63 protein-coding genes (2 of these 63 cut by a window edge) are annotated in these 57,195 nt (G+C 38.1%); 29 read left to right on the top strand and 34 right to left on the bottom strand.

All coding sequences use genetic code 11. From position 1 onward, the window contains the following. A protein-coding gene (gene mobA, locus B8977_RS02395; RefSeq protein ID WP_059333813.1) for a conjugal transfer protein MobA crosses the window boundary here: on the bottom strand, positions 1-126 show its beginning. 306 nt of this gene lie to the left of the window's left edge; only the first 126 of its 432 coding nucleotides appear in the window; the start codon lies at positions 124-126; the stop codon falls past the left edge of the window. A gap of 699 nt (positions 127-825) precedes the next feature. On the opposite strand from mobA, the gene B8977_RS02390 reads away from it, so the two are divergent. From B8977_RS02390 to B8977_RS02375, 4 genes are read left to right on the top strand one after another with little or no spacing between them, the layout of a single operon-like run. Beyond that, complete coding sequence (locus tag B8977_RS02390; protein WP_070562189.1) at positions 826-1,593, top strand: ParA family protein; 768 nt, start codon at positions 826-828, stop codon at positions 1,591-1,593. A gap of 11 nt (positions 1,594-1,604) precedes the next feature. Continuing rightward, positions 1,605-2,009 (top strand): DUF3408 domain-containing protein, encoded by a 405-nt coding sequence (locus tag B8977_RS02385; RefSeq protein WP_070562192.1) that lies wholly within the window; start codon positions 1,605-1,607, stop codon positions 2,007-2,009. Further along, the gene (locus B8977_RS02380; protein ID WP_038699380.1) at positions 2,009-2,314 is read left to right on the top strand and encodes a DUF3408 domain-containing protein; all 306 of its coding nucleotides are present in this window, start codon (positions 2,009-2,011) and stop codon (positions 2,312-2,314) included. The genes B8977_RS02385 and B8977_RS02380 overlap by 1 nt, the downstream gene beginning before the upstream one ends. A gap of 12 nt (positions 2,315-2,326) precedes the next feature. Continuing rightward, positions 2,327-2,962 (top strand): hypothetical protein, encoded by a 636-nt coding sequence (locus tag B8977_RS02375; RefSeq protein ID WP_038699378.1) that lies wholly within the window; start codon positions 2,327-2,329, stop codon positions 2,960-2,962. A gap of 60 nt (positions 2,963-3,022) precedes the next feature. Here the strand turns inward: B8977_RS02375 and B8977_RS02370 are convergent, their stop codons facing one another. The 3 genes from B8977_RS02370 to B8977_RS02360 form a co-directional block, all read right to left on the bottom strand. Next, entirely contained in the window at positions 3,023-3,817 is a 795-nt protein-coding gene (locus B8977_RS02370; RefSeq protein ID WP_026706462.1) for a cation efflux transmembrane domain-containing protein, read from the bottom strand. Positions 3,818-3,820: 3 nt separating this feature from the next. After that, entirely contained in the window at positions 3,821-5,992 is a 2,172-nt protein-coding gene (locus B8977_RS02365) for a TonB-dependent receptor (protein WP_038699376.1), read from the bottom strand. Positions 5,993-6,077: 85 nt separating this feature from the next. Continuing rightward, the gene (locus tag B8977_RS02360) at positions 6,078-6,389 is read right to left on the bottom strand and encodes a hypothetical protein (protein WP_026706464.1); all 312 of its coding nucleotides are present in this window, start codon (positions 6,387-6,389) and stop codon (positions 6,078-6,080) included. A gap of 189 nt (positions 6,390-6,578) precedes the next feature. Between B8977_RS02360 and B8977_RS02355 the strand changes: the two genes are divergently transcribed. From B8977_RS02355 to B8977_RS02285, 15 genes are all read left to right on the top strand, one after another. Beyond that, positions 6,579-6,884 (top strand): DUF4134 domain-containing protein, encoded by a 306-nt coding sequence (locus B8977_RS02355; protein WP_026706465.1) that lies wholly within the window; start codon positions 6,579-6,581, stop codon positions 6,882-6,884. A gap of 11 nt (positions 6,885-6,895) precedes the next feature. Beyond that, positions 6,896-7,228 carry a DUF4133 domain-containing protein gene (locus tag B8977_RS02350; protein WP_034727204.1) on the top strand — a complete coding sequence of 111 codons (333 nt, stop codon included), beginning with the start codon at positions 6,896-6,898 and terminating at the stop codon, positions 7,226-7,228. Continuing rightward, positions 7,225-9,729, top strand: coding sequence for a TraG family conjugative transposon ATPase (locus B8977_RS02345; protein WP_034727207.1), 2,505 nt, complete (start codon positions 7,225-7,227; stop codon positions 9,727-9,729). The genes B8977_RS02350 and B8977_RS02345 overlap by 4 nt, the downstream gene beginning before the upstream one ends. A gap of 26 nt (positions 9,730-9,755) precedes the next feature. Next, complete coding sequence (locus tag B8977_RS02340; RefSeq protein WP_019974899.1) at positions 9,756-10,388, top strand: DUF4141 domain-containing protein; 633 nt, start codon at positions 9,756-9,758, stop codon at positions 10,386-10,388. 2 nt (positions 10,389-10,390) lie between these two features. Then, a complete protein-coding gene (traJ, locus tag B8977_RS02335) occupies positions 10,391-11,386 on the top strand; it encodes a conjugative transposon protein TraJ (RefSeq protein WP_034727213.1) in 996 nt (331 codons plus the stop codon). Positions 11,387-11,407: 21 nt separating this feature from the next. Beyond that, positions 11,408-12,031 carry a conjugative transposon protein TraK gene (gene traK / locus B8977_RS02330; protein ID WP_038699372.1) on the top strand — a complete coding sequence of 208 codons (624 nt, stop codon included), beginning with the start codon at positions 11,408-11,410 and terminating at the stop codon, positions 12,029-12,031. Between the two features lie 12 nt (positions 12,032-12,043). Continuing rightward, positions 12,044-12,472 carry a hypothetical protein gene (locus B8977_RS02325; RefSeq protein ID WP_019974902.1) on the top strand — a complete coding sequence of 143 codons (429 nt, stop codon included), beginning with the start codon at positions 12,044-12,046 and terminating at the stop codon, positions 12,470-12,472. 19 nt (positions 12,473-12,491) lie between these two features. Continuing rightward, positions 12,492-12,779, top strand: a complete 288-nt coding sequence (locus tag B8977_RS02320; RefSeq protein ID WP_019974903.1) for a hypothetical protein — start codon at positions 12,492-12,494, stop codon at positions 12,777-12,779. Next, on the top strand, positions 12,766-14,100 hold the full coding sequence (traM, locus tag B8977_RS02315; RefSeq protein WP_034727217.1) for a conjugative transposon protein TraM: 1,335 nt from the start codon (positions 12,766-12,768) through the stop codon (positions 14,098-14,100). The genes B8977_RS02320 and traM overlap by 14 nt, the downstream gene beginning before the upstream one ends. A 24-nt stretch (positions 14,101-14,124) precedes the next feature. Continuing rightward, a complete protein-coding gene (traN, locus tag B8977_RS02310) occupies positions 14,125-15,018 on the top strand; it encodes a conjugative transposon protein TraN (RefSeq protein WP_034727220.1) in 894 nt (297 codons plus the stop codon). A 21-nt stretch (positions 15,019-15,039) separates the two neighbouring features. After that, positions 15,040-15,600: a conjugal transfer protein TraO gene (locus B8977_RS02305; protein WP_034727223.1), complete on the top strand. Its 561-nt coding sequence runs from the start codon at positions 15,040-15,042 to the stop codon at positions 15,598-15,600. Between the two features lie 12 nt (positions 15,601-15,612). Continuing rightward, the gene (locus B8977_RS02300) at positions 15,613-16,062 is read left to right on the top strand and encodes a DUF3872 domain-containing protein (protein ID WP_034727225.1); all 450 of its coding nucleotides are present in this window, start codon (positions 15,613-15,615) and stop codon (positions 16,060-16,062) included. Between the two features lie 111 nt (positions 16,063-16,173). Then, positions 16,174-16,461 carry a hypothetical protein gene (locus B8977_RS02295; RefSeq protein ID WP_034727228.1) on the top strand — a complete coding sequence of 96 codons (288 nt, stop codon included), beginning with the start codon at positions 16,174-16,176 and terminating at the stop codon, positions 16,459-16,461. 174 nt (positions 16,462-16,635) lie between these two features. After that, positions 16,636-16,947 carry a helix-turn-helix domain-containing protein gene (locus B8977_RS02290; protein WP_038699366.1) on the top strand — a complete coding sequence of 104 codons (312 nt, stop codon included), beginning with the start codon at positions 16,636-16,638 and terminating at the stop codon, positions 16,945-16,947. Next, entirely contained in the window at positions 16,928-17,233 is a 306-nt protein-coding gene (locus B8977_RS02285) for a helix-turn-helix domain-containing protein (protein WP_038699364.1), read from the top strand. The genes B8977_RS02290 and B8977_RS02285 overlap by 20 nt, the downstream gene beginning before the upstream one ends. Here B8977_RS02285 and B8977_RS02280 read toward each other — a convergent pair. Then, positions 17,217-17,954, bottom strand: a complete 738-nt coding sequence (locus tag B8977_RS02280) for a YoaK family protein (protein WP_038699362.1) — start codon at positions 17,952-17,954, stop codon at positions 17,217-17,219. The genes B8977_RS02285 and B8977_RS02280 overlap by 17 nt on opposite strands. Positions 17,955-18,261: 307 nt before the next feature. On the opposite strand from B8977_RS02280, the gene B8977_RS02275 reads away from it, so the two are divergent. Together B8977_RS02275 and nhaA are read left to right on the top strand one after the other, a co-directional pair. After that, positions 18,262-18,723, top strand: a complete 462-nt coding sequence (locus B8977_RS02275; RefSeq protein WP_038699360.1) for a response regulator — start codon at positions 18,262-18,264, stop codon at positions 18,721-18,723. 158 nt (positions 18,724-18,881) lie between these two features. Continuing rightward, entirely contained in the window at positions 18,882-20,069 is a 1,188-nt protein-coding gene (nhaA, locus tag B8977_RS02270) for a Na+/H+ antiporter NhaA (RefSeq protein ID WP_038699358.1), read from the top strand. A 2-nt stretch (positions 20,070-20,071) separates the two neighbouring features. On the opposite strand, the gene arsB is transcribed toward nhaA, so the two are convergent. The 19 genes from arsB to B8977_RS02170 form a co-directional block, all read right to left on the bottom strand. Next, on the bottom strand, positions 20,072-21,112 hold the full coding sequence (gene arsB, locus B8977_RS02265; protein ID WP_038699356.1) for an ACR3 family arsenite efflux transporter: 1,041 nt from the start codon (positions 21,110-21,112) through the stop codon (positions 20,072-20,074). 2 nt (positions 21,113-21,114) lie between these two features. After that, positions 21,115-21,492 (bottom strand): glycine cleavage system protein GcvH, encoded by a 378-nt coding sequence (gcvH, locus tag B8977_RS02260; RefSeq protein ID WP_038699354.1) that lies wholly within the window; start codon positions 21,490-21,492, stop codon positions 21,115-21,117. 16 nt (positions 21,493-21,508) lie between these two features. Next, positions 21,509-22,282: a metallophosphoesterase family protein gene (locus B8977_RS02255; protein WP_034727251.1), complete on the bottom strand. Its 774-nt coding sequence runs from the start codon at positions 22,280-22,282 to the stop codon at positions 21,509-21,511. A gap of 43 nt (positions 22,283-22,325) precedes the next feature. Beyond that, a complete protein-coding gene (gene chrA / locus B8977_RS02250) occupies positions 22,326-23,453 on the bottom strand; it encodes a chromate efflux transporter (protein WP_038699351.1) in 1,128 nt (375 codons plus the stop codon). After that, on the bottom strand, positions 23,443-23,874 hold the full coding sequence (locus B8977_RS02245; RefSeq protein ID WP_038699349.1) for a DoxX family protein: 432 nt from the start codon (positions 23,872-23,874) through the stop codon (positions 23,443-23,445). The genes chrA and B8977_RS02245 overlap by 11 nt, the downstream gene beginning before the upstream one ends. Before the next feature lie 12 nt (positions 23,875-23,886). Further along, positions 23,887-24,360 carry a DUF6428 family protein gene (locus B8977_RS02240; protein ID WP_038699347.1) on the bottom strand — a complete coding sequence of 158 codons (474 nt, stop codon included), beginning with the start codon at positions 24,358-24,360 and terminating at the stop codon, positions 23,887-23,889. A 68-nt stretch (positions 24,361-24,428) separates the two neighbouring features. After that, positions 24,429-24,758 (bottom strand): ArsR/SmtB family transcription factor, encoded by a 330-nt coding sequence (locus B8977_RS02235; protein ID WP_038699345.1) that lies wholly within the window; start codon positions 24,756-24,758, stop codon positions 24,429-24,431. Between the two features lie 109 nt (positions 24,759-24,867). Next, positions 24,868-26,403 carry a SulP family inorganic anion transporter gene (locus B8977_RS02230; RefSeq protein WP_038699343.1) on the bottom strand — a complete coding sequence of 512 codons (1,536 nt, stop codon included), beginning with the start codon at positions 26,401-26,403 and terminating at the stop codon, positions 24,868-24,870. Between the two features lie 476 nt (positions 26,404-26,879). Continuing rightward, the gene (locus B8977_RS02220; RefSeq protein WP_038699339.1) at positions 26,880-27,686 is read right to left on the bottom strand and encodes a PRTRC system ThiF family protein; all 807 of its coding nucleotides are present in this window, start codon (positions 27,684-27,686) and stop codon (positions 26,880-26,882) included. Then, positions 27,686-28,408 carry a PRTRC system protein B gene (locus tag B8977_RS02215; RefSeq protein ID WP_084015811.1) on the bottom strand — a complete coding sequence of 241 codons (723 nt, stop codon included), beginning with the start codon at positions 28,406-28,408 and terminating at the stop codon, positions 27,686-27,688. Before B8977_RS02215 ends, B8977_RS02220 begins: the two co-directional genes overlap by 1 nt. Beyond that, complete coding sequence (locus tag B8977_RS02210) at positions 28,405-29,571, bottom strand: hypothetical protein (RefSeq protein ID WP_034727270.1); 1,167 nt, start codon at positions 29,569-29,571, stop codon at positions 28,405-28,407. The genes B8977_RS02215 and B8977_RS02210 overlap by 4 nt, the downstream gene beginning before the upstream one ends. A 17-nt stretch (positions 29,572-29,588) precedes the next feature. Beyond that, a complete protein-coding gene (locus B8977_RS02205; protein WP_002978317.1) occupies positions 29,589-29,807 on the bottom strand; it encodes a PRTRC system protein C in 219 nt (72 codons plus the stop codon). Between the two features lie 27 nt (positions 29,808-29,834). Further along, positions 29,835-30,437 carry a PRTRC system protein E gene (locus tag B8977_RS02200; RefSeq protein WP_034727273.1) on the bottom strand — a complete coding sequence of 201 codons (603 nt, stop codon included), beginning with the start codon at positions 30,435-30,437 and terminating at the stop codon, positions 29,835-29,837. A 5-nt stretch (positions 30,438-30,442) separates the two neighbouring features. Then, positions 30,443-30,643 (bottom strand): hypothetical protein, encoded by a 201-nt coding sequence (locus tag B8977_RS02195; RefSeq protein ID WP_034727275.1) that lies wholly within the window; start codon positions 30,641-30,643, stop codon positions 30,443-30,445. Then, positions 30,640-31,116, bottom strand: coding sequence for a DUF1281 family ferredoxin-like fold protein (locus B8977_RS02190; RefSeq protein WP_034727277.1), 477 nt, complete (start codon positions 31,114-31,116; stop codon positions 30,640-30,642). The genes B8977_RS02195 and B8977_RS02190 overlap by 4 nt, the downstream gene beginning before the upstream one ends. Positions 31,117-31,168: 52 nt before the next feature. Then, entirely contained in the window at positions 31,169-32,242 is a 1,074-nt protein-coding gene (locus tag B8977_RS02185; RefSeq protein ID WP_034727280.1) for a DUF932 domain-containing protein, read from the bottom strand. Between the two features lie 44 nt (positions 32,243-32,286). Further along, complete coding sequence (locus B8977_RS02180) at positions 32,287-32,664, bottom strand: single-stranded DNA-binding protein (RefSeq protein WP_034727283.1); 378 nt, start codon at positions 32,662-32,664, stop codon at positions 32,287-32,289. Positions 32,665-33,339: 675 nt separating this feature from the next. After that, a complete protein-coding gene (locus B8977_RS02175; protein WP_131401731.1) occupies positions 33,340-34,353 on the bottom strand; it encodes a hypothetical protein in 1,014 nt (337 codons plus the stop codon). Positions 34,354-34,475: 122 nt separating this feature from the next. Beyond that, on the bottom strand, positions 34,476-35,741 hold the full coding sequence (locus tag B8977_RS02170) for a site-specific integrase (protein ID WP_034727288.1): 1,266 nt from the start codon (positions 35,739-35,741) through the stop codon (positions 34,476-34,478). 408 nt (positions 35,742-36,149) lie between these two features. Here B8977_RS02170 and B8977_RS02165 point away from each other — a divergent pair, with 408 nt between their 5' ends. Next, complete coding sequence (locus B8977_RS02165) at positions 36,150-36,998, top strand: DUF2911 domain-containing protein (RefSeq protein WP_084015807.1); 849 nt, start codon at positions 36,150-36,152, stop codon at positions 36,996-36,998. A gap of 53 nt (positions 36,999-37,051) precedes the next feature. Here the strand turns inward: B8977_RS02165 and trpA are convergent, their stop codons facing one another. The 9 genes from trpA to B8977_RS02120 all read right to left on the bottom strand — a co-directional run bounded on the left by trpA (position 37,052) and on the right by B8977_RS02120 (position 47,963). Beyond that, a complete protein-coding gene (gene trpA / locus B8977_RS02160; protein ID WP_084015805.1) occupies positions 37,052-37,813 on the bottom strand; it encodes a tryptophan synthase subunit alpha in 762 nt (253 codons plus the stop codon). A gap of 7 nt (positions 37,814-37,820) precedes the next feature. Next, entirely contained in the window at positions 37,821-39,002 is a 1,182-nt protein-coding gene (trpB, locus tag B8977_RS02155) for a tryptophan synthase subunit beta (RefSeq protein ID WP_084015803.1), read from the bottom strand. Beyond that, a complete protein-coding gene (locus B8977_RS02150; RefSeq protein ID WP_084015801.1) occupies positions 38,999-39,616 on the bottom strand; it encodes a phosphoribosylanthranilate isomerase in 618 nt (205 codons plus the stop codon). The genes trpB and B8977_RS02150 overlap by 4 nt, the downstream gene beginning before the upstream one ends. Continuing rightward, positions 39,606-40,397, bottom strand: a complete 792-nt coding sequence (trpC, locus tag B8977_RS02145) for an indole-3-glycerol phosphate synthase TrpC (RefSeq protein WP_084015799.1) — start codon at positions 40,395-40,397, stop codon at positions 39,606-39,608. The genes B8977_RS02150 and trpC overlap by 11 nt, the downstream gene beginning before the upstream one ends. After that, the gene (gene trpD / locus B8977_RS02140) at positions 40,394-41,386 is read right to left on the bottom strand and encodes an anthranilate phosphoribosyltransferase (RefSeq protein ID WP_084015797.1); all 993 of its coding nucleotides are present in this window, start codon (positions 41,384-41,386) and stop codon (positions 40,394-40,396) included. Before trpD ends, trpC begins: the two co-directional genes overlap by 4 nt. A gap of 73 nt (positions 41,387-41,459) precedes the next feature. After that, positions 41,460-42,041: an anthranilate synthase component II gene (locus B8977_RS02135; protein ID WP_084015973.1), complete on the bottom strand. Its 582-nt coding sequence runs from the start codon at positions 42,039-42,041 to the stop codon at positions 41,460-41,462. Between the two features lie 69 nt (positions 42,042-42,110). Next, positions 42,111-43,511 (bottom strand): anthranilate synthase component I family protein, encoded by a 1,401-nt coding sequence (locus B8977_RS02130; RefSeq protein ID WP_084015795.1) that lies wholly within the window; start codon positions 43,509-43,511, stop codon positions 42,111-42,113. Positions 43,512-43,691: 180 nt separating this feature from the next. Beyond that, positions 43,692-45,374: a sodium:solute symporter family protein gene (locus B8977_RS02125; RefSeq protein ID WP_084015793.1), complete on the bottom strand. Its 1,683-nt coding sequence runs from the start codon at positions 45,372-45,374 to the stop codon at positions 43,692-43,694. Between the two features lie 114 nt (positions 45,375-45,488). Then, positions 45,489-47,963, bottom strand: coding sequence for a PIG-L family deacetylase (locus tag B8977_RS02120; RefSeq protein WP_084015791.1), 2,475 nt, complete (start codon positions 47,961-47,963; stop codon positions 45,489-45,491). A 287-nt stretch (positions 47,964-48,250) separates the two neighbouring features. On the opposite strand from B8977_RS02120, the gene B8977_RS02115 reads away from it, so the two are divergent. After that, entirely contained in the window at positions 48,251-48,529 is a 279-nt protein-coding gene (locus B8977_RS02115) for a hypothetical protein (protein WP_084015789.1), read from the top strand. 26 nt (positions 48,530-48,555) lie between these two features. Here B8977_RS02115 and B8977_RS02110 read toward each other — a convergent pair whose 3' ends face one another. After that, a complete protein-coding gene (locus tag B8977_RS02110) occupies positions 48,556-49,260 on the bottom strand; it encodes a Crp/Fnr family transcriptional regulator (RefSeq protein WP_084015787.1) in 705 nt (234 codons plus the stop codon). Between the two features lie 69 nt (positions 49,261-49,329). Between B8977_RS02110 and B8977_RS02105 the strand changes: the two genes are divergently transcribed. From B8977_RS02105 to B8977_RS02075, 6 genes are all read left to right on the top strand, one after another. Beyond that, the gene (locus tag B8977_RS02105; RefSeq protein WP_084015785.1) at positions 49,330-51,723 is read left to right on the top strand and encodes a heavy metal translocating P-type ATPase; all 2,394 of its coding nucleotides are present in this window, start codon (positions 49,330-49,332) and stop codon (positions 51,721-51,723) included. Between the two features lie 80 nt (positions 51,724-51,803). Then, the gene (gene ccoS, locus B8977_RS02100; protein WP_084015783.1) at positions 51,804-51,968 is read left to right on the top strand and encodes a cbb3-type cytochrome oxidase assembly protein CcoS; all 165 of its coding nucleotides are present in this window, start codon (positions 51,804-51,806) and stop codon (positions 51,966-51,968) included. Beyond that, positions 51,968-54,244, top strand: a complete 2,277-nt coding sequence (ccoO, locus tag B8977_RS02095; protein ID WP_084015781.1) for a cytochrome-c oxidase, cbb3-type subunit II — start codon at positions 51,968-51,970, stop codon at positions 54,242-54,244. The genes ccoS and ccoO overlap by 1 nt, the downstream gene beginning before the upstream one ends. A gap of 191 nt (positions 54,245-54,435) precedes the next feature. After that, positions 54,436-55,446, top strand: a complete 1,011-nt coding sequence (locus B8977_RS02085; protein ID WP_084015777.1) for a cbb3-type cytochrome c oxidase N-terminal domain-containing protein — start codon at positions 54,436-54,438, stop codon at positions 55,444-55,446. 44 nt (positions 55,447-55,490) lie between these two features. Then, complete coding sequence (gene ccoG / locus B8977_RS02080; protein WP_084015775.1) at positions 55,491-56,948, top strand: cytochrome c oxidase accessory protein CcoG; 1,458 nt, start codon at positions 55,491-55,493, stop codon at positions 56,946-56,948. 18 nt (positions 56,949-56,966) lie between these two features. Beyond that, a protein-coding gene (locus B8977_RS02075; RefSeq protein WP_084015773.1) for a FixH family protein crosses the window boundary here: on the top strand, positions 56,967-57,195 show its 5' portion. It continues 206 nt past the right edge of the window; 229 of the gene's 435 nt are visible here — the first part of the coding sequence; it begins with the start codon at positions 56,967-56,969; its stop codon lies off the right edge, out of view.

Below are 57,195 nucleotides of genomic sequence, written 5' to 3'. Positions count from 1 at the left end.
TTCATAAAGCGATAAGAGTTTGGCGTTTTCTTCATCTGTAAGACGGAAAACGTGGCGGTGGATGCTTGGGTCGGTCTTAGCTTTCCGTCCACCCTTATTCTGTTTATTGTTACTGTTCTCGTTCATCACAAATCCATTTTAAATCCATACAAAACCCTGACTTCGGAAGGTGTTTTCTGCCCCCTGCAAAGGGCAAGTTGTTTTGAGGCACTAACTCGGTTTCGAGTGCCTCAAAACACAACTTGCCGTGTTCCGTTGAACACAAAAATCCGCCCTGCGGGACGGATTAAATGTAACAGGGAAAAACGGCTCGATGCCGTTCCCGTTACCCTCCGATTTGTCAAAAGACTTTTGCATAAATCCGTTAATAAAAATCATTGTACAAAGTAAAGCCCTGTTTACGAAAGCATTGTACTGCATAGCAGTGCCAAACACTGCCTTTGAACGCCAAACACTTCCACAGCTCAATCAGCGGTTAAATCAATCGCTTTATTTGCCGTATAATTTTAGTGCAGGTAGTAAAAAATGTATCTAAACAAAGAAGAAAATCAGGTTTGCAAACAGGTAGTTTGGAATAAAAGTATAAGGTTTTAAAAGCATAAAACAATAAAAGTGTAAAAGCATAAAAGCGGTAAAGCAATTTACCTGTTGCAAGTTTTTCCACTTGCCAAAGAATGTACCTGACAAGGCAAAAATGAAAGCAAATACCTGTGCAGGAAAGCACCCAAAAGGGAATGCAGGAATATATGAACGAGGTAATAATCAGATAAACCAATATTCAATCCTACAAAACAGATAAAGTGTGTAACAATAAATTTTTAAATAATGGAAACAACAAAGAAAACTTTAAAAATCAGCTTCTCCACCCAAAAGGGCGGTGTGGGAAAATCCACGATGACCACCTTGCTGGCAAGTGTGCTTCATTACCGTTTAGGTTTTAATGTACTGGTGATGGACTGCGACTTTCCACAACACAGCCTGACCAATATGCGTGAAAGGGATAAGAGGACCATAATGCAGAACGACTACCATAAAAAAGCGGCAATGAAGCAGTTTCAAGCAATCAACAAAAAAGCGTACCCGATTATTAAATGTAAAGCTGAAACGGCTCTGGAGAAAGCATCGGAATACAGAAGCCAGTCGGCGGTTGTGCCGGATGTGATCTTCTTCGACCTGCCGGGAACAGCCAATACTAAAGGCGTTTTGACCACTTTAAAAAAAATGGATTTTATCTTTTCGCCCATTACTGCCGACCGTTTGGTAGTGGAAAGTACATTGGGCTTTACCAAAGCCTTTCTCGGGCTTCCTCAAACGGAAGAGGGCAATCCCGAACAAGAGATGTGGCTGTTTTGGAACCAAGTGGACGGCAGGGAAAAAACAGGTTTGTATGATGCTTATCAAAATGTCATCAAAGAACTCAACCTGCCCATAATGGAAACAAGAATAATGGACAGCAAACGTTTCCGAAAGGAAACAGACGACACAGGCAGTTATGTGTTCCGATCAAGTTTGCTGCCTGCTGAACCACAGTTGATGAAAGCAACGAAAATGGATTTGTTTGTCGAGGAATTTTTAAAAATCACTCATCTATAAAAACAGTAAGTATGGCTTCAAATAACAAAAACAACGATTTTGAAAAGCCCAATGTTGATGAGGAATACCTTATGAACATCATAAGCGGCGATGAGCTTGTATCGCCACCGAGCAATAACAAAAAGCAGGATGTACCAAAGGAAACCAAGCCAAGGGAAAAAGCCCGTAACAGTTCATCAAAAAAAGTGGACTATGAGGAAACGTTTTTGGTCAATCGGTTTCCATCGGGGCGTAACGGCAAGGTCGTTTACATACGCCCTGAATACCACGAAAGATTGCTCCGCATCGTTCAACTGACAAGGGAAGAAAGAACTACGCTCTACTCTTACATTGACAACATTCTTGAAAATCATTTCAGGGAGTACGGGGACGATATTACCAATTATTTCAACGAACATTTTAAACCCATTCTATAATGAAGAAAGATAAAAAGAACAGGAATGCTATTGTATCCGGCAACAGCTCCGATACAGTTAGCAATACGACTAAAACAACCTATGAAAACACATTTATGCAAATGAATAAAATGCAGAAAAGAGGCAATAAAAGTATATACCTAAGTCCTGAACATCACGAACGTTTAACCCGCATTGTACAGATTATAGGCGATGATAAAATACCCTTGTTTGCCTATCTCAATAATATTCTTGAACATCATTTTAAAGTGTTTGAAGATATGATTACAAAGGAGTTCAACGAAAAATACAAAGGCTTATTTTAAAAACCCTACGTTATGGAAATAGTAATTGTGATATGCCTGCTGATAGTCATTGTCCTGCTTTTGCAGGATAAGATTGTCATTCATAAAAGGTCAAAGCAAGAACCTTCGCAGAAGACAGTCAATCCGAACCTGCCCGATATTATGGGACAACCTAAACCCTTAGAACGCCTTTCAGTGCCAAACACTGCCAATGAACGCCAAATTGAGGAACCGGAGATAAACCCTGCTAATTTAGACATTGAATACGACGAAAATGAAAACGTCGGCATTCAAATCCGCAAGGAAGAGCTGGACGAAGTTTTCAGAAATATGCCTGATTTGGAGGAAGAGGAAGAAGAATGGAACAGGTACGGAATATTTGGTGGCGATAACAGTCTTGCCCAAGGGGTTACCTTTGAAGAACTAAGCTCCGTAGGTGCATTGCTCCAAAAAGAGAATTTGGAACAATCACAAAAGGAAACAGCGGTAGATATAGTTCAAAGATTACAGGGGACTGAATTATTCAGCCTGCTGGAAAATTCCATCGAGGGTGCCTCCCTAAAAATTGCCGAGCTTTTGGATAGCACACTCTCATCTGAAACGGAAGCCGGTTCTTCCACTTTGCGGAAAAATGATTTGAATGATTTTGACATTGGGGAGTTTGTGTAAAAAAATAGAAGATTTTAAATGAGCCTGAAATTTAGTTTTTCAGGCTCAATTTTTTCTCACTCATTTCGCCAACTTCAATATTCTGTATGCCCCCCTTGCCACAACTAAGAATACAATAGCTCCGATAATCAAATCGGGATAGCTTGAATTGAGCCAATGAACCAAAAGCCCTGCAACGATAACACCCGAATTGATAATAACATCGTTTGATGTAAAAATCATAGTTGCCTGTATGTGGGCTTCTTTGCTTTTGTTCTTTTGCAACAGGTAAAGACAAAATATATTTGCCATTAGTGCCAAAACAGAAACGATAATCATAGTTTGAAAATCGGGCATTTTTTCAAAGCCTAAAAAACGCCTGATAACTTCAACAAAACCAATAACAGCCAATAGGATTTGAAAGTACCCTGCAAATTTGGCGATGTTGTTTTTCCTTGCTATTGTTCCACCCACAGCGAATAAAGCCAAAGCATAAACGATACTGTCCGCAAGCATATCCAAACTATCAGCTACCAAACCCATTGAATTGGAAAAAATGCCAAACACCATTTCCAATCCAAAGAAAACGAAATTAATAATCAGTACAGTCCAAAGTAGTTTCCGTTGGTTATTATTTGTATCTGTTTCAAAAATTGCATTGCTTTCTTCAGTTGAAATCAATGTAGTATTCAGGTTTAGTGTTCCCAAAGCCGTTAAAATCGGGTCGGGATTTCCATTGTGATAAACGTTCAGCTTTCTGTTTGGAATATCAAACTCTAATGATTTTACCGTATCAAAGTTTTGCAGTTTCATACGGATTAACTGCTCCTCACTTGGGCAATCCATTTTTGTAATATTGAATATTGTTTTGTTCATCTTTTAAAGTTTAAATTTTATTCCTCCGTTAATTATAAATCCGTCCAATGGTGCATAAATATCTTTAAAAACAGGGTTGGTTATAGTACCTGTATAAATGTTATCAAAACGTGTCTGTCTTGTATCAAGGAAGTTTTCAAAGTTGATATATAAAGAAAATCTTTCCCAAATCTTTTCAGCCATAAAGCCACATGTCCAATAATCGTTTCCTATTGTTCCGTCATTGAGCTTTTGCGGACTGAAATAATAGGCTTCTAAACCAATCTTCCATTTATCCTCAATTTCATACATCAGTACAGAGTTAATACGGTGTTTTGGGGTTAATGGATTTTCGGTAGTTGTTCCGTTTTCAATCAATCGGGTATCGGTAAAGGTGTAGCCCAGAAACAGTTTCAAATCATCATATCCTATTTTTACGTTGGTTTCTGTTCCTTTAGTATGTATGTAGCCCGATGAATTGATGAACTGATAAAGATTAGCAGATGGATTTTGAAGCAACAAAGGATTATCCAGATAAGTATAAAAAAACAATTGGTTTATGCTGAATGTCCAATCATCGCCTATATTAGTACGGTAGTTGATGTCTGCATTTGCTCCGTAGCTCCTTTCTAATTTATTGGTTTTATCGTTAATAGGCATTACGTTTTGATATTGTATGCGTTCGCTTTCTTCGGTAAAAATGGTTGGTGTTTTGTAGCCAAATCCGCCCCCGACACGTGAAGTCAATCCATTTGCAATCTTAAACAATGCCGATACTCTTGGCAAAAAAACAGCTCCATAATCAATCACATAATCCGTCCTTAAACCTGCTTCCAATTGAAGCCAATCGGTAGCCTTAAAAGAATTTTGAACGAAAGCCCCGAATGTGGTATGAGTATAATCCCTCAACGGAAATGCAGTAATCTGTTTTTCTTTAAAATTATCAGTCCAAATATTAACGCCTGTTACCCATTCCGATTTTTCTTTGCTGTGCGTATAGCTTGCTTCCGTAAAAGTAGCGGTCTGCGTTCCCTCAAATTCGTAATTCGGAATAGCCGTATTGCGGTTAAAATAACTTACGCTGTTTTTGAATTGTACAAAACTGTTTTCGTTTACAGTATGGTCAAAAACAAATTGAGTGGAATAACGCTGTGTTTTGTTTTCTTCAAAATATTGATGGGTGTTATCTCCTTTGCCTTTGATGTAGAGCATATCGCCACCCAAACGGTTTTCAATGGTGGTATTGATACCAAAGTTCATTTTTGTTTTATCATTGAAGTAAACAAATAATTTAGGGTTCAGTACATACCTTTCAAATTGGGGAATGGCAGAAAGCCCGATTTGTGCAGGGTCGTAAGCTCCGTTGCGATTGTGCGAAGCAAATATTGTCGTTCCGATTTTCTTAAACTTCTGTCCGTAAAAACCGTTGATGTCTAAACCTCTGCCCGATGTTCCGTTTAAATGAAAGCGTAAATCCCTTTCTTCCGTTGGTGTTTTGGAAATCAGATTGACCAGACCTGCTATTGCTCCACCACCATACAGCGTGGAAGTTGAACCTTTGATAACTTCCACCTGCTTTAAGTCAAGGGGTGGGATTTGCAACAAACCTAACCCACTTGAAGCACCCGAATAAATCGGGAAACCGTCTTTTAAGATTTGCGTATATCGTCCGTCAAGCCCTTGAATACGAATACTTGCGTTGGCACTTGTGGGCGATGTGGTTTGTACATGAATACCTGTACTCTCACTCAAAAGCATACGAATATCCCCTGCTTTCATATTGCCTTTTTCGTCCAATTCTTCACCTCCGATAAATTCAATTCTTGTAGGGATATTTTGGATAGTTCTTGTACTTCTTGTTGATGAAATAACGATTTCTTCCAAATCTTCCGATTGTTCAGAAAGTAGGATTTCAATCGGGGTTGTATCTTTTAACGGAAAATTAAAGCTGTCGGTACGTTGGGCAAAACCAACATAACTAAATTGAATTTCCTGCAAACCGTTTGGAATACCTGTTAATATGATTTGTCCGTTTTCATCTGAAGTTGTTGCGATTGTAGTTCCCGTAACCTGTGCGGTTACGCCCATTAAAAGCTCTTTTTTTTCACTGTCTTTAATTACAGCTTTGAACGTATTTTGTGCATATACACAAAGGTTTAGTGCCATAAAAAATGACACAATAAGTATTTTTTTCATTGTAAAAATGATGCTTAATATGAATAAATGGATTATAGCGGTGCTAAGCACCGCAGGAAATAAACTGTGCTGAAAGCACTAGATATTAAACAAGCTGTGGGGGATGCCAAACGGAAAAGGGAAAATCAGAAACAGGCGGTGTTGGCATTGTTCCTAATTTTCTTTGCGGTTCTTTTACTGAATGTGTAACCGAAAAATGAAAAGTAATTAAAACAAATCCCGTACAGGTATTACAGCTAAAAAATGGCGAACAACAACCCTTATTGCAATCTTGGTCTTCCTGTCCGTTTTGTCCTTGCTCGGTTGTATGCTCCTGCATACATTTATCCTCAATAAAAGTCGGTACTGCTGATAACAGCAATACATAAACGGCTAATATTAAAGATATAAATTTCATTTTGCGAAGATAGTAAATAAACATTGTCCAATAAATATATATCCTCTTTTTTTCATCTCTATAACGCCACCCACCGCCAAACAATTCCACTGACTGCCACTTTCTTATAACGCTCTAATTTCTGAAACACCTTTGTCCCGAAAGCCCGCAAGGTGCGGGATAACAATAACAAATTAATGTGTTTCAGTTATGGAAAAACAGAGAAAAAAAGTTTTGCTGGCAGCCGTGGCTATGCTGTCAGGAATTGGTGCTTTCGCACAGGGAAACGGTACAGCAGGTATCAACGAGGCTACCCAAATGGTAACGTCTTATTTCGACCCCGCAACCCAATTAATCTACGCCATAGGTGCAGTAGTCGGGTTAATCGGAGGCGTTAAGGTGTACAACAAATTCAGTTCGGGCGACCCCGATACATCCAAAACTGCGGCAAGCTGGTTTGGTGCGTGTATCTTTTTAATCGTGGCAGCTACCATCCTGCGTTCATTCTTTCTTTAATCCTCTAGTTTATGAACAATTACAACATAAACAAAGGCATAGGAAGAACGGTGGAATTTAAGGGTCTGAAAGCACAATACCTGTTCATTTTCGCAGGTGGGCTGCTCGGCACGCTCATCTTCGTGATGATACTGTATATGGCAGGAATAAACTCTTACATCTGCCTGTTTCTCGGTGCTGGTGGTGCTTCGCTGATTGTATGGCAGACCTTTTCACTGAACAGGAAATATGGCGAGCACGGGCTAATGAAAATCGGGGCAGGAAAAAGACATCCCCGATACATCATTTGTCGCAAGCCTGTACACCGCTATTTAAAATTCACTCCTAAATCGAATGCCCTATGAGAAACGTTGCAAAGACAACAACGCTGGAAAACAAATTTCCTTTGTTGGCAGTAGAAAACAACTGCATCCTTTCCAAAGATGCGGACATTACCGCCTGCTTTGAGGTTCGTTTGCCGGAACTGTTTACGGTAGCATCGGCGGAATACGAAGCTATTCACTCCGCCTGGCATAAGGCTATCAAGACCTTGCCGGATTTTACGGTCATCCACAAACAGGATTGGTACATCAAAGAAAGCTATGCTCCCGATTTGGCAAAGGAAGACCAAAGTTTTTTGGCTAAATCCTACCAACGCCATTTTAATGAGCGACCATTTCTGAACCATTATTGTTACCTGTTCCTGACCAAGACCACTAAGGAAAGAATGCGTATGCAAAGCAACTTCAGTTCGCTTTGCAAAGGTACGCTCATACCAAAGGAAATCAGGAACAAGGAAACGATACACCGCTTTATGGAAGCCGTGGCACAGTTTGAGCGTATCGTGAACGATAGCGGTTTCATAACCCTGCAACGCCTTACCGAAGATGAAATCATCGGAACGGACGAAAAGCAGGGATTGTTGGAACAGTACCTAACCCTGTCAAGGGAAAGCGGAACACCGATGCAGGACATCGCACTCGGAACGGAAGAAGTCCGTATCGGAAACAAAAGGTTGAGCCTGCACACCTTGTCCGATACAGACGATTTGCCCGGAACGGTATCGGCTGATACCCGTTTTGAAAAGCTATCCACCGACCGGAGCGACTGCCGTTTGTCGTTCGCTGCTCCTGTGGGATTACTCCTTAGCTGTAACCATATCTACAACCAATATTTGTTTTTGGATAACAGCGAAGACAACCTGCAAAAGTTTGAAAAGTCTGCAAGGAATATGCACTCTTTGGCAAGGTATAGCAGGGCAAACCAAATCAACAAAGAGTGGATAGAAAAATACCTGAACGAAGCACATTCGTTCGGTCTTTCTTCCATAAGGGCACACTTCAACATTATGGCGTGGTCGGAAGACCCTGCGGAGCTGAAACAGTTAAAGAACGATTGCGGTAGTGCATTGGCATTGATGGAGTGTAAGCCTCGCCACAACACTACGGACGTAGCCACTTTGTTTTGGGCTGGAATGCCGGGCAATGCAGGCGATTTTCCGAGCGAGGAAAGTTTTTACACATTCATTGAGCCTGCTTTGTGCTTCTTCACGGAAGAAACCAACTACCACAATTCGCCCTCTCCGTTCGGTATCAAAATGGCTGACCGCCTGACCGGAAAGCCTATCCATTTGGATATATCGGATTTGCCAATGAAGCGTGGGATTATCACGAACCGCAACAAATTCATTTTGGGGCCATCGGGTTCGGGAAAATCGTTCTTCACAAATCATATGGTAAGGCAATACTACGAACAGGGTGCTCACGTCCTGTTGGTGGATACAGGGAATAGTTATCAGGGCTTATGCGAACTCATCAAAGGAAAGACCAAAGGCGAAGACGGCGTGTATTTTACATACACCGAAGACAATCCCATTGCCTTTAACCCTTTCTATACCGATGATGGCGTGTTCGACATTGAGAAGCGTGAAAGTGTCAAGACTTTAATACTGACACTCTGGAAACGTGATGATGAACCGCCAACCCGTTCTGAAGAGGTTGCTCTTTCCAATGCCGTAAGCGGCTATATCGAACGTATCAAAACGGACGATGTTTACCCATCATTTAACGGTTTCTATGAGTATGTACGGGGCGATTACCGCAAGGTACTCGAAGAAAAACAGGTAAGGGAAAAAGACTTTGACATAGCAAATTTTTTAAACGTTCTCGAACCCTACTATAAAGGTGGAGAGTACGATTATCTGTTGAACTCCGATAAGCAGTTAGACCTGCTTTCCAAACGCTTTATCGTGTTTGAAATTGATGCGATTAAAGACCACAAAATCCTCTTTCCCATAGTCACAATTATCATTATGGAAGTTTTTATCAACAAGATGCGGAGGCTGAAAGGTATCCGAAAACTCATCCTGATTGAAGAAGCGTGGAAAGCGATTGCCAAAGAAGGAATGGCGGAGTATATAAAATATTTATTTAAAACCGTCCGCAAATTCTTCGGAGAGGCGATTGTCGTTACGCAAGAGGTAGATGATATTATCCAGTCGCCCATTGTAAAAGAAAGTATCATCAACAATTCCGACTGTAAAATCCTCTTAGACCAGCGTAAGTATATGAATAAATTCGATGACATACAGGCAATGTTGGGGCTTACAGATAAGGAAAAAGGTCAGGTACTTTCTATCAATATGAACAACGATGCAAGCCGACTGTACAAAGAGGTTTGGATTGGCTTAGGTGGTACGAACTCGGCAGTCTATGCCACCGAAGTTAGTTTGGAGGAATACCTCGCATACACGACAGAAGAAACCGAAAAAATGGAGGTAATGCAATTAGCTTCCGAATTGGACGGTAACGTAGAACTCGCCATTAAGCATATCGCAATGCAAAGGCGTGACAAAGCAAATCAATAGTCATTAACATTTTAAAATTCATAAAAATGAAAAAGTTCCTTTTTATGGTGTGTACGGCACTAATGCTCGCCGTAGCACCGTCCGCAAAAGCACAATGGGTAGTAACCGACCCCACAAATCTGGCATCAGGTATTCTCAACAGTGCGAATGAAATCGTACAGACTTCTTCCACGGTATCCAATGTAATTAAAAATTTCAAGGAAGTGGAAAAGGTGTATAAACAGGGTAAGGAGTATTACGACAAGCTACAAGCTGTAAATAATCTTGTAAAAGATGCACGTAAGGTACAGCAGACTGTATTGCTTGTCGGTGACGTATCCGAAATGTATGTTACCAACTTCGGTAAGATGATGAACGACCCGAATTTTTCTGCACAGGAATTGGCAGCTATCAGCAATGGTTATTCGGCATTGCTGAATGAAAGTACCGAACTGCTGAAAGAACTCAAACAGATTGTAACCTCATCAAGCCTTTCGCTGAACGACAAAGAGCGTATGGATATTATTGATAGAGTGTACAAAGAAGTAAAGGAATACCACAGCTTGGTACGCTACTATACCAATAAGAATATCTCTGTAAGTATTCTAAGAGCAAAAAAGCAGAACAATACCAAAAGAGTGCTTGACCTCTATGGAACTCCTAACCAAAAATACTGGTAGTTATGGAATTTCAAAATCTTCACGAAGTCCTACGCTCATTATATGATGAGATGCTCCCACTGTCCGCCGATATGGCGGCAGTGGCTAAAGGGATAGCCGGATTGGGGGCTTTGTTCTATGTTGCCATAAAAGTATGGCAGGCTTTGAGCAGGGCTGAACCCATTGATATGTACCCTTTGCTCCGTCCTTTCGCTTTGGGGCTTTGCATTATGTTTTTCCCAACTATCGTATTGGGAACAATCAATGCCGTGTTAAGTCCGGTGGTACAGGGTACTCACACAATCCTCGAAAATCAGGTGCTTGACCTCAACGATTTGCAGGCGAAAAAAGACCTGCTCGAACGGGAAGCTATGCTACGAAATCCTGAAACAGCCTATCTCGTATCAAATGAGGAATTTGATAAAAAGCTCGAAGAATTGGGCTGGTCGCCCGGCGATTTGATTACGATGTCGGGAATGTATATGGATAGGTTTGCCTACCAAACCGAACAAGCTATTAAGAATTGGTTTCGCAATCTGTTAGAGGTACTGTTTCAGGCGGCAGCTTTGGTTATTGATACCATAAGGACGTTCTTTCTCATTGTCCTGTCCATACTCGGGCCGATAGCCTTTGCGATAAGCGTGTGGGACGGTTTTCAGTCCACGCTCACGCAATGGCTGACCCGATACGTCAGCGTTTACCTGTGGTTGCCTGTGGCAGACCTGTTCAGCTCTATGCTTGCCAAAATACAATCCCTCATTATCGAAAAGGATATAGCAATGCTTGCCGACCCGACTTACATTCCTGATACCTCAAATACCGTGTACATCATCTTTATGATAATCGGTATCGTGGGCTACTTCACTATCCCAACGGTAACAGGCTGGATTATTCAGGCAGGCGGTGCAGGGAACTTTACCCGTAACGTAAACCAAGCCGCAATGAAAACCGGAAATATCGCCGGAGCAGGAACAGGTTCGGCAGTTGGAAATATCGGTGGCAAGTTAATGGGGAAATAAAAACAATCAAATCATTTAAAAATGGAATTTAAAACATTAAGAAATATCGAAAACAGTTTTAGGCAAATACGGCTGTATGCCATTGTATTTGCCGTTCTCTGCCTAAGCGTGGTAGGATTTTCACTTTGGAAATCTTACAGCTTTGTAGACGAACAACGCCAAAAAATCTATGTGCTGGATAATGGAAAATCGTTGATGCTTGCCTTATCGCAAGATGCAAGTATCAACCGACCTGTGGAAGCAAGGGAACACGTCAGGCGTTTTCACGAACTCTTTTTTACGCTTGCTCCCGACAAGAACGCTATCGAAAGCAATATGAGCAGGGCATTCAACCTTGCCGATAAATCAGCTTTTGATTATTACAAAGACCTGTCGGAAAAGGGCTATTACAGCAGGATTATTTCGGGGAATGTACAGCAACGCATTGAGGTGGATAGTGTCGTGTGCAATTTCGACACCTATCCTTATGCGGTGCGTACCTACGCCAAACAATTCATTATCCGTTCGAGCAACGTGACCAGGCGTAACCTGATTACTTCCTGCTATCTCGTGAACTCTGTCCGTTCGGACAACAACCCGCAAGGCTTCAACATCGAAAAGTTTGCAGTGATAGAAAACAGGGATATAGAAGTTATCGAACGCTAAAAAAACAATCTTATGGAAGCATTATCAGATTTAAACACGTTTGCAAAAATCCTTACCGATAAAGGATATAACGGCTATTTCCATACGCAGGGAGCGTATGCTGGAAAGTTGAAGGAAAGTATCGGCGAATACCTCGAAAACTGCCAAAAAGGTACAGATAGTTTGCCTAAACAGGACTTGTTGCTGACGGGCTACCTGCAATGGTCGGGCGAAGACAAGCCAAGTGTAGAATGCAGTATGTGGGTAAAATACCTGAACGGCAAATTCTCGCTTAACAGAATGGAGGTTGCAAGGAAAGACCAATTTGGGCAACTGCTGAAAAAATCGGAACTGACAAACCTGTCAGTCATATCCGCACCCAAAGCGGTTGAGGCAGTCGCTTTGGTCAATGAAGAACCGAAGCAAAAGGCAGGTCAAAGTCCTAAGCGTTTCAAGCTATAACAACAGAAATAGTAAGGTTATGAAAAAACTAAGAGCAAATATGGACAGGTACTTTGACAAGCTGGACGAACGCTGGCGGGCATTGCCCTTGCGGAAACAGCACCAATACACACTTTACTTTTTTGTGGGGTATCTACTGCTTACGGCAGGTGTCATTTGCAAAGTATGGTACGATACCTCAAAGTCGGGTAACGATATGGTCATCGAGCATATCGAAAACCCTGTCCTCAAAAAAAGTGAAAGTCCTGCAAGATTGCAGGACACATTATCAACAATTCTAAAAAACAAGATTTATGAAAGAAAATGAGAACAAAAAGTCGGTTGTTCGGGTAACCGAGGGTAGCCCGGCAGCAACCACTGATGGACTGCAAGACGGTACACAGAACAAAGCCGAAAAGCTCAAAAAGCCACTCATCTTTGGCTTAATGGGAATTGTCTTCGTAGGTTGTATGTACCTCATATTTAAACCATCCGCAGACAAAAAGGAAATTGAGAACATTGGGCTGAACGATGCAGTACCGGAGGCTACCGGAGCAGGAATGCCTGCCGACAAAGGCAAGGCTTACGAGTTGGAAATGCTGGAACGCAAAGAGCAAGAAAAACGCAATGCACTTACCACGCTTTCTGACTATTGGAATACTGAAGACAAAAAAGAGCCTAATGATGAATTTCCCGAAGAAGACGAAAACAGCAGCTATGGCGTTGGCAGAGGTTCGGGAAGAAACGGCAATCCTGCATTGAGCAGTTACCGCAATGCACAAAGCACATTGGGTTCATTTTATCAGGATAACAACTCTGAAACAACAGAACTCCGCAGGCAATTGGACGAACTAAAAGAACAATTAGCCGAGAAAGATGTACCTAAATCTGTAACCGTTGATGACCAGCTTGCCCTAATGGAGAAATCCTACCAGATGGCGGCAAAGTATCTGCCAACAGGTACAAATTCGACAGAAGCCCCACCTGCTAAGGATGCAGGTACGGCTACCGCAGGTTCAACTCAAAAGGAGCATTTTGTGGCATTCACACCTACAAGAAAGAACACCGTTTCCGCTTTGTATCGTGAGCCTACGGACAGTGCCTTTTTAGCCGATTGGAGCGAAACAAGAAACCGGGGCTTTTATACCGCAGGTTCTATTGAGCAAACGGCACAACCGAAAAACAGTATCAAAGCCTGTGTACACGATGCACAAACGGTTATCGGCGAAACAGGGGTACGATTGCGATTGTTAGAGCCAGCCCAAACGCCTCAACGTACCATTCCAAAAGGAACGATTGTAACAGCTAACGCTAAATTTCAGGGAGGTCGATTACAGCTAAAAATTACCTCCGTAGAATTAGAGGGCAACATCATTCCGGTGGATATAACCATTTACGATTTGGACGGACAGCAAGGCTTGTACGTTCCGTATTCGCCCGAAATGAACGCCCTTACCGAAATGGCGGGCAATATGAGCCAGACTTCGGGAACAAGCATAATGCTCACGCAGAATGCAGGACAACAGGTTGCTGCTGATTTAAGCCGTGGCGTGGTACAGGGTGTTTCGGGCTATTTCGCCAAAAAGGTAAGAACCCCAAAGGTTACGCTAAAAGCGGGGCATCAGGTCTTCCTTGTATCTAAAAAATAATATTGAACTCAAATAATTTAAACAATGAAAAATCATTTAAAAACCTTTTGGGCATTTGCCCTGATACTCGGCTTTGCCGTACAGTCTTACGCACAGGATAGTGCAAGAACTAAACTTGCATTGGGCAAGATACAACCGTATAGAATGGAAGTTACCTATGATAAGACTTCACACCTGATTTTTCCGACCGCTATCCGTTACGTGGATTTAGGCAGCGAATATCTGATTGCAGGAAAAGCAGAAGATGCAGAAAACGTGTTGCGTGTAAAAGCAACGGTAAGGGATTTTGAACCAGAAACCAATTTTTCAGTCATTACGAATGACGGACGTTTTTACAGCTTCAATGTGTATTATAGTTCCTATCCGGAGGCAATGAGCTATGACCTGCTCACGATGCAAAAGGCAGTAGATAAAGCCAATGGTAACGATGTGCTTTTTGAAGAATTGGGCAACAATTCTCCGTCATTGGCAGGCTTGCTGTTGGAAACGATTTACAAGAAAGACAAACGTATTGTAAAGCATATCGGGGCTAAGAGCTTCGGTATTCAGTTTATCCTCAAAGGCATTTACATACACAACGGCAAATACTATTTCCATACGGAATTGAGAAACCGTACCAATGTGCCATTTCAGATTGATTTTATGAATTTCAAGGTAGTGGATAAAAAGGTAGCCAAACGTACCGTAGTGCAGGAACGCCCGATGATACCGCTTAGGACTTACAAGCCACTGGACGACATTGCTGGAAAAACAATCGAACAAAACGTCTTCCTGTTAGACCAATTTACCATTGCCGATGACAAGGTACTGCTGATTGAGATTTTCGAGAAAAACGGAGGCAGGCATCAAACGCTCCAGATAGAAAATTCCGACTTAATCAAAGCTCGTTTGATTAACGATATGCACCTGAAATTTTAATAACCTTTTAAAGTAAATAATATGAAAAAGTATATCTATACCGTGATGCTCATCTTTATGGCCATCACGGTCACACAGGCACAAAGAATGTTACCTAAACAGAAAGGATTGGAAGTGAGTACGGGTGTGCTGTCCGATGATAAAATCGGTAACGATTATTATATCAATGTAGCAATGACCGTAAACGGCAAAAATGGTAACTATCAGCTTTGGGCGTTGGAATACACTCATCAATACCACGATTATAAAGACCTCCGCATACCGCAGGAAACTTATACCGCAGAGGGCGGTTACAGCTTCTTCCTCTTGGGCGATGCCCGTAAGAACATCACGCTGAACTTCGGAATAACAGGTGTAGTCGGTTACGAAAGTATCAACCGTGGCGAAGCAATGTTGTATGATGGAGCAAAAATTTTGAGCGAGGATAATTTTATCTACGGAGCTGGTGGACGGCTCACATTTGAAACGTACCTGTCCGACCGTTTTGTGTTAGTCCTGCAAGGGCGTACAAAGGTTTTGTGGGGTACAGACTTGGAACAGTTCCGACCGTCCGCAGGCGTGGGATTAAGGTTTAATTTTTAAAACGTAAAAACAATGATAGCAATATTCAATAAATTCAGGATAGGATTAAGCTCAATATATGTACTCTTGGCAATCCTCACAGCTTCGGTTACGTTGGTATCTTGTAGCAAAGACGATGAACTCGAAATACAGAACGATTTCCCTTTTGAGGTCAAAGTAATGCCTGTACCCAAAGATGTTGCCAGTGGGCAGACCGTAGAGATACGGATTACCATACAGCGAACAGGCAATTACAGCAACACGCAATATTTTCTCCGCTACTTCCAATTTGACGGTCAAGGCACATTGCGGTATTATGACGAACCACCGTATTTGCCAAACGATTTGTATTCGTTGCCAACGGAGCAGTTCCGGTTGTATTACACTTCGTCATCTACCGTATCACAATCCTTTGAGGTTTGGATTTCGGATAACTTCGGTAACGAAAAGCAGTTGAGCTTTCAGTTCAACAGTAGTGATTAATGCTACTTATATAAAAGCAAAACCGACTGTTACAGGTCGGTTTTTTGCTTTTCAGCTTTCGGTGTACGTTGTTTTTTGTTTAAATTTACTTGAATTATAATCTTAACGGGTATGGATACAGTTACGGCTCAATTGGTGTTTGGTATTATTGTTATCGTTATTGCGATAGTGCTTATTTATTGGATAAACCGCAGGAAATTTTACAGGCGTAATGGTATGGGTGCAGAGGGATTTTCGAGTTTTGAAGCATCTGTATTTACCCGTTTTATAGAACGTATCGGCAAATGGATTGCCTATGCTTTAATTGTTGTCGGTATTGTCTGTATATGGACTTACAGCCAAATGAAAAAGGATAAGGAAAAACAGGAAGTAAAGACAGAGCAACCTGCTCAACACTGACTTTTTTCTAACAATATTTTGAATAAATCGGATAGCCCAAAAGGTTATCCGATTTTTCGTTTGTAGCAAACGTAAAACGCCAAACACTACCTTTCAACGCCAATCAATACTACATTTTCCAACCCTGTAACACCCCTTAATATCTTCGACTTCCACAGAAAAAATGAGCAAAAAATGGAAGTTATCGCAATACAAAAATCCGCATTGGACGGAATGAAAAATGAGCTAAGGGAACTTTTGGAAATGACCGAAAATGCTGTAAGGAAATACACCCCGATTTTCAAAGAAGAGCAATGGCTCGATAACCAGGAAGTGTGTTTGATGATGAACATTACCAAACGGACTTTGCAGACCTACAAGGACAAAGGCTTATTGCCTTATTCCAAACTGAACCGCAAGAATTATTACAAACGCTCGGACGTACAGGCTTTACTCGAAGCCGGACTGCCGTATAATACAAATGACAATGAATTTACTGACGAATGAAGCTGATGAAATCGTCGTCCATCAGGAAATGATAATGCAGTTGAGAAACTGTATCGAAGAAATACTGAAAAACTACCGTCCCGTAATGAACGGAGAGATATATCTTTCGGGCGAAGATATTTGCAAGCTGTTACATATCAGCAAACGGACTTTACAGCAATATCGTGATGATAATATCCTGCCATTTATACAAATTGGAGGTAAGATAATTTATAAGGAAACAGATCTGGTAAGGATACTGGAAGAGAACTATACCGGGAAAAATACGGTCAATGATGGTTTCTGAACTTTCTTTTCAGATAATAGTACCGAAACAATAACCGGTCATACCATAAAGCGAAAAATAACAATCCTACCGGAAGCAAAAGAGTTCTTAATTCAAGATATGAATAAGTAAAGCCACCTATTATACAACCCAAAAAGAAACAACAGATGATTGCCAGCTTTAAGAATATACTTTTATTCAACTGTATCCGTTCTGGCCGATCTCTGTAAAAGAACAGCTGTGACAGTTCTATTCCCAGATCCGTGAACAAACCCGTCAGGTGGGTAGTTCTTACCACCGATTGGGATACCCTTGTTACCAATGCATTCTGTAATCCCATAGAAAAAAGTAGAGCTGACGATAATAGAATTGAAAACCTGGCATATTCATTCGGTAGTAAAAATGCTGAAAAACTCACCGCCAATAATATGATTATTTCAAGGAATATGGGTATAATATAAGGTGTTTGTGGTTTGTATTTTGAAACCCACTCCATAATAAGACTTGAAACAAACGCTCCAAACAGAAAAAACAAAATGTAAAATAAATATGCAAAAGCCATTCTGTAATTTCTTAAAACAAGTTCCTCAGAAAAAAAAGCAAAATGACCTGTTACATTAGTAGTTAGCGTATGTAATTCTAAAACACCGGTAATGTTTACGACACCTGCTACACCGGATAATATTGAGGCTAATTTTAGGTTGTGTGTATAAGTACGACCTTTGCCTTTATGTCTAAACATTTGCTTCCTTTTGTTGTAAATTTACAAAATTGCTGTTGCCCTTTGTTCATAATTGTATATAATCTGTAACATTCGTACATTTGCTTTATTAAATATAGAAATACTTAAAGTGTTTTTGCTTTAAGTCCCACATTGAAAACTGGTAATTTTTAGACAACGGGACAATAAGGAAGAACGCTCATGCCATAGGCGTGGGCGCTCGCTTATTCGTTGTCGGGTATACCAGTACCTCAATGTGCGGTAAGTGTAGTTGCCTGCGCTTTCTTTTTGTGCAGGAAACTCCATTAACTCAAAATCTGACAATATTATGGAATCTGGTACAACACAACAAAAAATCACCCTCGCCTTTATCAATGATAAAAGCCCAATTTTAGATTTGATTTGCAATGATTTCATTGCTTCAGGAACTGAAGTCTTATTTCGTTCGGAAAGCATTAAAGATGGACTATCACAATTGTTTTCATTGAATGAACTTCCCTATGTTTGTATTATTGACCTTGATTTTTACGACAAGAATGTGCTGGCACAGGTTCAAGAATTAAGGACAGAATATCCAACCATAAAGCTTATTGCTCATAGTGATATTGATGCTGAAAAAGTCGTAAAACCTCTTTTTGAAATTGGTTTTTCTAGTTATTTGCTCATTGGTAGCGATACAGACGATTTCAAGAAAGCCATTGAAGTTGTTATCAATGGCGGAAGATATTTTAGTGTGGGAGTAGCAAAAATCGCGCAGGAATATTTTAATAATGATTTTCATAGTGAATAAAGTAATTCCTTCTACTAACTTATTAATAAGTTTTATTTCAGCCATATTCTTCATAATGGGAAAAAACTTATTCTGTAATTTAAGCAGTAATTATCCCTTTTGCTAGCTCATTCGCAACATTATTCGTATATTGCGATATTTAATTTTTACAGATAAATATGCCGAAAAAAATCAATCTAAAGATTTTCAAAGACTTTGTTGAATCAAGTAATTTTGGAGGTTTCCTCCTTTTTTTATGCGTAGTGATTTCAATGATAGTGGCAAATACATCAATGGCCGCTCCGCTACAAAATTTATTGGACACAAAGCTGGGGTATGAAAATGAAGCCATACACCTCAATTATTCCGTAAGTATGTGGATCAACGACGGATTGATGGCAATCTTTTTTCTGTTGGTAGGTCTGGAAATTAAAAGAGAAATTGTTGAAGGAGAACTCTCTTCTCCCAAGAAAGCTATTTTGCCTATCCTTGCTGCTATCGGTGGAGCAGTAGTACCCGCATTGATTTATGTAAGTTTTAATTCCGGTAGTGAAACAGCTTCCGGCTGGGGTATTCCTATGGCTACGGATATTGCTTTTGCATTGGCCGTAATTTCGCTGTTAGACAAAAGAGTACCAACCAGTTTAAAAATATTTTTAGCGGCTTTAGCGATTGTGGATGACTTGATTGCCATTTTAGTCATTGCAATTTTCTATTCATCCGGAATTGAGTTAGGCTATCTAGGCTATGCCGGAATTGGAATGCTAGTACTGATTTTGATGAACCGTTTTAATGTTAAAAATCCCTATCTATATCTAATACCAGGAGTTTTTGTATGGTATTTTGTGCATCATTCTGGCATTCATGCCACTATAGCAGGTGTACTGGTAGCTATGACCTTGCCAACCAATGATACAGAAGTTGAATCTCCGTTAGAGAAACTAGAACATGCACTTGTAAAACCGGTAAATTTTCTGATTATTCCCATTTTTGCATTCGCTAATACAAATATTACAATTCATCAGGAAATGATAGAAGGACTGACTTCCCCGTTAGGTTTAGGTATTTCACTGGGATTAATTTTTGGTAAGCCCATTGGCATTGTTGCAACCTCTTTGATATGTTCTAAATTAGGGATAGGTCAACTTCCTGCAAACAGTAACCTTATTCACATTATTGGCTTAGGATTATTAGCTGGAATAGGTTTTACAATGTCCATATTTATATCTATGCTTTCATTTGACAATCAGGTTTTCATTGAAGAGGCCAAGCTATCTGTTTTAATAACATCACTCATTGCGGGTATCTTAGGATATGTGATTTTGAATTTATCCAGTAGAAGAAAGGGTAAGAAGACTGAAATTTAAATTCAGTCTTTTTTACTATAATATTTCTCCTTTAGCCATAAACTTGCCCTTACCAATAATATGAGTACAGGAACTTCTACCAGTGGGCCGATAACACCTACAAATGCCTGTGGCGAATGAATGCCGAAAATCGATATTGCTACGGCTATTGCCAATTCAAAATTGTTTCCTGTGGCTGTAAATGCGATGGATGCGTTTTTGTCGTAAGGAACTTTAAGAGATTTATTGATAAAGAAGCTCACGAAAAACATCAACACAAAATAGATGATTAGCGGTATGGCTACTTTTACTACATCCATTGGTAATTCCAGTATTTTATCGCCTTTCAAGCTGAACATTAATACTATCGTAAACAATAAAGCGTATAAGGTAATTGGCGATATTGCGGGGACGAATTTTCGGTTATACCATTCTATACCTTTTGATTTTATAAGGAAGTAACGGCTTAAAAAACCTGCCAGGAATGGAATACCCAAATATATCAATACGCTTTCGGTAACATCTTTCATGGATACGCTTACATTGAAATTGGCTAATCCTAATTTTGCAGGTAATACGTTGATGAATAACCAAACTAAAAAGCTGTAAGTAAATATCTGGAAGATGCTGTTTAATGCAACTAACATAGCTGTATATTCTCTGTTTGCTTTAGCTAAGTCACTCCAAACGATGACCATGGCAATACATCTTGCCAAACCGATAAGAATTAAGCCTGTCATGTAATCGGGTTCGTTACGTAAAAACAAAACCGCTAATCCAAACATCAATACCGTGCCGATTACCCAATTGAGCAATAAGGATATGCCAATTACTTTTTTATCTCTAAATGCTTTGGGCAATAAGGAATAATCAACCTTTGCCAAGGGTGGATACATCATCAATATCAATCCTATTGCCAATGGAATATTGGTAGTGCCAACAGATAAGCTGTTGGTAACATTAGAGATTTTGGGAAAGAAATGACCCAAACCCACGCCAATTGCCATTGCAAGGAATATCCATAAAGTAAGGTATCTGTCTAAGAATTTTAATTTTGGTTGCATGGCTAATTTGTAAGTTCTTTATATTGGTTTGATGTCAATAAGTCTTCTAATTCTGTAATGTCTTTTATTTCAATTTTTATCATCCAACCGTCTTTATAAGGATTGTCGTTTATGAGTGTGGGTGCTTTCAAAAGTAGTTCGTTCGTTTCAGTGATTTTACCCGATACAGGCATAAATAAATCACTGACCGTTTTAACTGCTTCAACAGAGCCGAATACTTCGTCCTGCTGAAAACTATATCCAACGTTTGGTAAATCCGCATATACGATTTCGCCCAATTCACTTTGCGCAAATTCTGTAATGCCTATTGTACCTGTGTTGTCCTGTATGCTTATCCAGGTATGTTCTTTTGAATACTTTCTATCGGTTGGAAATTCCATTTTTATAAATTTTAGATTAGTAACCTCTTCTTAAATTTTCTGCGTATTCGTTTGGTAAAATGCTTTCTTCAACTGCTTTTGCAGCCCTTTCAATATCATAATCAAAGCGTATAAATTCTACACTGATACTATCTTTATCCAACACAGAACTGTTTTCATTAATCGTAAGCATTACATAACCGCCTCTTACATCGCTGTCCTTCGGTTTACCAACCGAACCGATATTAATGGCGTGTCTGAAATGATTTTGACCGTCAATACCCGAATTTAAAACTCTGTGATAAGGTTTGTGTGTGTGTCCGAAGCACATAATGTCTGCATCGGCTTGCTCCATAATGCGAAGCATACTTTTTTCCTCACGGTCTTCAAAAAGATATTCGTTTATTTTTCTCGGACTTCCGTGTACCAAAAGCAAATTCAATTTATCTTCATTCAGTTGAAATTCTACTTTGATATGGGCTGGAAGTGTACGCAAATACGCTCTTTCTTCATCTTTCATCAAAGAATTTGTGAATGAAATAGAAATATTTCCGTTATCTTTTTCACTGTCTGTTTTGTAGGCACAACCGCATTCGTTGCTCATTCTGCCAATGCCAAAATCGTAATTTCCGGCAATGGTTGGTATTCTCCTTTTACGGATTTCGTTTACCACTTCGTTTGGCCAAATATTATAGCCCACCAAATCGCCCAAACAATAAATACTGTCTGGTTTTCTTTTTTCAACATCTTCAAAAAATGCTTCTAATGCAGGTAAATTGGCGTGAATATCACTGAATAATGCTATTTTCATTTTGTCTGATTTTTATTGTTTAAATATTTTGTTTAAGATAACTTTAGATAAGATTAAATAAATACCCTAATAATGCTCCTCCAATAACCACAAAGGCACTATTTATTTTTTTGAATTTGAAAACTACGATCGCACTTATCATTGCAATTAATATCGTCCGCCAATCAGTAATAGTTTCTTTGCCCATTGTAAGACAAATAGCGACTATGATTGCAACAGATGCCACATTGACCGCATCGAGAAAAATGGACAGTCCTTTAGATTGGCGCATTTTTTTCATCAAGGGATTTAGCAATGCTACTAAAATAAACGACGGCAGAAAAATAGCAATCGTAGAAATAACTGCTCCGGATAGTCCGTTGATTTGATAGCCAATAAACGTAACAGAAGAAAAAACAGGACCTGGGGTAAACTGTCCAACAGCAATAGCATCCATTAATTGCTGCCGGGTGAGTAAGCCCGTTGCAACTAACTCCGTATCTAAAAAGGCGAAAAGAACATAACCACTTCCATAGAGGATAGCACCAATTTTCAGGAATATCCAAAATAATTTGGTATTTGTTTCAGAGAGTAAGGGGCTTTGTGCGATTTGTAAGAATGCGAGCGGGATAAAACTTTGGAGCGTATTTCTTTTGCTCTGAATAGAATACAAACCCATTGCCAGCAATCCCGCTCCAAACATCAAATAGATTTCACTAATGCCGAATAATGACAGTACCAAAACAAGAATACCTACAACCGCCAAGAATGTGGACTTGACAGATTTCTTTGCTAATGGAAAAACAGCTCCTATGATAATAGCGATGATTGCAGGTTTGATACCGTAAATAAAGGGCTGTACTTCGGGCAATTGTCCGTATTGCTGATACAACCATGCAAATATCCCGGTAATGAAAACCGCAGGTAAAATAAAGCATAACCCCGCAACAATTAACCCTTTCCAACTGCCTTTGTCATAGCCGATGTGTATCGCCATTTCTGTACTGTTGGGGCCAGGAATGAGATTAGTAGCTCCCAACAAATCCAAAAAATGCTGTTCGCTCATCCATTTCTTTTTGACAACAACTTCCTGCTGCATCATAGCAATATGAGCCGCGGGACCTCCGAAGCCAATAAAACCAAGCTTGAGAAAGAGCTTGGCAATTTCCTTTATTTGAATATCACGCTCCATTTCTCATTACGATTTTATCAATAGACCAATTACCTGCACCTTTGATTAACAAAAACATACTTCCCAAAAGCATCGCCCAATCCGTACGGCTACCGTGCAGCAATTCCCAAATACCCTCATTAGCCAAAATAGATGTTTTGGTCGTGGCAATGGCAACCAGCATAATGATGATGAGCGGAATACTTGCTAACCTTGTAAGCAACCCGAGCAAAATAAGTGCTCCGCAAAGGATTTCAAATATGCCTACAAAACTTCCAAGAAATTCAGGAGATGGCAAGCCAATTTTTTCAAACCGCCCGGCTCCCCGTAAAGTAGGAAATAGAAATTTCTGAATGCCCTCCGATAAAAAAACACCTCCAACAATCAGTCGGATTATGATTGTTGTCTTTGAATTATCTGTATGAATGATTTTTGAAAACATATAAATTCAATTTTAACAACATCCGCCACCTGGAGTACAAGCATTAGCATTATTTACAGGCAGTTCCGCCAAATTTTTCTTTTGTTTATCTGAAGGAATCCCGCAGGCATCTTGAGCCAAGCAGGCTGTTGTTTTATTTTTCAGTACAAATGTATCTCCGTTGAAATCCAAATCATACTTGCCAATCGTTTCGCTTTGGTATTCCACCTCAATTTCCGCATCTTCAATACCTAATTTTTCTTCGGATAGCTTGATGATGTTTAATAGTTTAACTGGCTTTAATTTGTGCTCGAAATCGTCCGCATTCCATAATTGGAAGTTTACAACTTTTTCTGACCGGATTACGCCACCACAGTCTATAAAGTTTTTAGTAATTTGTCCCACTTCGGTAACGTGGAAATGTTCTGGAACTAAAGTTCCGTTTTCTAATTGAAATCCAACATTTACTAATGTTGGCAGGATTTCTTTAATTTTTGATAACTTCATATTTCTGATATTAATTCAATAAATGTTATATTGCAATGTTACGATGTTTTGGTGTTAAAAAAAAACGCTTAACAGCATTCTTTACTATTTACATTCTCGACAAAAAAGCTATTGAGTTCCTTCTTAACCTCATTCCAGACTGTTTCATTAATACAGTAACATACACTAGTTCCTTCTATATTTCCTTTAATGATACCAATATTTTTCAGCTCTTTCAAGTGTTGTGAAATTGTCGCTTGTGCCAATCCCAATTCTTCTACCAGATCATTACAGATGCAGGCATTTTGTTTAATGATATGTTGCAGTATAGCTATACGGGCAGGATGAGCCAGTGCCTTTAAAATACCAGCTAAATGGTTCTGCTGTTCTGTAAAAATTTCGGTTTTTGTGACACCCATCAGTTTAAAAAAATAAATATATCGCAATATTACGATAATAAATTTAAACAGCAATAATTTTTAAAAAATTATTGCTGTAGTTGTAATATTAAACTTGTATAATCCAATGCTATTTATTAGTCATTACTTTGTAGGTAGGATCTTCAATAATATTCACATCAATAACTGTTTCTGCATTTTTAAGTAATTGCCTGCAATCTTGGCTTAAATGACGTAAATGTAGTTTTTTACCTTCCTTGTGATACTTCTCCGTAATTTTATTCAAGGCTTCAATTGCGGACATATCTACAACTTTGCTTTCCTTGAAATCTATTATCACCTCATCGGGATCGTTTTTAACATCAAATTTTTCGGTAAATGCCATAGCAGAGCCAAAGAAAAGCGGGCCAAAAATTTCGTAATGCTTTACACCATCTTCATCTACATACTTTCTAGCACGTATTCGTTTGGCACTTTCCCAAGCAAATACAAGAGCCGAAATAACTACACCTATCAAAACGGCTAAAGCTAAGTTGTGTAATAATACAGTTATAACTGCTACCAGCATACCAATAAAAATATCGTGACGAGGCATTTTATTAATGATTCGAAAGCTGACCCACTCAAATGTGCCTATAGCTACCATCATCATCACCCCGACTAATGCCGCCATTGGAATTTGCTCGATTACAGGACCTGCAACCAGAATGATTAATAAAATTGCTATAGCTGCAACTATTGCAGAAAGTCTGGCTCTTCCTCCAGCTCCGATATTCACTAAAGTTTGGGCAACCATTGCACATCCACCCATTCCGCCGAAGAAACCGTTGGTGATATTGGCTATACCTTGCGCCGCAGCCTCACGGTTAGATTGTCCCTTTGTGCTGGTTATTTCATCAACCATATTAAGCGTTAACAGACTTTCAATCAATCCAACCCCTGCCATTACCAAGGCATAAGGGAAAATAATTTTCAATGTTTCCAGAGTAAAAGGAATAGAAGGGATGTGAAATGAAGGTAAAGAGCCTCCTACAGAGGCGATATCAATAACTTTTTTAGTATCGATGCCGAAAAAATATACAATACCAAAGACAACTATTATTGCTACTAAAGATGCAGGAACCGCTTTTGTAAATTTTGGCAATATAAATACGATGGCTATAGTTAATAATGTCAATCCAGCCATTAGATAAAGCGCCGGCCCCTGCATCCAACCTTCTATCCCGTTTTCTACAACTTTAAATTGAGCTACCTGTGCCATGAAAATGATTACTGCAAGGCCGTTTAAAAAACCATACATTACTGGTTGTGGGATCAGGCGGACAAATTTACCCAGTTTAAAAATTCCTACTGAAAATTGCAGTACACCTGCTAATATAACCGCAGCAAAAAGATATTCCACACCGTGTGATGCTGCCAATGCGATAAGTACTACTACCGTTGCTCCGGCTCCCCCAGAAACCATTCCGGGTCTGCCTCCCAAAATTGCAGTAACAATACCCATTAAAAAAGCTGCATAAAGCCCTGTCAAAGGCGAAAGCCCTGCCAGAATAGCAAAGGATAAAGACTCAGGTATCATGGTCATAGCCACCGCAAGACCCGCAAGAATTTCGTTTTTGTAATTAATTTTCTGTTTGAAATCAAACAAATTGATAATTTTCTGCATAAAAATTTATGTTTAAAGTGGTAAAAATGTAAATAGAAAAGTATGTACACGAAAGCAAAACCTTCGGGTACGACAGAGAAGCCAATAAATTAAAATTGGGAAATATAACAGTTAGCCTAAGATCAAGGCGGAGTAACTTGGGATGATATTTGTACTGTTCTTTTCATTGAGTGGTGCAAAAGTACAATTTATAGTTATTGTAGACAATTTAACACCAAAAAAAACTAAAAAAAATTGTTTCACAACACAGAATCTTTTCTTTGGTCGCAGTCTGGAAAAAAAAAAGTCAGTGGTAAATACAACAAATGGGATAATGAATATCCCACGCAAAAAACTCGCAACCTGTTTGGTAAAATGTGAAGAAAGGGAATTGTGAAGTGGTGCATTTTGGCAAAGTGGTTGCATCCGCTTTAAACCGCAAAAATGCGTTTCCGACCGAAGCGAGGAATTGCATTTTTGCCCGCCGACTTAGGCTTTTAGGCAACTTTTATCGGGTGGGTGCGGAAATCTTTCAGGTTGTGAAAAAATCCTTTGTATTCGGTCATTCCCCTGCGGAACAAGTTCCATAGCAAAGAACACCCCATTTGTGTTAATGATGAATTGATAAACAAATCCTGGTGTTCCAATGCTTCTGCAAGTGAGCAACTTGGCGTGTTGTCTTCCTGTTCGGATTGCTTCAGTAATTCGCCAAATTCATCGGTAACAAATGGCAGGCTTGCCACCGTTTGGTATTTCTCTGAATTGGGTTGCTTTATCTCTCCGATAGTAGATAGTAGCACTTGTCCAATATCTCGGCTGTTGCCAAAGTCCAGCCAATATTTTGGCTCGTCTTGGTAGTGTCTGCGGTAGCTTATTTCTTTAAGAATTTCAGCAACGCCAAACCTCGACTGTACATTGTCCACACACGTAATGGTAATGATTGCCTTTGCTTTTTCGGGCGGTCTTTCAAAATTGTCCTTTTCAAATTTTACCGTTTCGGCTTTCCAATTTGTACCTGCCCAACGGTTGCAACGATTGATTAAAGCAACGGATTTGTACAATCCTGTTTCACTTTCTGCAAATCGTTGTCTGCCTAAATTGGCACTCGTGATAACATCATCATCCCAAAGGCGGACTTGCAACCCTGCGTGTTCCAATGCTATCAAACTTTTGTTTATTTCCATTAAAGCGGTCAATACTTTTGAGCCTGTGCCACCTGCTCCGATAAGGTTTATCGAAATCGGGTTTGTCGGATTGAGCAGATAATTGTCTGTAAAATGGATTGCTGTTTTTGCTGTGTTCATCACAATAGATTTTTAAGGGTTTTGTTGTTCTTTTTCAATACTTCTTTTGGAAAGGGTTTATCCGTACCGATAAGGTCTTTCCATAGACTTACGATGTTCTTTTTTGTCAAATTTGCACTCAATGAATGACTGAAATAGGAATTGAAAAAATAATGTTCCCACGCTTGCATAAATTCCTCAACCGAAGCAGAATTTTTAATATCAATACTTACCGTACCCATACATACATTGCCCTTTTCGTAGATATTGAAGAAAGGTGCGTAATACAATGGCGTTTTCTCGGTGGGTCTTCTATCATTTGCCAAAGCAAATACGGTAAGACTGTTTTTGTTCGCTAACCAAAGCATTGGCGGTACTTGTGCCATTCCGTTGGGTATGCCCAAACTTTCCACAAAATACAGTTTCCGTTGCTGTGCTTTGGTGCACCAAAGCACAGTACCTTTTTCAGCATTCGGATTGATATGCAGAATATTGGTCGGCAAAATTCCTTTTGGCTTTAAAAAAGCTGCGTTCTTTTCTTCATCGGTCTTTAAAGCTTTTGCCAATACATTGGCTTCTTTTACCGTCAATGGGTGGGCATTGATAGGCGTTCCGTTGCTATCCATATCAAAATGCTCCACATACACATCGGTTTCCGTTCCTTTGGTTTCATAGAAAACCAAAGCGGATTTTGGATAGTACATACTGCCAAAATGGTTTGTTATATCTGTTGTTGTGTTCATTTTTCTATCGTTTTGTATTCGTATAATAATCCACTCAAATCATTCAATAAATCAAACAAACGGTTCTCAAAATCAAGGTCGGTTGTTGGTATTTCGCTTCCGTCAAACCGCTTGGAAATAGTTGGTTCTTCCATTGCTCCGTACTCGTTAAATTCATTGTTGATGGTATCTGAAAGGTTTTCGTATAACCAACCTTTAGTGTCTGCAATAAATGAAATGTATTTTTCCATTCCGATTATTTCATTTTCGTAATCATCATTATAAAGGTCTTTTTCGGGCAATGTGGCGTTTCTGAAAATAGTTGCGTTCGGATATTCTGTACAAAGGGCAAACGCATTACAAGCCACTTGCCAACATTCCTTATCGAACGTATCAACACTTTTAAATCGGTTCAAACGCTGTTCAAATATCTTTAGATTGATGCGGTTGAATAACTTCTGTTCTATCTTATCGCCAATGTATTCGGCTTTTCTCAATTCACGTTTGTTGGTTTCTGTTTCTTCCGTTTCCTCATCCTGTTCCACCCAATCATTCATCGTTTCGTAAAGCCAATACAAATAACTTTCTTCCTGCCTGTAATAGGGAATTAGGACGATGTGGTACAGATAACTGCATACCGACAGTAAAAGTTGTGCGGTCTTTTTACGCTTCGGGTCTTTGAGCATTTTAAACAGTGGCTTAATGGGAATATAGTACAAAGTTGTACCTGTATTGTATCGTTCCTCACTCACAAAATAGGTTTTACCGCTATTCTGTATCAATTTGAAACCATCCCAATTGATATTGGTACGCTTCAATTTAGTTTCCATATCCCACATAGACAATGTTATATTGTAGGGAAACTCAAAATCTTGGGTTTGCATTGGCTCAATGCTGTAATGCTCGGCAAGTCGGGAAAGGGACTTGTAAAAATCCCTCTCCGTTTTCTGACAAGCCTGTACGGATTGTGCTGTTTTCAATTTAGGCAGAAATGTACATTTTAGAATAGCATTGGCAACATTGCTATCGGTACGGATTTCTGTTTGTCTTTCTGCACTTGGTTGGCGTCCTTTGGTCTTTGCATCCAATTGGCGAACTCGCCCAACTGTCGGTGTAACTGCTGTTGTCGTTTCTGTTCGGGTATGTTGATTATTCCCGATATGATATTGCGTTGCATAATTCATCGTTTTAAAATTTTGGTTTAACCTTTCGTACCCATTACGCTCTCAAATTTGTACTCGACTGCATCATCTTTTATCTGTGGTGCAGATGCTTTTGCAGTTGTCAAAATCGGGTACATATTGGCGTAAAAATTCATTACGGCTTCCACGCTCCAACGTGGTTCGGGGTCGGTCAGCCTGATGTCCTGTCCTTTATCTTTGAGTATGAAAACTCGTTCTAACTGTGTTGCTAATAACATAACTTTCTAATTTTTGGGTTAACACTTTTATTCTTCCTCGTCCGCTTCATCAATGGGATAATCGGCAGTAAGTTCTTCCACCTTTGGCGGTTCGGGCGTTGCTTCTTCCATTGCTCCGAAAAGGCTCGGTGTTGCGAACTTGTCGGACAATGATGTTTTGCGTTTGCGTATCTCGTCCGCTTTTTCGGAGAACTCCGTTATATCGGGAACTTTTATCCACGCTTCACGGAATTTGCCCTCTTTTTCCAACTCATCCGCCTTTGCCATTGCATCTTTAAACTTCTTGTCTTTGGCTTCTTTTTCTTTTTTCTCTTTTTCGGTTTTTGCTTTCTCGATTGCCGATTGTGCTTTGGCTTCATCAAGTTGCTTTTGAAATTTTTCCATATCCACCATTAAGCCCGATACCTTTTGTATAGGTGTTGTTATCTGCTCAAAAAATCCCTCGTCAAACTCTTGGGGTGTGGCGTTGAATGTCAATGGGGGAATACCGTTTTTGGCACTATCTCCGCATTGTTCGTTGTTAAGCAATACTGTTACAATTAGGTTGCTTTCTATTCCTTTTGAAATGTTCAGTTGTAAAACTCCTGTAAAGTCCAACTGCTGTATCTGATTGAAAAAATTTGTATTCATCGTTCTTAAATTTTAATTGTTGAAGATTGTTTTTTGATTGCTATCAATTTCTTGTGTATATCCGTCCAATAGGCATTTTGCCTTTTATCGAAGTCTGAAAAACTTTTGTCCTCGTGGCTATATCCTGTATTTCGCTTCGCAATACGGATAGCTTCTTTTAGGTCGGTTACTTCAATTTCGTAACCGTTCAAATCCGTTACTTTCATAGTGTTACAATTTTGCGTTCCAAAAGAGTTTCCAATATCTCATAATCACTTTCGTACTCTTCTCCCTCAAAGTGGTAGAGGTCTGTTTCTTCATCCTGTTCGTAGGCTTCAAAATCATCATCGCCCAAAAATATATCGCTGAGTATGCCATCCCGATAAGTTGCTCTCCCGTAAACAAGGTTTCCCATTTCTTCATAGTCCTGTACAAAATCCACTTGGTAGTATTCTGCTATCTTTTGAATAATTTCAATATTGGGCGACCATTTTGTTTCATATTGAAATTGCCCTTCATCGCCCTCGTTCCAATAGATATTGAAGAAATACCCACCGTTGGTATCTTCCATAAATTCGGGTAGTTGCCCTTCTTCGGTTTTTTCTTCCTTTTCCTTCATTGATTGGAAAAGTTCTTGTATTGCTGTGATTGCTTCGGGAGTTCCCTCGAATACAACCGTGTTACTGCACCAATTTGCCATAATGAATATTTTTAGTAGGCTACCACCGATTAAGGCGGTAGCCTGTTGTTATTTAATTAAGGTTTAGGATTTCCGCACCGTCCAAAGCAAATGCGGTACACAGTTCAAATGCTTTTTGCGATTTCAGTTGGGCAGTACCACCCAATACAATGCTCTGCAATTTGGCTTCGTCATTCTTGTAATTTCTCACGTTCTGATAGTAGCCTGTGACAGCGTTATACGCTCCGAACAAAGTGCCTTTTGTTGTGTCCATTTGTTGTGTATCGCTTATCATTGCGTATGCAAATGCGTCCTCAACGGTATTTTTAAAAAGGGTTGAAATTTCATCTTCCGCACCTTTTTTGATTAAATCAAAGGTTTCCTTATTCGGGCAAAGTGCCAATTGAATTAGCTTTTTTACCTCTCGGTCTGTGACCTTTACTTTTGCCCATTCATTGAAAATTCCCTCTAATTGGTTGCTAAATGTATTGGCAAGTCCCATAATCTTATGGGCATTCTCAACACGTTGTTTTGCTCCCGAAGTGTGTTTGATGCGGACAACATTTGTCATACTGCGTAACGAAGCATTTAAGGTGTTTTGGCAAACAATTCTGATAGGTGTAAATGCGGCTGTGATACTTCCGCTACCATCGTGCGAAGTGGTTAGGAAAATGTATTTTTCCGTAACGTCATCGCCATTCCCAACTCGGATATAGTCGGGTAATTTGGCGGTGATAAAAATACGTTCTCCATTGCCTAACGCTCCTGCGGTTTCATAGAGAATGCCCTCACCACCGCCTACAATAGCATCAAAGAAATTAAAGGCTTCACGGTTTTGTACAATGTGGTAATCCTTGCCAACCACGCCCAATACGGCATTGTTATCGGTGCGGATGTTGGCGAAATAGTTAGGTACTTGTAATTCGCTACTGCCTATCTCTATGCTGTTGGTGGTTTCGATAATGCCCGAACCTTTTGTAAATAGTGGGGATTTTACGACTTCGTAATCTAACCCTGCGTGTTTGATAGCTTCCTCGCTTGTCGGGTACTGTTCTACGATTTGCCCCAAACCGTGCCACGCTTTTTGTTGTACACTAAAAAATGAATAACGTCCTGTTCTCTCGTTGAAATTGATATTATGTGCCATAATGCTTAAAATTTGATGTGAAAAAAATGATTGAATACTCGTTGTTAAAATGGGAGGTCGTCTTCTGTCGTGTTATTGTTTGTGCCTGTGGTAGTTAGTACCGTTTCCTTTTTTTTGCTACCTCCGTGCAATTTGATTTGTGAGGTATGGAAATTCAGACCTGCTCTTGGCTCTCCGTCATTACCTGTCCACGCTCTGGTACTTACTCGTCCCGATAGTTCTACCAAAGTGCCTTTTGTAAGTAGCTTGGCTACATTCGGGGTTATCCAATAGGAGCAGTCGAAATAGGTTGTTTGCTCAATGCGTTCGCCCTGTTTGTTACGGTAGCTGTCGTTGGTCGCTACTGAAAAATTTACTACTTGTTTGTCCTGTGACGTTGTGCGTACTTCCGCATCTCTTGTCAGTCTTCCTGTAATGTTCATGATTTCTACTTTTTTGCGTTATTAATTTTGTTCTGATTTTTCCCTTGATTTATTCGGCAATGAGAGGAGGTGCTGAAGTTTCGTTTCACTCTTTTGCCATTTTCAATGCTGTATTTTTTCATTTCTGACATTTTTTTTATTCGTCTAAAGAGCCGGAGTATGCTTTGTTTCGTTTCACGAGCATAAAAAGGTTAGTGTTTAGCAGGAACAAGGTTTTGTCAAAAAAATACGACCCGAATGGGTGGAGATTTTTTTGCAAATCTGGAAGGCACGACCTTGTTCCTGCGTTAAGAACACGGAAATACCTTTGCTCTTGAAATGGAACAAAACAGCATATCGGTTCTTGAATAAAAATCATGTGGAAGCACGTGAAAAAGGCATTGAGTAAATGGCCTTGTGATTACAAAACCTGCAATTACATTTTGCAGAATTTATAAATTTGGAGTTTAGTATCTTAAAGTATTGTGGCTTTTGGAAGCCACGTAAACGGTACTGAAAAATATTTATTGAGGATATATTAGGAGTTTTTCAGTATGGTTTATTAACTCATCCTGCCAAAGCTCTTTTATTGCATGGGATGGGCGCTGGAGGAATAAATGTGCTTTGAAGATTAGTATAGGCTAAAAAAAGCCGAGGATTATTTACCTCGGCTATCTGTATAATATTATATGCAATTTATTTGGTGACATTGAAAAGTTTAGCCATATAAGCTACGGTAAATTCAAAAACCTGCTGTTTTGAGTATTTAATTAAGTTATTGTCATCACCATTGATAAGACTCTGGATATACCTTTCTTTTTGTAGCACCGGAGCGTCGACACCAAATAGCTTTCTCCAGAACATATCAAACATATCTCGGTAGTATTGTATTGTTTTCTTAACCTTTTCATTGACGATTACCGTATTGAGAAAAACCTTTCTTTCTGCATTGTCAAATATTTTAAAAGCAAAAGATTCTTCGTTGATGTTTATAGCAGAGACAAAAGTTTCTTGTTCATTTAGTCCATGGAAAGGTAGAAATTTTATTGCATCTTCATTCTCGTAAACCTGTATAACAAAATCATTCATGAAGACAATAAAAGGGTTTTTATCATCAGTAAATCCAATGTAGTTTTCTGTATATATCGCGTTTCCTCCAAGAGTTTGGAGATGTGTCACCGAAAGGGGGATGGATGTGTCACCATTTTTTTGGAGGATACTGTGACGTAACTTCTCCTTAAACTCAGGTGAAAACGCCAAAATATCTTCACAGACTGCACTTCTGTACAACTGTATGTGAAAGAAGTTACGAATTGTAACAACATCAGCTTCGCTCACTATTTTGAGACCTGAAAGATCTGCTTGTCGGAAGTGTGGTAGTATGTTTTGAATAAATGGTGTTTCAATATCTGTAAACAGGTTTTCGCAATCACTACAAAATACGTAATCCACTGAAAATGGAATGGATTTCGCATTTTCAATTTCTTCCTCTGTTGGTTTTCTTCCAATTGTAGTCTCGAGGGTCAGCTCATCAAGACGTTGGAAATTAAAGTCTATAAATGGATTGGTATTATCCAGAGCAAAATATAATCCTTTCTCGCGTTCATTACTACCTTCTATGTTAAGACAGGTGCGGATAATTGCATCAGTAAGATAGTGAGTATTCTTTTTGTTTGCTTCGCGTTCAAGACACAGTTTACATAAAGACATAGTTTTTTTGTTTAAAGAATTGTTGTAAGTAAATTTAAAAAAAAGAATTTTATTAAAAGCACCCAGCTTCTCGAAACAAACAAAGCAGGAAATCATCCTGCTTTGTTTAGTAAGCAATAATTCTAAACGAGAACTTCTTTCTCCATTTCTGCAAATGATGCTTCCATTCCAGCAAATTTATGCGATACCAAATCCATATCTTTACTTATTTTCTGGCTTGTAATTTTAGCATAAATCTGTGTGGTAGAAATATTTTTATGCCCCATCATTTTACTAAGGCTTTCAAGTGGTACGCCTTCAGTCAAAAACATTGTTCCAAATGTGTGTCTTGCGGTGTGAAAGGTTACTTTTTGTTCTGTAACAATACCTAATTCTTGAATTAGTTTGTCTATATGGCTGTTACAAATTTTGTTTGTAGGAACAGGAAAAATAGAATCATTTCGGGTGGTACCTTTATATTTTTCAATAATTCGTTTGGGTATTTCCATAAGCCTTACATTAGAAGCAACATCAGATTTCTGTCTTCGGCTTATAATCCAATCGTGACCATCAAAAAAGGATTGTATGTTAGTACTTTTAAGTTGTTTAATATCTATGTAAGATAGTCCTGTAAAACAGCTGAATACAAAAAGATCCTTTACAATTTCATAATTTTGTTTTGAAGGATTGTGTAATAACAGGGATTCAACGTTTTCCTTAAGTAAATAGCTACGGTCATTTTCCTTCATCGATATTTCATAATCTTCAAAAGGATTTTTCCTGATAAGACCGTTTTTGACAGCTATTTCCGCAACACGATAGAGTGGCATAGTATATACCCAAACAGTATTGTGTGTGCACTTTTTGTCTATTCGAAGGAAGAAATCAAACTCTCTGATAAAATCACACGTCAATTCCCTGAACGCCATGTCATCACGATGATACCTGCTTTTGATAAATTCAGCAACGTGGTTATAGACAATTTTGTACTTGTAGTAGGTACTTTCGGAGCGTTCTCCTTGTACTACCATTTTCCCAAAATCATCATTGTTCTTTTTAAATACTTTCAGCAAGGAATCTTCCATAATACCAACACCGAGAAATGCAAGTTTCAGCTTTTGTGCCGTTACAAAACCCTCGTGTTTCAGCATATCTTCATAAAGGGTATCGATACGTGCCCTTATATTATCCAATTTTTGGTTAATACCTAGTGCTTTTGCACTCTTACCTTCAACTCTTCCATACTTTAAATCCCAATTCTTTGGATTGATCTCTAACTTTGTTCCTAAAGTCTTAGGTGTTCCATCAATAGTAATACGTGCCATAATCGGGGCATTACCGTTCTTTTTCGGCTCGTTCTTTTTCAGGTAGAAAAGTAATTTGAACGTAGATTTTTTTGTCTGCTCCATAACTCAAATGTTTAATGTTTAAAATTAAATTGTATTGAGTTACAAGGGAATATGAAAAATAGGGCAAAACACTGAAATATAACCTGTTACATCTTTGATTACCTTTGCTAATCGGTAACGAATTAGTAACCTATCTTTGTATTTTTAAGACCAAAACCTATCAGACACCGAGTTCCAAACTAAGACTACTGTTTTATAAAGCATTGTATATAAACGGTTTTAACCGTTTTGCTTATTTTTGCTTTATACTAATCTTTTTTTCAAAAAAAAGGAATTATTCCCCATCTCAACCTATTAATGACGGTTCTAAGATATGAATTTCATTTAATCGAAAATAAGTTTATGTTATTAATCATTTTTTAAAAGGCTATCCGCTTAAATTCCTTAAATTTAACATCAAAAATTAAAATGAAAAAAATCTTTACAACTCTTGCTATTTGTGCTTTGATGATTTCTGTAAATGCACAAGTGCAAACACCTCAAGCAAGTCCTTCTTCTGAATTTGAACAAACTGTGGGATTGACTAAAATAGAAGTTGAATATGCGCGCCCAAATGTAAGTGGACGTACTGTTTTTGGGGATTTGGTTCCTTATGATAAATTGTGGAGAACAGGTGCTAACAAAAATTCTACCATCGAATTTTCTGATGATGTAGTAATCAGCGGACAAAAAGTAAAAGCCGGAAAATATGCCATTTTCACCAAACCGGGACAAAAATCTTGGGAAGTTTATTTCTATTCTGATACTGAAAACTGGGGATTACCTGAAAAATGGGACGACAAAAAAGTAGCTGCTAAAGCGACTGCAGAAGTGTATCCTATGCCGATGAAAATGGAAACTTTCACAATGTTGATCGACGAAGTACAGGCAGACCATGCGATGCTTGGAATTCTTTGGGAAAACATTTATGTAGGAGTGAAAATCGAAGTTCCTACTGAACAAAAAGTGATGGCTTCCATTGATGCAACGATGAAAAATTCTCCAAAACCGGAAGATTATTTAGCTGCTGCAAACTATTATTTCACAGCAAACAAAGATATCAAACAAGCAAAAACTTGGTTCGATGAAGGAATGAAAGCCAATAAAGAGCCAAAATTCTGGCAATTGCGCCAGCAGTCTTTGATTTATGCAAAAGCAGGTGACAAAAAAGGTGCAATTGATTTGGCTAAAAAATCTTTGGATTTAGCCCAGAAAGCAGGAAATGCTGATTATGTAAAAATGAATGAAACTTCTTTGAAAGAATGGGGAGCGAAATAAGTTTTCCAAAATATTAAAATAATGAATAAGCCGGTTTTTGCCGGCTTATTTTGTTAACGGATGCTTCGAATGAATTCCTCTATCGAACCTGAATTTTCATCAGACAAATGCTTTATAAATGCCGACCCGATGATGGCTCCTTTTGCATATTCGGTTGAAATTTCAAATGTTTCTTTGTTGCTGATTCCAAAACCAATGATTTGAGGAGATTTGAGATTCATGGATTTAATTCTTTCAAAATAATTGATTTGCTCATCGTCAAAAGTATCTTTTGTCCCTGTCACACTCGCCGAACTTACCATATAAATAAAGCTTTTTGAAACTTTATCGATAAGTCGGATACGGTTTTCAATTGTTTGCGGTGTGATTAAAAATACATTCAGCAAATTAAATTCATCAAAAATAGATTCGTAATTTTCCTTGTAAACTTCGATGGGTAGATCAGGAATGATTAAACCATCGATTCCGATTTCTGCACATTTTGAACAAAATTTTTCGACGCCATATTGTAAAATCGGATTGAAATAACCCATAATCAACAAAGGAATTTTGACCTTTTCCCTGATTTTTTCAAGCTGTTTGAAAAGCAAATCTGTAGTCATTCCATTTTGTAAAGCAATAGTGGAAGAATTCTGAATGACAACTCCGTCTGCCAAAGGATCACTGAACGGAAGCCCGATTTCGATCATATCTACACCCGACTCTTCCAGTGACTCAATGATTGAAGCCGTATCATTTAAATTTACATAACCTGCTGTAAAATAAATAGATAATAATTTTTTATCTGTATTTAATTTCTCTAAAATCCTATTCATGTCTAATTTATAAATCAAAATATTTAATATAAGTCTGGAGATCTTTGTCTCCTCTTCCGCTCAAATTCAAAACAACGATATCATCTTTTTTGAATTGAATTTTATGCAAAACTGCCAAAGCATGCGAAGATTCTATTGCCGGAATTATCCCGTCCCATTGCGCCAATTCCATCGCAGCATTCATCGCCTCTTCATCGGTTATAGCATAAAATTCCGCCCTACCTGTTTCAGATAAATGCGCATGCAAAGGACCTACTCCCGGATAATCCAATCCTGCTGAAATAGAGTAGGGCTCTGTAATCTGACCATCTTCCGTTTGCATCAATAAAGTTTTGCTTCCGTGAATAATTCCGGGTTTACCCAACACAGAGGTTGCTGCGCTTTTCCCTGAATCGATTCCTTTTCCTGCCGCTTCGACTGCAATTAATTTCACAGAATTTTCTTCTAAATAATTAAAATAAAGACCCGCAGCATTGCTTCCACCGCCGACACAAGCGATGAGATAATCCGGATTTTCTCGTCCTTCTTTTTCTTTTAATTGAATTTTAATTTCCCCCGAAATTACACTTTGCAAACGTGCAACCATATCAGGGTACGGATGCGGACCAACCACACTTCCGATGATGTAATAAGTATTTTCCGGATGATTAATCCAATCGCGGATTGCTTCGTTGGTCGCGTCTTTGAGCGTTTTGCTTCCCGATGTTGCAGGACAAACTTTTGCACCCAGCATTTTCATACGGCTCACATTTGGCGCTTGCCGTTCAATATCAACTTCACCCATGTAAATTACACATTCCAAACCCATTAATGCGCAGACTGTTGCAGTAGCAACGCCATGCTGGCCGGCACCCGTTTCAGCAATGATTCGTGTTTTCCCCAATTGTTTTGCCAATAAAATCTGACCAATCGTATTGTTAATTTTATGTGCGCCGGTGTGGCATAAATCTTCTCGTTTGAGGTAAATTTTACAATTGTATTTGTCCGAAAGGCGCTCTGACAAATACAAAGGCGTTGGCCGCCCGACATAATCTTTGAGCAATTGTTTGAATTCATTTTGAAATTCATCTGAATTAATGATTTCCAGGTAATTATTCTTTAATTCTTCTACATTTGAATACAACATTTCAGGGATAAATGCGCCACCGAAATTCCCGTAAAATCCTTTTTCATCTACACTAAAATTCATATAATTTCTTTTAATTCTTTTATAAATCTTCGTAATTTTTCAAAATCCTTGAATCCTGATTTGATTTCAAACCCACTATTTAAGTCTATCGCAACCAAATCTGAATTCTTTTCTTTTAAATTTTTGATTAATTGAGCATCTTCGGAATTGATTCCGCCGCTCAAAATAAATAGCTTTCCAAATTTTATATTTTCAAGTGTCTTCCAATTGAATTTATGTCCGTTTCCCCCAGGATTTTCACCTTTTGTATCCAACAAAATTTTATCAATTGATTTGTACACTTTTATTGATTCAAAATCAAATTTTTCATCCACAGAAAATGCTTTCCAGATTTCAATTTCGGGATTTGAACATTTTAATTCCTGACAATAACTTTCGGATTCGTTTCCGTGAAGCTGAATTACATTTAATTTTAATTCTTTTACTTTTTTTGAAATCACAGAAATTTTCTCATCCACAAAAACACCCACTTTTTTAATATTTGAATTAAGAGCAGGCATTTCATTTTCAAAATTTCGAGCAGATTTATCGTAGAAAATAAATCCCAGATAATCAGGCTGCAATGCTGCAACTTCGCGAACGTTGTATTTCATTCCGCAAATCTTAATTTCCATTTTCAACTTGTTTTATAAATTCAATTGCATTTGAGCCGGGATCATTTGTTTTCATAAAATTTTCTCCAATCAAAAATCCTTCAAAATCAAATTCTCTTAACTCATTTACCGTTTTTACCTCTGAAATTCCACTTTCTGAGACTTTCACAAATTCCTTTGGAATTAACCCCGATAAAGTTTTACTAGTTTCAACATATACCTGAAAAGTTTTCAGATTTCGATTATTTACACCAATCATATCGATTGAAGGAAATAAATTTCGCTCCAATTCCGTTTCCTCATGCACTTCTAATAAAACTTCCAAATCGAGACTTTTTGCGAAAATCGAAAATTTCTGAATTTCTGACGGAGAAAGAATCGCCGCAATCAACAAAATACAATCAGCGCCGGAAGATTTGGCTTCGATGATTTGGTATTCATCTATGATAAATTCCTTTCTGAGAATCGGTGTTTCGACTAAATTTCTCGCTAAAATCACATCTTCTAGGTTCCCTCCAAAAAACTGATTGTCGGTCAAAATAGAAATTCCACATGCGCCGGCTTTTTGATAGCCTAATACAACTTCAGAAACCGAAGAATCGATATTGATGATAGATTTGCTAGGCGATTTCCTTTTGAATTCAGCAATAATTCCTGATTTTGAATTCTTTAAATTTTGAGATAATGACAGATTTTCTCTTTCAAAAAATTGTGTTTTGGTCAAATCGGAAACCTTGACTTTTAATTTATTCAATTCAACTTCAATCTTTTTATTTGCTACTATTTGGTCTAATATATTCATTTGCTTGATTGGATTAACTTATTCAAAGACTCTTTTGCAAATCCCATTTTGAGTGATTCTTGTGCTTGTTCAAAAGCATTCATCAAAGGAATCTTTTTAATTGTAGAAATTGCAGCCGCTGCATTTGCGCAAACCACATTATTTTGTGCTTGCGTTCCGTTTCCATTAATTATTTGAAGAAATATTTCTGCCGATTGCTTTTCAGAATTTCCTCCTGAAATTTCAGTTTCTTTTGTGTAATTAATCCCAAAATAAGAAGGTTTTATAATTCCTTCTGCATCGTTCGAAATGTATTTACAATTTGTTGTCAGTGAGATTTCATCATGACCTGAAAGTGAGTGAATGATGGTGAAATTTTTATCAGTTTTTTGATAAGTGTAACCATAAATACGCATCAATTCCAAATCAAAAACACCCACCAATTGATTTTTCGGTTGAGAAGGGTTGATCATCGGACCCAGCATATTAAAAAATGTCTTCAAACCTAAATCTTTGCGAATTGGCGCTACATTTTTCATTGCCGGATGAAACAATGGTGCATGTAAAATACAGATATTTGCTTCTTCCAGACAACGTTTCAGGAAGTCTTGTTCATTGCTGAATTTCACTCCCAATTGCTCCAAAACATTGCTGCTTCCGCTGATAGAAGAAACCCCATAATTACCATGTTTCGTCACCATAATTCCCGAACCTGCAACGACTAACGAAGCCAAAGTGGAAATATTGAAAGTATGTTTCCCGTCACCGCCTGTTCCGCATAAATCAATCGTTTCATATTCAGAAAAATCAACTTTTATGCAGGATTCGAGAAGGGCATCTCGAAACCCTTCCAATTCGTCTATCGTAATCGGACGCATCATAAAAACAGTCAACAATACAGCAATCGAATTGGCATTGAATTCACCTTGTGAAATATCAATTAATAGTTTTTTCGCTTCTTCTTTGCTGAGCTGTTCGAAGTGTGTTAGCCTTTGAATTATGCGTGTCATCGTTTTTTGATTTTGTCTTAAATTATTCTGACGAATTGGATTTGAGTTTCTCTCTATGAGGAGTATTTTTGGTTTAATTATTTACCCAGTTTTCAATTATTTTCTTTCCCTGCGGAGTCAAAATGCTTTCCGGATGAAACTGGACACCGCGCAAATCGTAATGTTTGTGGCGCAAAGACATGATTTGTCCGTTTTCATCGACTGCCGTGATTTCTAATTCTTCCGGAAATTCATCATTGGAAACCACCCAGGAATGATAGCGTCCGACTTCGAAATATTTGGGAACGTCATTGTAAATTTTCTCATCGTCCAAAGTTCGTATGGTAAAGCTCGAAACGCCGTGGTACACATCGTTGAGATTGTCTAATTTCCCACCGAAAACCTCACCTATCGCCTGCTGCCCTAAACATACACCAAAAATGCTTTTCGTAGCGGCATATTTTTGAATGACTTCGTTCATGATTCCGGCTTCAGAGGGAATTCCGGGACCGGGAGAAAGCAGAATTTTTTGAAATTCATTTACCTCTTCTAATTCGATTTGATTATTTCGTTTAACCGTGACTTCGCAATCTAATTCTTCTAAATAATGAACCAGATTGTACACAAATGAATCATAGTTGTCGATTACCAATATTTTGTTTTTACTCACATTCATTTTATTTGTTTTTTTGTGTTCGTGAAATGTTTTTACCGCCTCAAAGGAGGTAATCTGCAATTTCATAGTTTAAATTTTTTCTGCTAATTCAAGTGCTTTGTTCAGCGCACCGAGTTTATTGTAAACTTCCTGCAATTCATTTTCAGGTGTGCTTTCTGAAACTATTCCTGCCCCGGCCTGATAATGCAGTGTATGATTTTTACTCAAAAAAGAGCGGATGATAATTGCGTGGTTAAAATTTCCTTTGAAATCCATAAATCCGATCGCCCCACCATAAAACTGACGATTTATATTTTCGTATTTGTCGATAATTTTCATTGCATTATGTTTCGGAGCACCACTCAATGTCCCTGCAGGAAACGTTTCTGCTACCACTTTGAAAGGAGAAATTTCCGGTTTGATTTTACCTGAAACTTTACTTACCAAATGAATGACATGAGAGAAAAATTGGACTTCGCGGTAGGTTTCAACTTTTACATTTTTGGCATTTCTGCTCAAATCATTGCGCGCCAAATCTACCAACATAACATGTTCGCTGTTTTCTTTTTTGTCTTCACTTAATTTTTTAGCGAGTTCAGCATCTTGTTCATCATTTCCAGTTCGTTTGATTGTTCCTGCGATTGGATGAATTTCAGCTTGTCCGTCTTTCATAATTAATTGTGCTTCAGGTGAACTACCGAAAATTTTAAAATCACCATAATCAAAATAAAATAAATAAGGCGAAGGATTGATGCTTCGGAGCGTCCTGTAAACATTGAATTCATCACCTGAAAATTTCTGGGAAAACCTTTTGGAAACCACAATCTGAAATACGTCGCCACGCTGACAATGTTGTTTACATTTTGAAACCAATTTCTTGAAATCTTCATCTGAAATATTCGTGGTGACTTCATCTTCTTTTTTAAATTGGAATTCTGCGAAAGTTTTTACTTTTAATAATTGCGCGATTTCCTGCGTTTTATCTTCTCCTTCTGAAATCCCATGATGAAAGATATAAGCTTCATTATTGAAATGATTAATTGCTACAACATTTTGATAAACAGCATAATAAATATCAGGAATATCCAACTTATCTTTCTTCATTTTCAATTCGATATTTTCAAAATACCGCACGGCGTCATAAGCGATGTAGCCGAAAAGTCCATTGTGAATGAATTTCAATTGAGAATCTTCGGCTTCAAATGAAGTCGCAAAATCTTGAATAATTTGAACCACATCGGTATCTTTTCTAATTTCAGTGAGTGTATTTCTACCATCCGGAAATTGCTGTGTGATGATTTCATTTTGGATTTTGATAAAGGCAATCGGTGCGCTGCATATGTAGCTAAACGTATTGTCATTGGCTCTGTAATCACTGCTTTCCAACAAAATACTATTTGGGAATTTGTCTCTCAATCTGAGATAGACCGACACCGGCGTGATGGTATCAGCCAGAAAATTTATACTTTTTGTATGTAATTTATATTTCATTTTAATTTAGATTTTATTGAATAAAAAAAGGCCTGTCATGAAGACAGGCCTTTGATTTTATAAACAAGAGGAGTTCTTTCACGACTTATGAAGTTGCGAAATCCACCACCAATTGTTATTTAATATTATTTTTCTCATTTTGATTTTACAAATATAAAAATTGATTTTAAATATCCAATTTTATTTTTCTAAACTTAAGCTTTTGGAAGACATTTGAATTATTATTGCTAAAATAATTACAACTATACATCCAAACAAATTCAGCCACAAATAAGGCATCCAATCATACCACCACCCAAATATTACGATTATTTGCGTAATTAATGCTGAGATAAAAACCGAATTGGACTTAATAAATTTAAAGAAAAATGCCAGCAGGAAAATCCCCAAAACATTTCCATAGAATATAGATCCAATGATATTGACAAGCTGAATTAAATTATCAAATAAATTCGCCACACACGCAAACAAAATCGCCAAAATACCCCACAAAAGTGTGAACCATTTCGAGGCTTTCAGGTAATGATTATCAGGCTTTTCTGACTTTTGGTTTCGTTTGTACAAATCCATTGTGGTCGTGGTCGCCAATGCATTCAATTCCGAAGAAGTGGAAGACATCGCCGCACACAAAGCCATGGCCAGCAAAAGCCCAATCACGCCTTTTGGCAAATGATTCAATATGAAATGAATGAAAACGTAATCTTTATCATTTGCTTCAGCTTGCGGATTCGCTTTTTTTATAACGGTTTGCGCTTCGTTTCGTAACTCTCTGTCTTTTTGATTTAATGAAACAATTTCTTTTTGGATATTTTCTTTTTCATTGGATGGAGCATTTACATAATCAAACATTAAATTCTTTTTCGATTCAAAATTTTCATTTTGCTGTTTTTCCAAATCCAAATATTCTTGCACATAATTTGAATTTGCAATACTTTTCGTCGCTACCGGATTGAAATTAAGCGGAGAGGAATTAAATTGATAAAACAAGAAAACCATCACTCCAACCAAAAGAATAAAAAATTGCATCGGTACTTTCAAAAGTCCGTTCATGATCATTCCCATTTGACTCTCTTTCACCGATTTTCCTGAAAGATAGCGCTGGACCTGACTCTGATCCGTTCCGAAATAAGACAATGCGAGAAAAGTTCCGCCGATAATTCCGCTCCAAAAAGTATATCGATTATCAAAATCAAACGAAAAATCGAGAATTTCCATCTTCCCGCTTGCCGCCGCAATTTGCATCGCATTTCCGAAATTAATTCCGTCCGGAAGCGAATAAACCAAAATCACAAATGCTACCGCCATTCCTCCCATCATAATCGCCATTTGCTGTTTCTGCGTGACGTTTACAGCTTTTGTTCCACCGGAAACGGTGTAAATAATAACCAAAACGCCGAGAATGATGTTGAGCCAAATCAGATTCCAACCTAAAACTGCTGATAAAATAATCGCCGGTGCGAAAATTGTAATTCCACACGACAACCCTCTTTGAATTAAAAATAAAATAGCCGTTAACGCTCTGGTTTTCTGATCGAAACGACTTTCCAAAAATTCGTAAGCCGTATAAACATTTAATTTATGATAAATCGGAATGAAAACGAGACAAATGATGACCATCGCAATCGGCAATCCGAAATAGAATTGCACAAACCCCATTCCGTCATGGAATGCTTGTCCGGGCGTGGAAAGAAACGTAATCGCACTCGCTTGCGTGGCCATCACTGACAATCCGACCGTGAACCAAGTGGAATCATTTCCTTTCAAGAAGTCTTGTACATTTTGACTTCCGCGCGTTTTCCATGTACCGTAAATCACGATGAACAGCATGGAACTTATCAATATCAACCAGTCAATCCACTGCATTTTACAAAAATTTCATTAACAAATAAAACACAATGATATAAGCGGCGTTGACGAGCAAAACCCAAGTATAAGATTTTTTCCAAATCCTTTTTGATTCCAATTTATTTTCCATATTTATTTTCCTAGTGACAATAAATTCGCAAACAAACGATACGCGCCCGGAACACCTTCCGGCAAAAGGCGGAAGAAACTCAAACCAGTGTAAACATAATTTCCTTTCCCGTATTTGGCGACCAGCAAACTGCCTTTCATAGCGGATTCTCCTTTGTCGTGCATCGACAAAAGCGGCACAAATTCTTTCGACCAATCGGATGGAAAATACAGCCCTCGCTCTTGGTTCCAACCTGTAAAATCCTTCGATGTAATTTTATTGGGAAAATTCAAAGCAGGGTGATTTTCGTTCAAAAATTTAACTTCCGAATTTTCATCAGTCACACGGTCACGCGAAAGTATAAGCGGAAAAGGTGCGATTTCTTCTGTAAAAACATCTCGTGAAGTGTTATATTGAACAATCAGATTTCCTCCGTTTTTCACATAATCAAACAAAATTTGGTTTTTGAATTTCAATTCGGGAATTACATTAAATGCTCTGATTCCCAAAACAATGGCATCATAATCTTTCAAATTTTCTGTTGTAATGTTTTGCGGAGAAATGATTTGAACATCATATCCGATTTGTCTTAGATTTTCAGGAACCGAATCTCCTGCCCCAATGATGTATCCGATTTTTTCTCCTTTTTTCTGAATGTCAATATGAACCAATTTACTTCCGCCTGGCAATAAAATTTTTTGTTCGGGAATATGCTCATAATTCAATTCAAACATTTGTTTATCAAAAATTTCATTTCCAATTTTCAATTGTGGAATTAATTCTGTTTCAGATTGATTTTCAGGAGGTGAAACTTCAAACCAAAATATTTTTTCTTCACCTTTTACATTCAATGAAATTTCTTGATTTCCAGGAGAAATTTTCCAGCCGGCAGCTTTTAAGCTTAAATTTCCTTTCAAATTTTCTGTAAAAGATTTTACCTTCACAGCAACTTTTTGAGGTCTTTCATCCGCGAAAATCAACACTTTTTCTTCCACATTTACAATAGCCTTCGGAACAATGACGAATGGTTTATAAGTTTCGCCTTTTGTTGGGTCATTTATTTTATAAACCAAAGGTCTTAAAATTTCAAACTGCTGATTTTCAATACTTAAATTAAATTTTACTGAAAAAGCATCGGGCGTTTCCGGCAATCCAATCAATTCACCATCAGAAACTTTGTACATTCCTAAACTTCCTTTTTCGTTGAGCCAATAAGGAGTTGTAGGAATTTTATTGTCAGGAATCTGAAATGAATTTTCAGATTTTAAGATTTTATTGTTGGTTAAATTTGAATCAACTGAAATAGTTTTGTCATTGACTTTAACTGAATTTAATTTGATGGAAAGTTCGCTTCTATTAATTGCTTCCAAATTGAATTTCAAATTCTCTCCTGCGACCGCAGTCGTCGAGCTCGAAACCACTTCCAGATACAATCCGGCGCATGAAACGATAATGTTTTTTATTTCTTCCGATTTGATTTCCCGCCAATGTTTGTCTTCTAATTTTTGAATCAATTGATACGCTTTTATCAATTCAGGAACGGATTTCGACGGATTTTTAAATTCAAATTCTTTTTCCACTTTCGAAAGAATTTCTCCGATTTCCTTACCGCCTCTTACTCGATTCCAACTCGTATCAATTCCTTCAAAAACATCTTTTTGCGGCTGCGTTCCTTTGACAATTTCGAGGTATTCCAAATCAACACCACGTTCCGGCGTCGCGCCAAATCCTTGTGAGCTGTGCTGGCTGCGGCTTTTGGCGGCAATTTCAGAATTACTCAAACCTAAAGTAGGATAATAAGAACCGATGTCTAACTGAAATAATTTACTTTTGTCGGCTTGGTCAAATTTTTCCTGACTTCCATAAAAAAACCAGGATTGGTTAAAAAATAATCGTTTTGGACTCCAAGTTGAATACTGATTTAAGTGTTCAGGAAATTTAGTTTTATCGTTTGCAATATCAAATGCTTCGACACTCAACATAGCTGATCCCGTGTGGTGTCCGTGAGTAGTTCCTGGTGAACGGTGGTCAAAACGGTTGATGATAATATCGGGTTGAAATTGCCGAATCACATATACCAAATCACTCAAAACTTGTTCTTTATCCCAGATTTCAAATGTTTCGTCTGGGTGTTTGGAAAAACCGAAATCATTGGCTCTCGAAAAATACTGAATTCCACCATCTATTTTCCTTGCTTGCATCAATTCCTGCGTGCGGATGACTCCTAACAATTCACGCAATTCAGGCCCGATTAGATTTTGTCCGCCATCGCCACGCGTCAGAGAAATATATGCTGTACGAGCGTGAACATCGTTTGCAAAATACGAAATCAAATGGGTATTTTCATCGTCAGGATGCGCTGCCACGTACAAAACCGAACCTAAAAAATTAAGTTTTTGGATCGATTCATAAATTTCTGATGAATTGGTTTTTTTAGGCGATTGGGCAAAATTAGAGATGGTAATAAGAAAAAATAAAAAGTAGAAAAACTTCCGCATTGTGTGATTGTTATTTTTGAGGCTTAAATATAAGTGAAATTCAATCTTAAATTTCCGTCTTTACAAATCATTAACAATCTTCCCCATTCTTTGTAAAATCCTTTCTAAAATTTCCTCAAGATAATTGTGTCTTTTCTGCGTTTTTTTTCTTAAATAATTACTATTATATGATGTTGTAATTAAAAACTATCAATAAAACTTCTACTTTCATTGGGTAAAGGTTATTTAAATAATTTTTCCTTGAAATTTCAGATTGATTTTATCGTTTTAACTGAAATTATCTTAAAATGAAAAAAGTTGAGAATCTTGTTTCGATGTTGATTCTTTTTATAATTACAGGAATTACAGCCATCATATTTTATGAAAGACATTATACCTCAAAATTTTCTAACACCGAAATTCCAGTTTCTTTCAAAACATTTAAGGAAAACTGGGGAGAGCCGGATATAGTTATGCAATACAACAAAAGAGGTAAAACCGTATTTTATTATACAATATTAAATGAATTTGTATTTAATGTAAATGAAAAAGGAATTGTTGAATTTAAATACAAGGATAATTTTTAATGATCATTTATAAAAACTCTAATAAATCAATTTACATGCCCCAGCTTCGTCAGTTTCTGGTGCGCAAGGATTTTGATTTTTCGTCCTTCTACCTCAATTAAATTATCGGTTTTAAATTCCGAAATTAAACGGATTGCAGATTCAGTTGCCGTTCCGATGAGGTTTGCCATTTCTTCACGCGTAAGAGAAATTTTGATGAAGCCATCTTTGTCTACACCCAATTTCTTTTCGAGCAAAAGTAAAACTTCAGCCAAACGTTCACGCACCGTTTTCTGCGCCAAGAAAGTGATGGTTTGAGCCGATTCGCCTAAATCTTCAGAGATTCTTCTCAAAATATCAAATGACAATTTCGGATGATGTTCCAAAACTTTTATGAAGAATTTTTCAGGAATGAAACATACTTCCGTATCTTCCATTGCCGTTGCAGAAGCGCCATAAGGTTGTTTAGACAAAATAGAACGATAACCTAAGATGTCGCCCGTTTTTATGAAACGCAAAATCTGTTCTTTACCGTTGAAGCCCAATTTAAACATTTTCGCTGTACCTTTGTCGATGTAGTAAATACCTTTGGGCGTAGCGCCTTCTTCTATGAGTAAATCACCTTTTTTAAAAGAAATTATTTTCTTTTCGTGGCTCAGTTCAGCTAATTCTTCCTTGGAAAAATATTTTAAAATTTCAGGGTTTTCAAATAATGTACAGATGTTATCTACATTTTCTAAAATATCGGACATACGTAATGACTTAAATCACGTCAAATTTAAGTCAAATCACTTGAAATAGAAAGTAATTTTGCAAATAGTATGAAAGAAGATTGTTTTCATTGCGGGCAAAAGATTGAAATCGAAGATATTCTCTTCGATGAAAAACATTTTTGCTGTGCCGGTTGCAAGACTGTTTATGAAATTTTAAACTCGACAGGATTAGAGAATTTTTATGCCATGAACGCTGATGCTGGTGTGCGCCCGGATGCCAAAGAAAACCACCATTTCCAATTTTTAGATACGCCTGAAATCTTTGAAAAAGTAGTTGATTTTTCTGATGACGGCATCACTTTGGTTACATTCCATATTCCCGTTATTCATTGTACGTCTTGCGTTTGGTTGTTGGAAAGTTTACAAGAAGTGAATCCGAATGTGATTTATTCCACTGTGAATTTCACCCAAAAAAATGTTCAGATTTCATTCAGAAGTGAAGAATTAAAATTGAGTGAAGTCGCAAGGTTGCTTACACAATTAGGTTATAAACCGACACTAAATTTACAAACGCTCGACAAAGAGAAATCGAAACAAGACCGATCGATCATTCTCAAAATCGGAGTGGCAGGATTTTGTTTGGGAAATATTATGCTTTTGGCATTTCCGGAATACACATTGCCTTTTTCCAATTCGACGCCCGAGGCATGGTTGGAAGGAAATAAAGAATTTTTCCGATGGGGAATGTTCTTGTTGTCACTTCCTGTGATGTTTTTTTCTGCAACAGATTATTTCAAATCGGCTTGGCAGGGAATTAAAAATAAATACATCAACATCGATTTGCCGATTGCGATTGGGTTTTGGGTTTTGTTTTTGCGAAGCACTTATGACATTGTTTTTGATTTAAGTTCAGGTTTTTTTGACAGCATTGCCGCCTTAGCCTTTTTTATGTTAATTGGAAAATGGTTTCAGCAGCAAACCTATAAATCGATGGCATTTGACCGCGATTATAAATCATTTTATCCTATTGCGGTTTTGAAAATTTCTGATGGAATTGAACAGCCGATTTTACTTTCTGAATTGCAAAAAGGAGATCGGATTTTAATTCGAAATGAAGAAATCATTCCTGCAGATGCCATCCTCATGAAAGGCGAAGCCATGATTGACAATAGTTTCGTGACGGGTGAAGCCAGATTAATTACGAAACAGCCCGGAGATAAAATCTTTGCCGGCGGAAAACAATCAGGTCAGGCAATCGAACTCGAAATCATCAAAGATGTAAAGCAAAGTTATTTGACACAGCTTTGGAACAACGAGGCATTTCAAAAAGAAGAATCAAAACTCAACCGATTGACGACCAACATGAGCCGTTATTTCGTGATCATTATTTTGTTCATCGCACTCGGGTCAGCAGTTTTCTGGTATTTTTATGATTCGAAACAAATTTTACAAGTCGTAACTGCGATTTTAATTATTACTTGTCCGTGTGCTTTGGCGCTTTCTTCCCCGTTTATTTTAGGGAATGTGATGCGGGTTTTTGGCGAAAAGAAATTGTACATAAAAAGTACGGCGACGATAGAATCTTTGGCAAAAATCAACGACATCGTTTTCGACAAAACAGGAACCATCACTGAAAGCCACAGTTCGACGGTGGAATACATCGGAGAAATATTGACCGAAGAAGAAAAAATCGCTGTAAAATCGGTTTTGAAAAATTCAAATCATCCATTGAGTCGAATTTTATACAATAAATTTAATTCAACTCAAATCATACCTGTAAATCATTATGAAGAGATTTCAGGAAAAGGACAAAAGGCACTGGTCGATGGAATTGAAATGAAAATCGGTTCGAAATCTTTTGTAAATGCAAATGATGAATCGGCGCTGAATCAAACAAGAGTTTACATTTCAATCAATGGTAAAATCAAAGGAAAGTTTGAGTTCAAAAATCAGTACAGAAGCGGATTGAAAGAAATGATTTCAGAATTGGATTTGTATAAAATTTCAATTCTTTCCGGAGATAACGACTCGGAAATGCAAAATCTGAGAAATATTTTCCCTGATTCTGCTGGAATTCACTTCAACCAAAGTCCGGAAGATAAATTGGAATTCATTAGAAACAAACAAAATGAAAACCATAAAGTTTTGATGTTCGGCGATGGATTAAATGATGCCGGGGCAATCAAACAGAGCGATGTGGGAATTGTCTTGTCTGAAGATGTGAATAATTTTTCACCTTCTTGTGATGCGATTTTAGATGCGAAAAGTTTTAAATCTTTTCCTGCTTTCCTGAAATTTTCTAAAATTTCTATTAAACTAATTTGGGCAGCTTTTACCATCAGTTTTTTATACAATGTTATCGGACTTGGATTTGCAATCACAGGAAATTTAGAACCCGTTGTGGCAGCAATACTGATGCCTGTAAGTTCAATTTCTGTGGTGATTTTTGCGACATTGAGTACCAGACTCGTTTCCAGATTCATGAAATGGAATTTAGAATGAATATAAATTAACATTTTCACGGAACGCTCTGACCAAAATCATTACAATTTTCCCTTTGCAATTGTACATTTGTAGGCGTTATGGGAATCATCATTTTAATGGTTATTGCGAGTGTTTCACTTGCTGCCGTCTTTTTGGCGTTGTTCCTCATTGGAGCCAAGAGAGGACAGTTTGATGAAGATGAATCGCCTGCTGTTAGGATGTTGTTTGACGATAAAAAATTAAAAGACAAAATTGACACGTAATGCAAATGCAAACCTTCAGTTACGATAATAAGATCGTAAAGTATTTCGTTTATGCGACCGTTTTTTGGGCCATTATGGCTTTCACATTTGGTGTTTTGGTTGCAACCCTAAAGTTCTTCCCCGAGCTTCCTGATTATATTTTCGGGTCCGATGACGGTTCTGTAAAATCTTTATTTGGAGGAGGTATCGAAGGATTGGCTTCTACAAATGGTGCGATGGGATTTGGTCGTCTTAGGATGATCCATACCACATTTGCAGTTTTCGCCTTTGTAGGAAACGGTTTTTTTGCAGGAGCTTATTACTCAATGCAGCGATTGCTTAAAACCAGAATGGGAAGTGACGTGATGAGTTGGACGCATTTCTGGGGATGGCAGTTGTTCATCGGTTTGTCTTTGGTAACTTTCTTAATGGGTTACAATACTTCAAAAGAATATGCTGAGCACGAGTGGCCAATTGATATTTTAATCGCAGTAGTTTGGATCATCTTCGGATTGAACATGTTCAGCACGATTGCAAAAAGAAGAGTAAGACACTTGTATGTTGCAATTTGGTTTTACTTAGGAACTTGGGTTGCAGTAACGATGTTACACGTGTTTAACAACTTAGAGCTACCGGTTCATTGGAATGTATTTGCACCAAAAAGTTATTCGCTTTATTCAGGCGTGCAGGATGCTTTGGTTCAATGGTGGTACGGTCACAATGCGGTTGCATTCGTATTGACAACACCGATTTTGGGATTAATGTATTATTTCGTTCCAAAAGCAGCCAACCGTCCGGTTTTCTCTTATAAATTATCAATTATTCACTTCTGGTCTTTGATATTCATCTATATCTGGGCAGGACCACACCACTTATTATATACTTCACTGCCGGCTTGGGTTCAGGCAGTAGGAACAGGGTTTTCAATCATGTTGATTGCACCGTCTTGGGGAGGAATGTTGAACGGATTGCTTACATTGAGAGGTGCATGGGACAAAGTAAGAGAAGAACCAGTATTGAAATTCATGGTAGTTGCAATTACTTGTTATGGTATGGCAACTTTCGAAGGACCTTTATTGGCAACAAAAACATTAAACAAAATCGGTCACTTTACAGACTGGGTTCCGGCACACGTTCACGTGGGAACTTTAGGGTGGAACGGGTTTATCATATTTGGTATGATTTATTGGTTGGTTCCTAAGTTATTTAATACAAAATTAGCATCATACAGATTGGCAAATGCTCACTTCTGGATTGGAACTTTAGGAATTTTATTCTGGGTAATTCCAATGTATGTTGCAGGTTGGACACAAGGTTTGATGTGGCAGCAATTCAACGAAGACGGAACCTTAAAATATGGAAACTTCCTTCAAACAGTGACAATTCTTAAAGATTGGTTGTACCCGATGCGTGCATTTGGTGGGACACTTTATTTGATTGGGGGAATTCTGATGGTCGTTAATGTTTGGAGAACCGTTCGTCAAGGTCATTTCGTAGCAAATGAAGATGTGGAAGCACCTGCATTGGCAAAAATTAGTTCTGCCCGTAAAAAAGGAGAAGGAGCGCATACTTGGTTAGAGAGAATGCCGACTTTGTTGACTGTATTGTCCTTCTTGGCAGTAGGTATCGGAGGCGCGGTGGAAATCATCCCGACAATTGTAGTAAAAGCAAACGTCCCGACAATTGCTTCGGTAACGCCTTATTCAGCTTTGGAATTAGAGGGTCGTGATTTGTACATTAGAGAAGGTTGTAATGCTTGTCATACACAGATGATTCGTCCGTTCCGTGATGAAGTAAAACGTTATGGCGAATATTCAAAGCCGGGTGAATATGTATATCACCACCCGTTCTTATGGGGTTCTCAGCGTTCAGGTCCGGATTTGCATAGACAAGGTGGTAAAAACCCGGATGCATGGCATTACAAGCATATGTGGGATCCACGATCTACTTCGCCGGGATCGATTATGCCAAGATACCCATGGCTTGCATTCAATAAAAGAAATACAGAATTGACCAAGGATAAAATGAAGGCGATGGTAAGTCTTGGAGTTCCTTATCAGGAAGAAGATTTTGACAGCATTGAAGTTTCAATGAATAAACAAGCTTTGGCAATCGAGCAGAGCATTTTCAAAGATGCACCTGACTTGAAGAGCAAATACGAAAAAGAACAGAAAGAGAAAGGAGAAACATTTGTTCAGTTAAGAGACAGAGAAATCGTAGCATTGATTGCTTACCTTCAAAGACTTGGAACAGATATTTCAACTGAAAAAACTGAAACAACAAGTATAGCGAAATAATCATGTTAAAATACTTTAAAGACGCTTTTACAAATTATGAATATGCAGGAGTTTTGCAGACAGTATCTTTATTATTGTTTGTTATATTCTTCTCCTTATTGATGTATTTTATTTGGAGGCGTCCCAAAGAATATTACCAAGAAGATTCAGAACTACCTTTAGACGATAAAGATTAAAAACAATTCTCAAAAATGAAACAACGTACTCCCGGATATATATTCATTCCAATCGTATTAATTGCCATCGTAGTAATTTTAATGATGGTTACGCCAATAGGATTTGAAAAATCAAGTGGTTTTACAGGCTCTTTTGTAAATGGATGGAAACACTTTGTTGAAACATTTTCAAGTGGTGTCGCGATAGGAATCATTTTGATTGCATTCATCATGCTTTTGATTGTAAATGCAGTCAACAGAGTTGTAGAAAGTAATAAATTTAAAAAATTAAGCCCGGAAGCTCAGAAACATTATTTGGCGCTTTCAAAACAAGGATATTTAAAAAGTCTATTGCGAAGCAGCCGTGAAAGACAAACCGATGAGGAAGAGGAAGCAATGATTCTTGATCATGGCTTTGACGGGATTAAAGAATTAGACAATGCTTTGCCACAATGGTGGTTGGCAATGTTCTATGGAGGTTGTGTTTTTGCAGTAGTGTATGTATTGGCTTATAGCTTTACAGACTTTGCTCATCCTGAAGTGGAATATGAAGAATTCAATACAGTTGAACAAGCAAGAGTTGATAAATGGATTGAAGAAAATGATATCACAATAGAAGGTGCAGAAAATAAATTTGCTGACGCAGCTGCAATTGCAGAAGGAAAGCAGATTTTCGAAAATATCTGTGCTACTTGTCACACAGCAACCGGTGGGGGTGGTATTGGTCCAAATTTGACTGATGATTATTGGGTTAATAAGGTTCAAGATGATTTATTCCTAAATATTTATGACATCGTTTATAACGGTAGCCCAAAAAATCCGCAGATGAGAGCTTTTGGACAAAGAGATGAATTGACCGGATTGGCTATCGAAAAAGTGGCTTCGTATGTGTACTACTTAAATCAGGAACAACCAAATGCTGTAGGCGGAAGCGCACCTCAGGGAGATATCGTCCCTGCATGGGCAAAAGACGGCGGAAATGCTGCAGCAGCAACGAAAGCGGAAGTGCCCGCAAAATCAGACTCGACAGCTACTGCATCTGAATAATCAAACCCTTGTTGGGTTAAATAATTTGAAGTGGAAAATGAGGAATGAAGGAATCTCAAATCAAAGATCAGGATTTAGCCAAACTTTCTGAAGAGGAAGCAGAATTTAGAACATCGATAGCAACGATGGATAGAAAAGGGAAACGCCAATGGGTGTTCCCCAAAAAACCGTCTGGAAAATTCACAAAATACAGAACTTATGTTGCTTGGGTTTTATTAGCCATTTTGGTTTTAAACCCATTCATCAAATTACCCAACGGAAATCCTGTATTTATGTTCAACGTCCCACAAGGACAGTTCATTATATTTGGGTTCCCATTCTTTACATCCGATTTCTTTTTGTTGGCAATCGGCATGATTGCGACCATCGTTTCAGTGCTCTTATTTACCGTGGTTTATGGAAGAATTTTCTGTGGATGGATTTGTCCGCAAACCATTTTCATGGAACATATTTTTCGTAAAATAGAGTACGCCATAGAAGGCGACCGCGCCAAACAAATGCGATTGGCTCAACAACCTTGGGACGAAGAAAAAATCAGAAAACGATTGTTGAAATGGACAGTTTTTGCTTTGATTTCATTTTTTATAGCCAATGTTTTTCTTGCATATATAATCGGTTCAGATGCATTAATTGATTTAGTAAAAGAAGGTCCTGGAGGTGAGAACCTCAGCACATTTATAGGATTGATTGTTTTCACAGGGTTGTTTTATTTCATTTTTGCATGGTTCCGTGAGCAGGTTTGCACACTTGTTTGTCCTTATGGTCGTTTGCAGGGTGTTTTGATTGACAAGCAGACTGTAATTGTAGCTTATGATTTCAAACGCGGAGAATCTTCTGCAGGAAGGGCAAAATTCAAAAAAGGTGAAGACCGCGAAGCAGTTGGAAAGGGAGATTGTATTGACTGTAAACAATGTGTGGTGGTTTGCCCAACAGGAATTGACATCAGAAATGGGACTCAGATGGAATGCATCGGTTGTACTGCTTGTATAGATGCTTGTGATGAAGTAATGGATAAAATTAATCTTCCAAAAGGATTGATTCGTTATGCTTCGGAAGAAAATATAGAGAAAAGCACTAAGTTCAAGATAACGGGAAGAATGGTTGCATACACGATTGCGCTGCTGATTATCCTTTCTTCTATCAATGTATTTTTATTTAATCGAAATGACGTGGAAGTCAAATTCCTTCAAATTCCAGGAAAAAATTTCAAAGTGGATGGTCAAAATATCATTAACCTTTATGAATACACTTTGTACAATAAAACCAATAATGACCTTCGTGTAAAATTTGTACTGAAGTCTCATAAAGATGGTAAAATCATCATGCTGAACGGAGCTTCATCCATCGTTTTGAAAAAGGCAGAAATCAAACAAGGTGTAGTCGAAATCGACATCCCCAAAGCGGACATTACTTCTTATAAAGAAAGAGTGGTTATGGTCGCTGTAGATGAAGAAGGTAAAGAACTCGATGATTACTCCACAAGTTTTGCCGCACCATTTTAATCAATAAAATAAAAACTAATGAAATTTACTTGGGGACACGGAATTATGGTAGCATTGGGTTGCTTTATGATATTCATTTTAAGTTTGATTTTCTTTTCAGGTGACATGGGTGAAATGGTAACGGAAGACTACTATGAAAAAACCATCAACTACCAAGACGATATAGATGCTGTCAACCGTGCCAATGCACTTGCAGTAAAACCTCAAATTACACAACAGGCAAATGGATTTATGATTCATTTCGATG

This window comes from Moheibacter sediminis (genome assembly GCF_900176425.1).
Classification (GTDB): domain Bacteria; phylum Bacteroidota; class Bacteroidia; order Flavobacteriales; family Weeksellaceae; genus Moheibacter; species Moheibacter sediminis.
The sequence above is the reverse complement of the archived record's forward strand: the minus strand, read 5'-3'. Positions and strand labels throughout refer to the sequence as shown.

Excerpts from the sequence above, each read along its gene's own strand:
- B8977_RS02290 (WP_038699366.1), top strand. The coding sequence starts at position 16,636 with ATGGAAGTTATCGCAATACAAAAATCCGCATTGGACGGAATGAAAAAT.
- B8977_RS02365 (WP_038699376.1), bottom strand. The coding sequence starts at position 5,992 with ATGAAAAAAATACTTATTGTGTCATTTTTTATGGCACTAAACCTTTGT.
- B8977_RS02375 (WP_038699378.1), top strand. The coding sequence starts at position 2,327 with ATGGAAATAGTAATTGTGATATGCCTGCTGATAGTCATTGTCCTGCTT.
- B8977_RS02370 (WP_026706462.1), bottom strand. The coding sequence starts at position 3,817 with ATGAACAAAACAATATTCAATATTACAAAAATGGATTGCCCAAGTGAG.
- trpD (WP_084015797.1), bottom strand. The coding sequence starts at position 41,386 with ATGACACGCATAATTCAAAGGCTAACACACTTCGAACAGCTCAGCAAA.
- B8977_RS02115 (WP_084015789.1), top strand. The coding sequence starts at position 48,251 with ATGAAAAAAGTTGAGAATCTTGTTTCGATGTTGATTCTTTTTATAATT.
- B8977_RS02210 (WP_034727270.1), bottom strand. The coding sequence starts at position 29,571 with ATGAATTATGCAACGCAATATCATATCGGGAATAATCAACATACCCGA.
- B8977_RS02360 (WP_026706464.1), bottom strand. The coding sequence starts at position 6,389 with ATGAAATTTATATCTTTAATATTAGCCGTTTATGTATTGCTGTTATCA.
- B8977_RS02200 (WP_034727273.1), bottom strand. The coding sequence starts at position 30,437 with ATGAATACAAATTTTTTCAATCAGATACAGCAGTTGGACTTTACAGGA.
- B8977_RS02220 (WP_038699339.1), bottom strand. The coding sequence starts at position 27,686 with ATGAACACAGCAAAAACAGCAATCCATTTTACAGACAATTATCTGCTC.
- gcvH (WP_038699354.1), bottom strand. The coding sequence starts at position 21,492 with ATGGAATTTCCAACCGATAGAAAGTATTCAAAAGAACATACCTGGATA.
- trpA (WP_084015805.1), bottom strand. The coding sequence starts at position 37,813 with ATGAATAGGATTTTAGAGAAATTAAATACAGATAAAAAATTATTATCT.
- B8977_RS02215 (WP_084015811.1), bottom strand. The coding sequence starts at position 28,408 with ATGAACACAACAACAGATATAACAAACCATTTTGGCAGTATGTACTAT.
- B8977_RS02170 (WP_034727288.1), bottom strand. The coding sequence starts at position 35,741 with ATGGAGCAGACAAAAAAATCTACGTTCAAATTACTTTTCTACCTGAAA.
- B8977_RS02120 (WP_084015791.1), bottom strand. The coding sequence starts at position 47,963 with ATGCGGAAGTTTTTCTACTTTTTATTTTTTCTTATTACCATCTCTAAT.
- B8977_RS02345 (WP_034727207.1), top strand. The coding sequence starts at position 7,225 with ATGAGAAACGTTGCAAAGACAACAACGCTGGAAAACAAATTTCCTTTG.
- ccoS (WP_084015783.1), top strand. The coding sequence starts at position 51,804 with ATGGGAATCATCATTTTAATGGTTATTGCGAGTGTTTCACTTGCTGCC.
- B8977_RS02235 (WP_038699345.1), bottom strand. The coding sequence starts at position 24,758 with ATGGGTGTCACAAAAACCGAAATTTTTACAGAACAGCAGAACCATTTA.
- B8977_RS02390 (WP_070562189.1), top strand. The coding sequence starts at position 826 with ATGGAAACAACAAAGAAAACTTTAAAAATCAGCTTCTCCACCCAAAAG.
- B8977_RS02295 (WP_034727228.1), top strand. The coding sequence starts at position 16,174 with ATGGATACAGTTACGGCTCAATTGGTGTTTGGTATTATTGTTATCGTT.
- traJ (WP_034727213.1), top strand. The coding sequence starts at position 10,391 with ATGGAATTTCAAAATCTTCACGAAGTCCTACGCTCATTATATGATGAG.
- B8977_RS02150 (WP_084015801.1), bottom strand. The coding sequence starts at position 39,616 with ATGGAAATTAAGATTTGCGGAATGAAATACAACGTTCGCGAAGTTGCA.
- chrA (WP_038699351.1), bottom strand. The coding sequence starts at position 23,453 with ATGGAGCGTGATATTCAAATAAAGGAAATTGCCAAGCTCTTTCTCAAG.
- B8977_RS02280 (WP_038699362.1), bottom strand. The coding sequence starts at position 17,954 with ATGTTTAGACATAAAGGCAAAGGTCGTACTTATACACACAACCTAAAA.
- traM (WP_034727217.1), top strand. The coding sequence starts at position 12,766 with ATGAAAGAAAATGAGAACAAAAAGTCGGTTGTTCGGGTAACCGAGGGT.
- B8977_RS02180 (WP_034727283.1), bottom strand. The coding sequence starts at position 32,664 with ATGAACATTACAGGAAGACTGACAAGAGATGCGGAAGTACGCACAACG.
- B8977_RS02130 (WP_084015795.1), bottom strand. The coding sequence starts at position 43,511 with ATGAAATATAAATTACATACAAAAAGTATAAATTTTCTGGCTGATACC.
- B8977_RS02320 (WP_019974903.1), top strand. The coding sequence starts at position 12,492 with ATGAAAAAACTAAGAGCAAATATGGACAGGTACTTTGACAAGCTGGAC.
- B8977_RS02285 (WP_038699364.1), top strand. The coding sequence starts at position 16,928 with ATGAATTTACTGACGAATGAAGCTGATGAAATCGTCGTCCATCAGGAA.
- arsB (WP_038699356.1), bottom strand. The coding sequence starts at position 21,112 with ATGCAACCAAAATTAAAATTCTTAGACAGATACCTTACTTTATGGATA.
- B8977_RS02135 (WP_084015973.1), bottom strand. The coding sequence starts at position 42,041 with ATGAATGTGAGTAAAAACAAAATATTGGTAATCGACAACTATGATTCA.
- ccoG (WP_084015775.1), top strand. The coding sequence starts at position 55,491 with ATGAAGGAATCTCAAATCAAAGATCAGGATTTAGCCAAACTTTCTGAA.
- B8977_RS02355 (WP_026706465.1), top strand. The coding sequence starts at position 6,579 with ATGGAAAAACAGAGAAAAAAAGTTTTGCTGGCAGCCGTGGCTATGCTG.
- B8977_RS02255 (WP_034727251.1), bottom strand. The coding sequence starts at position 22,282 with ATGAAAATAGCATTATTCAGTGATATTCACGCCAATTTACCTGCATTA.
- B8977_RS02105 (WP_084015785.1), top strand. The coding sequence starts at position 49,330 with ATGAAAGAAGATTGTTTTCATTGCGGGCAAAAGATTGAAATCGAAGAT.
- B8977_RS02125 (WP_084015793.1), bottom strand. The coding sequence starts at position 45,374 with ATGCAGTGGATTGACTGGTTGATATTGATAAGTTCCATGCTGTTCATC.
- B8977_RS02380 (WP_038699380.1), top strand. The coding sequence starts at position 2,009 with ATGAAGAAAGATAAAAAGAACAGGAATGCTATTGTATCCGGCAACAGC.
- B8977_RS02325 (WP_019974902.1), top strand. The coding sequence starts at position 12,044 with ATGGAAGCATTATCAGATTTAAACACGTTTGCAAAAATCCTTACCGAT.
- B8977_RS02085 (WP_084015777.1), top strand. The coding sequence starts at position 54,436 with ATGAAACAACGTACTCCCGGATATATATTCATTCCAATCGTATTAATT.
- B8977_RS02240 (WP_038699347.1), bottom strand. The coding sequence starts at position 24,360 with ATGAAGTTATCAAAAATTAAAGAAATCCTGCCAACATTAGTAAATGTT.
- B8977_RS02190 (WP_034727277.1), bottom strand. The coding sequence starts at position 31,116 with ATGGCAAATTGGTGCAGTAACACGGTTGTATTCGAGGGAACTCCCGAA.
- traN (WP_034727220.1), top strand. The coding sequence starts at position 14,125 with ATGAAAAATCATTTAAAAACCTTTTGGGCATTTGCCCTGATACTCGGC.
- B8977_RS02205 (WP_002978317.1), bottom strand. The coding sequence starts at position 29,807 with ATGTTATTAGCAACACAGTTAGAACGAGTTTTCATACTCAAAGATAAA.
- B8977_RS02165 (WP_084015807.1), top strand. The coding sequence starts at position 36,150 with ATGAAAAAAATCTTTACAACTCTTGCTATTTGTGCTTTGATGATTTCT.
- B8977_RS02245 (WP_038699349.1), bottom strand. The coding sequence starts at position 23,874 with ATGTTTTCAAAAATCATTCATACAGATAATTCAAAGACAACAATCATA.
- B8977_RS02350 (WP_034727204.1), top strand. The coding sequence starts at position 6,896 with ATGAACAATTACAACATAAACAAAGGCATAGGAAGAACGGTGGAATTT.
- B8977_RS02340 (WP_019974899.1), top strand. The coding sequence starts at position 9,756 with ATGAAAAAGTTCCTTTTTATGGTGTGTACGGCACTAATGCTCGCCGTA.
- B8977_RS02385 (WP_070562192.1), top strand. The coding sequence starts at position 1,605 with ATGGCTTCAAATAACAAAAACAACGATTTTGAAAAGCCCAATGTTGAT.
- B8977_RS02110 (WP_084015787.1), bottom strand. The coding sequence starts at position 49,260 with ATGTCCGATATTTTAGAAAATGTAGATAACATCTGTACATTATTTGAA.
- B8977_RS02230 (WP_038699343.1), bottom strand. The coding sequence starts at position 26,403 with ATGCAGAAAATTATCAATTTGTTTGATTTCAAACAGAAAATTAATTAC.
- trpB (WP_084015803.1), bottom strand. The coding sequence starts at position 39,002 with ATGAATTTTAGTGTAGATGAAAAAGGATTTTACGGGAATTTCGGTGGC.
- nhaA (WP_038699358.1), top strand. The coding sequence starts at position 18,882 with ATGCCGAAAAAAATCAATCTAAAGATTTTCAAAGACTTTGTTGAATCA.
- B8977_RS02175 (WP_131401731.1), bottom strand. The coding sequence starts at position 34,353 with ATGTCTTTATGTAAACTGTGTCTTGAACGCGAAGCAAACAAAAAGAAT.
- B8977_RS02275 (WP_038699360.1), top strand. The coding sequence starts at position 18,262 with ATGGAATCTGGTACAACACAACAAAAAATCACCCTCGCCTTTATCAAT.
- B8977_RS02185 (WP_034727280.1), bottom strand. The coding sequence starts at position 32,242 with ATGGCACATAATATCAATTTCAACGAGAGAACAGGACGTTATTCATTT.
- traK (WP_038699372.1), top strand. The coding sequence starts at position 11,408 with ATGGAATTTAAAACATTAAGAAATATCGAAAACAGTTTTAGGCAAATA.
- B8977_RS02305 (WP_034727223.1), top strand. The coding sequence starts at position 15,040 with ATGAAAAAGTATATCTATACCGTGATGCTCATCTTTATGGCCATCACG.
- B8977_RS02300 (WP_034727225.1), top strand. The coding sequence starts at position 15,613 with ATGATAGCAATATTCAATAAATTCAGGATAGGATTAAGCTCAATATAT.
- B8977_RS02195 (WP_034727275.1), bottom strand. The coding sequence starts at position 30,643 with ATGAAAGTAACGGATTTGAACGGTTACGAAATTGAAGTAACCGACCTA.
- ccoO (WP_084015781.1), top strand. The coding sequence starts at position 51,968 with ATGCAAATGCAAACCTTCAGTTACGATAATAAGATCGTAAAGTATTTC.
- trpC (WP_084015799.1), bottom strand. The coding sequence starts at position 40,397 with ATGAATATATTAGACCAAATAGTAGCAAATAAAAAGATTGAAGTTGAA.